The 45,706-nt window shown below is 65.9% G+C and carries 43 protein-coding genes (1 of these 43 only partly in view); 32 read left to right on the top strand and 11 right to left on the bottom strand.

Annotated features, from left to right (window positions below; all coding sequences use genetic code 11):
- The 3 genes from AC5Y39_RS17565 to AC5Y39_RS17555 all read left to right on the top strand — a co-directional run.
- The coding region (locus AC5Y39_RS17565) for a type I polyketide synthase (RefSeq protein WP_500019832.1) at positions 1 to 2,889 on the top strand (2,889 nt) is incomplete at its 5' end.
- Positions 2,886 to 7,295: a type I polyketide synthase gene (locus AC5Y39_RS17560; protein WP_500019834.1), complete on the top strand. Its 4,410-nt coding sequence runs from the start codon at positions 2,886 to 2,888 to the stop codon at positions 7,293 to 7,295. The genes AC5Y39_RS17565 and AC5Y39_RS17560, both read left to right, overlap by 4 nt.
- A 33-nt stretch (positions 7,296 to 7,328) precedes the next feature.
- Complete coding sequence (locus tag AC5Y39_RS17555; RefSeq protein ID WP_500019836.1) at positions 7,329 to 8,603, top strand: phthiocerol/phthiodiolone dimycocerosyl transferase family protein; 1,275 nt, start codon at positions 7,329 to 7,331, stop codon at positions 8,601 to 8,603.
- On the opposite strand, the gene AC5Y39_RS17550 is transcribed toward AC5Y39_RS17555, so the two are convergent.
- On the bottom strand, positions 8,579 to 9,409 hold the full coding sequence (locus tag AC5Y39_RS17550) for a class I SAM-dependent methyltransferase (protein WP_500019838.1): 831 nt from the start codon (positions 9,407 to 9,409) through the stop codon (positions 8,579 to 8,581). The two genes, AC5Y39_RS17555 and AC5Y39_RS17550, sit on opposite strands and share 25 nt — an antisense overlap.
- Before the next feature lie 77 nt (positions 9,410 to 9,486).
- Here AC5Y39_RS17550 and AC5Y39_RS17545 point away from each other — a divergent pair, with 77 nt between their 5' ends.
- Together AC5Y39_RS17545 and AC5Y39_RS17540 are read left to right on the top strand one after the other, a co-directional pair.
- Positions 9,487 to 10,170 carry a flavodoxin family protein gene (locus AC5Y39_RS17545; RefSeq protein WP_500020111.1) on the top strand — a complete coding sequence of 228 codons (684 nt, stop codon included), beginning with the start codon at positions 9,487 to 9,489 and terminating at the stop codon, positions 10,168 to 10,170.
- 30 nt (positions 10,171 to 10,200) lie between these two features.
- On the top strand, positions 10,201 to 10,965 hold the full coding sequence (locus tag AC5Y39_RS17540) for a nitroreductase family protein (protein ID WP_500019840.1): 765 nt from the start codon (positions 10,201 to 10,203) through the stop codon (positions 10,963 to 10,965).
- Positions 10,966 to 10,970: 5 nt separating this feature from the next.
- Here AC5Y39_RS17540 and AC5Y39_RS17535 read toward each other — a convergent pair whose 3' ends face one another.
- On the bottom strand, positions 10,971 to 11,855 hold the full coding sequence (locus AC5Y39_RS17535) for an SDR family NAD(P)-dependent oxidoreductase (protein ID WP_500019843.1): 885 nt from the start codon (positions 11,853 to 11,855) through the stop codon (positions 10,971 to 10,973).
- 150 nt (positions 11,856 to 12,005) lie between these two features.
- Between AC5Y39_RS17535 and AC5Y39_RS17530 the strand changes: the two genes are divergently transcribed.
- Positions 12,006 to 12,791, top strand: coding sequence for an alpha/beta hydrolase (locus AC5Y39_RS17530; RefSeq protein ID WP_500020113.1), 786 nt, complete (start codon positions 12,006 to 12,008; stop codon positions 12,789 to 12,791).
- Here AC5Y39_RS17530 and AC5Y39_RS17525 read toward each other — a convergent pair.
- A complete protein-coding gene (locus AC5Y39_RS17525; protein ID WP_500019845.1) occupies positions 12,786 to 14,135 on the bottom strand; it encodes a cytochrome P450 in 1,350 nt (449 codons plus the stop codon). The two genes, AC5Y39_RS17530 and AC5Y39_RS17525, sit on opposite strands and share 6 nt — an antisense overlap.
- Positions 14,136 to 14,409: 274 nt before the next feature.
- Between AC5Y39_RS17525 and AC5Y39_RS17520 the strand changes: the two genes are divergently transcribed.
- The 3 genes from AC5Y39_RS17520 (at position 14,410) to AC5Y39_RS17510 (ending at position 19,268) form a co-directional block, all read left to right on the top strand.
- The gene (locus AC5Y39_RS17520) at positions 14,410 to 17,262 is read left to right on the top strand and encodes an MMPL/RND family transporter (protein WP_500019847.1); all 2,853 of its coding nucleotides are present in this window, start codon (positions 14,410 to 14,412) and stop codon (positions 17,260 to 17,262) included.
- 272 nt (positions 17,263 to 17,534) lie between these two features.
- A complete protein-coding gene (gene cmrA / locus AC5Y39_RS17515; RefSeq protein WP_500019849.1) occupies positions 17,535 to 18,341 on the top strand; it encodes a mycolate reductase in 807 nt (268 codons plus the stop codon).
- Positions 18,342 to 18,437: 96 nt separating this feature from the next.
- Complete coding sequence (locus AC5Y39_RS17510) at positions 18,438 to 19,268, top strand: SDR family NAD(P)-dependent oxidoreductase (RefSeq protein WP_500019851.1); 831 nt, start codon at positions 18,438 to 18,440, stop codon at positions 19,266 to 19,268.
- A gap of 78 nt (positions 19,269 to 19,346) precedes the next feature.
- On the opposite strand, the gene AC5Y39_RS17505 is transcribed toward AC5Y39_RS17510, so the two are convergent.
- Positions 19,347 to 20,186 (bottom strand): phthiotriol/phenolphthiotriol dimycocerosates methyltransferase, encoded by an 840-nt coding sequence (locus tag AC5Y39_RS17505; protein WP_500019853.1) that lies wholly within the window; start codon positions 20,184 to 20,186, stop codon positions 19,347 to 19,349.
- A gap of 97 nt (positions 20,187 to 20,283) precedes the next feature.
- Here AC5Y39_RS17505 and AC5Y39_RS17500 point away from each other — a divergent pair, with 97 nt between their 5' ends.
- Positions 20,284 to 21,777, top strand: a complete 1,494-nt coding sequence (locus AC5Y39_RS17500; RefSeq protein WP_500019855.1) for a flavin-containing monooxygenase — start codon at positions 20,284 to 20,286, stop codon at positions 21,775 to 21,777.
- Positions 21,778 to 21,789: 12 nt separating this feature from the next.
- Here AC5Y39_RS17500 and AC5Y39_RS17495 read toward each other — a convergent pair whose 3' ends face one another.
- Together AC5Y39_RS17495 and AC5Y39_RS17490 are read right to left on the bottom strand one after the other, a co-directional pair.
- Positions 21,790 to 22,599: a phthiotriol/phenolphthiotriol dimycocerosates methyltransferase gene (locus tag AC5Y39_RS17495; protein ID WP_500019857.1), complete on the bottom strand. Its 810-nt coding sequence runs from the start codon at positions 22,597 to 22,599 to the stop codon at positions 21,790 to 21,792.
- Positions 22,600 to 22,610: 11 nt separating this feature from the next.
- The gene (locus tag AC5Y39_RS17490) at positions 22,611 to 23,972 is read right to left on the bottom strand and encodes a cytochrome P450 (RefSeq protein WP_500019859.1); all 1,362 of its coding nucleotides are present in this window, start codon (positions 23,970 to 23,972) and stop codon (positions 22,611 to 22,613) included.
- Between the two features lie 381 nt (positions 23,973 to 24,353).
- Between AC5Y39_RS17490 and AC5Y39_RS17485 the strand changes: the two genes are divergently transcribed.
- Positions 24,354 to 26,093 (top strand): hypothetical protein, encoded by a 1,740-nt coding sequence (locus AC5Y39_RS17485; protein WP_500019860.1) that lies wholly within the window; start codon positions 24,354 to 24,356, stop codon positions 26,091 to 26,093.
- Positions 26,094 to 26,135: 42 nt separating this feature from the next.
- A complete protein-coding gene (locus AC5Y39_RS17480; protein ID WP_500019862.1) occupies positions 26,136 to 26,957 on the top strand; it encodes a class I SAM-dependent methyltransferase in 822 nt (273 codons plus the stop codon).
- A gap of 13 nt (positions 26,958 to 26,970) precedes the next feature.
- Here the strand turns inward: AC5Y39_RS17480 and AC5Y39_RS17475 are convergent, their stop codons facing one another.
- Positions 26,971 to 27,270, bottom strand: coding sequence for a YciI family protein (locus AC5Y39_RS17475; protein WP_500019864.1), 300 nt, complete (start codon positions 27,268 to 27,270; stop codon positions 26,971 to 26,973).
- Entirely contained in the window at positions 27,267 to 28,073 is an 807-nt protein-coding gene (locus AC5Y39_RS17470) for a DUF3109 family protein (protein ID WP_500019866.1), read from the bottom strand. Before AC5Y39_RS17470 ends, AC5Y39_RS17475 begins: the two co-directional genes overlap by 4 nt.
- Before the next feature lie 12 nt (positions 28,074 to 28,085).
- Between AC5Y39_RS17470 and AC5Y39_RS17465 the strand changes: the two genes are divergently transcribed.
- The 9 genes from AC5Y39_RS17465 (at position 28,086) to AC5Y39_RS17425 (ending at position 35,504) form a co-directional block, all read left to right on the top strand.
- Positions 28,086 to 29,135, top strand: a complete 1,050-nt coding sequence (locus tag AC5Y39_RS17465) for a Ppx/GppA family phosphatase (RefSeq protein ID WP_500019868.1) — start codon at positions 28,086 to 28,088, stop codon at positions 29,133 to 29,135.
- Positions 29,136 to 29,138: 3 nt separating this feature from the next.
- The gene (locus AC5Y39_RS17460) at positions 29,139 to 30,077 is read left to right on the top strand and encodes an Rv0497 family membrane protein (RefSeq protein ID WP_500019870.1); all 939 of its coding nucleotides are present in this window, start codon (positions 29,139 to 29,141) and stop codon (positions 30,075 to 30,077) included.
- A 15-nt stretch (positions 30,078 to 30,092) separates the two neighbouring features.
- A complete protein-coding gene (locus AC5Y39_RS17455; RefSeq protein ID WP_500019872.1) occupies positions 30,093 to 30,938 on the top strand; it encodes a sugar phosphate isomerase/epimerase family protein in 846 nt (281 codons plus the stop codon).
- An 8-nt stretch (positions 30,939 to 30,946) separates the two neighbouring features.
- Positions 30,947 to 31,774: a thioesterase family protein gene (locus AC5Y39_RS17450; RefSeq protein ID WP_500019874.1), complete on the top strand. Its 828-nt coding sequence runs from the start codon at positions 30,947 to 30,949 to the stop codon at positions 31,772 to 31,774.
- Between the two features lie 21 nt (positions 31,775 to 31,795).
- On the top strand, positions 31,796 to 32,650 hold the full coding sequence (proC, locus tag AC5Y39_RS17445; RefSeq protein ID WP_500019876.1) for a pyrroline-5-carboxylate reductase: 855 nt from the start codon (positions 31,796 to 31,798) through the stop codon (positions 32,648 to 32,650).
- Between the two features lie 139 nt (positions 32,651 to 32,789).
- A complete protein-coding gene (locus tag AC5Y39_RS17440) occupies positions 32,790 to 33,050 on the top strand; it encodes a helix-turn-helix domain-containing protein (RefSeq protein ID WP_499905770.1) in 261 nt (86 codons plus the stop codon).
- Between the two features lie 117 nt (positions 33,051 to 33,167).
- Positions 33,168 to 33,269, top strand: a complete 102-nt coding sequence (locus AC5Y39_RS17435; protein ID WP_003402602.1) for a 30S ribosomal protein bS22 — start codon at positions 33,168 to 33,170, stop codon at positions 33,267 to 33,269.
- Positions 33,270 to 33,332: 63 nt separating this feature from the next.
- Positions 33,333 to 34,403, top strand: coding sequence for an SDR family oxidoreductase (locus AC5Y39_RS17430; RefSeq protein ID WP_500019878.1), 1,071 nt, complete (start codon positions 33,333 to 33,335; stop codon positions 34,401 to 34,403).
- A gap of 45 nt (positions 34,404 to 34,448) precedes the next feature.
- Positions 34,449 to 35,504 carry a lysophospholipid acyltransferase family protein gene (locus AC5Y39_RS17425; RefSeq protein WP_500019880.1) on the top strand — a complete coding sequence of 352 codons (1,056 nt, stop codon included), beginning with the start codon at positions 34,449 to 34,451 and terminating at the stop codon, positions 35,502 to 35,504.
- Here the strand turns inward: AC5Y39_RS17425 and AC5Y39_RS17420 are convergent.
- Both AC5Y39_RS17420 and AC5Y39_RS17415 read right to left on the bottom strand, forming a co-directional pair.
- Positions 35,501 to 36,049, bottom strand: coding sequence for an FAS1-like dehydratase domain-containing protein (locus AC5Y39_RS17420; protein ID WP_500019882.1), 549 nt, complete (start codon positions 36,047 to 36,049; stop codon positions 35,501 to 35,503). The two genes, AC5Y39_RS17425 and AC5Y39_RS17420, sit on opposite strands and share 4 nt — an antisense overlap.
- A 28-nt stretch (positions 36,050 to 36,077) precedes the next feature.
- On the bottom strand, positions 36,078 to 36,983 hold the full coding sequence (locus AC5Y39_RS17415) for an HAD family hydrolase (RefSeq protein WP_500019884.1): 906 nt from the start codon (positions 36,981 to 36,983) through the stop codon (positions 36,078 to 36,080).
- A gap of 38 nt (positions 36,984 to 37,021) precedes the next feature.
- Here AC5Y39_RS17415 and AC5Y39_RS17410 point away from each other — a divergent pair, with 38 nt between their 5' ends.
- The 11 genes from AC5Y39_RS17410 to AC5Y39_RS17360 all read left to right on the top strand — a co-directional run bounded on the left by AC5Y39_RS17410 (position 37,022) and on the right by AC5Y39_RS17360 (position 45,422).
- The gene (locus AC5Y39_RS17410; RefSeq protein ID WP_500019886.1) at positions 37,022 to 37,276 is read left to right on the top strand and encodes a glutaredoxin family protein; all 255 of its coding nucleotides are present in this window, start codon (positions 37,022 to 37,024) and stop codon (positions 37,274 to 37,276) included.
- Between the two features lie 133 nt (positions 37,277 to 37,409).
- A complete protein-coding gene (locus AC5Y39_RS17405; RefSeq protein ID WP_500019888.1) occupies positions 37,410 to 38,747 on the top strand; it encodes a glutamyl-tRNA reductase in 1,338 nt (445 codons plus the stop codon).
- Between the two features lie 9 nt (positions 38,748 to 38,756).
- Positions 38,757 to 39,686, top strand: coding sequence for a hydroxymethylbilane synthase (gene hemC / locus AC5Y39_RS17400; protein WP_500020115.1), 930 nt, complete (start codon positions 38,757 to 38,759; stop codon positions 39,684 to 39,686).
- Between the two features lie 19 nt (positions 39,687 to 39,705).
- A complete protein-coding gene (locus AC5Y39_RS17395) occupies positions 39,706 to 41,340 on the top strand; it encodes a bifunctional uroporphyrinogen-III C-methyltransferase/uroporphyrinogen-III synthase (RefSeq protein ID WP_500019890.1) in 1,635 nt (544 codons plus the stop codon).
- 3 nt (positions 41,341 to 41,343) lie between these two features.
- Positions 41,344 to 42,324 (top strand): porphobilinogen synthase, encoded by a 981-nt coding sequence (hemB, locus tag AC5Y39_RS17390; RefSeq protein ID WP_500019892.1) that lies wholly within the window; start codon positions 41,344 to 41,346, stop codon positions 42,322 to 42,324.
- Entirely contained in the window at positions 42,302 to 42,745 is a 444-nt protein-coding gene (locus tag AC5Y39_RS17385; RefSeq protein WP_500019894.1) for a hypothetical protein, read from the top strand. The genes hemB and AC5Y39_RS17385 overlap by 23 nt, the downstream gene beginning before the upstream one ends.
- 22 nt (positions 42,746 to 42,767) lie before the next feature.
- Positions 42,768 to 43,217, top strand: coding sequence for a hypothetical protein (locus AC5Y39_RS17380; protein WP_500019896.1), 450 nt, complete (start codon positions 42,768 to 42,770; stop codon positions 43,215 to 43,217).
- The gene (gene mce1N, locus AC5Y39_RS17375) at positions 43,210 to 43,713 is read left to right on the top strand and encodes a transport-regulating membrane protein Mce1N (RefSeq protein WP_500019898.1); all 504 of its coding nucleotides are present in this window, start codon (positions 43,210 to 43,212) and stop codon (positions 43,711 to 43,713) included. Before AC5Y39_RS17380 ends, mce1N begins: the two co-directional genes overlap by 8 nt.
- The gene (locus AC5Y39_RS17370; RefSeq protein ID WP_500019900.1) at positions 43,710 to 43,979 is read left to right on the top strand and encodes a hypothetical protein; all 270 of its coding nucleotides are present in this window, start codon (positions 43,710 to 43,712) and stop codon (positions 43,977 to 43,979) included. The genes mce1N and AC5Y39_RS17370 overlap by 4 nt, the downstream gene beginning before the upstream one ends.
- Positions 43,976 to 44,842 (top strand): oxygenase MpaB family protein, encoded by an 867-nt coding sequence (locus AC5Y39_RS17365; protein WP_500019902.1) that lies wholly within the window; start codon positions 43,976 to 43,978, stop codon positions 44,840 to 44,842. The genes AC5Y39_RS17370 and AC5Y39_RS17365 overlap by 4 nt, the downstream gene beginning before the upstream one ends.
- Positions 44,820 to 45,422 carry a TetR/AcrR family transcriptional regulator gene (locus AC5Y39_RS17360; protein ID WP_500019904.1) on the top strand — a complete coding sequence of 201 codons (603 nt, stop codon included), beginning with the start codon at positions 44,820 to 44,822 and terminating at the stop codon, positions 45,420 to 45,422. The genes AC5Y39_RS17365 and AC5Y39_RS17360 overlap by 23 nt, the downstream gene beginning before the upstream one ends.
- 70 nt (positions 45,423 to 45,492) lie before the next feature.
- On the opposite strand, the gene AC5Y39_RS17355 is transcribed toward AC5Y39_RS17360, so the two are convergent.
- Positions 45,493 to 45,706, bottom strand: partial view of a nitroreductase family deazaflavin-dependent oxidoreductase gene (locus tag AC5Y39_RS17355; protein ID WP_500019906.1) — the 3' portion only. It continues 170 nt past the right edge of the window; the window shows 214 of its 384 coding nt (coding positions 171–384); its start codon lies beyond the right edge, outside the window; its stop codon occupies positions 45,493 to 45,495.

Here is a 45,706-nt window from a genome sequence, read left to right as displayed (position 1 = left end):
TTGCAGTCGGCCAGGCCCCGCGGCGACGCCCACGTGGCGGCAACGCTCAACCGGGACCAGCCCGAAGCGCTGACCTTCCATACCTATCTGGCGGCCACAGCTTTGCCGACAACCACCGCGGATCAAAGTGCCGACGGCACAGCACGACTGGTCGATCTGCCGCCGACACCGTGGCTGCATTCCCGATATTGGGCCGCATCGTCGGCAAGCCGACAGTCAGCCACGACCCACCCACTGCTGGGCGTGCACGTCGAGATACCGTCCGGTCGGCAGCACGTGTGGCAGGCCGACGTCGGCACCGATTCCGTGCCCTGGCTCGCGGATCACAAGGTGCACGGCCAAGCGGTCATGCCCGCGACAGGGTTCGCCGAAATCGCGTTGGCCGCCGCGAGCGAAGCCTTGGGATTGCCTGCGACAGGTGTCGCGGTCCACCGCCTGGAAGTGGAACACATGCTTCCACTGGACGACCACACGCAGATAACGACGCATCTCACCCACGACGACACCATCCGCATCGAAATCCATTCCCGATCCGTGAACGGCAGCTGGCGCCGGCACGCCGTCGCCAAAGTCGAGCCGGTGCCATCTGCGTCGCCGATTCCGGCGGTGGTTTCAGACCACACCGGCAACGTCGTCTCGCCGGCAGACCTCTACACCGCGCTGCGCCGCACCGGATTACACCACGGCCCGGCATTCGCGGCGTTGACCCGCATCGTGCGCAAGCCCGGCGGCGTCGCGGAAACGGAGATCACCCTTCCCGAACAGGCCAGTGCACACCGCCACTACCGGCTCCACCCAGTGCTGCTCGATGCGGCGCTGCAGGGACTGGCGGCCGCAATGCCCGCCGAGTCGCTGACCGATTCCGCCGAGGCCACCTATCTGCCGGTGGCGATGGAATCGATCCGGGTGTTCGGCGACGTCGGCCGGCATGTTCGATGCCGCGCCGAACTGACCGGCCTCGACGACGGCGCCGGCAAGCTCGGCCGGGTCGTCTTGACCGACGATGCCGGCACGGTGATCGCCGAGATCGCCGGTATCTATCTGCAACGGGTGCAACGCCGCAGCGTGCCGTTGCCACTGACGCAGAAGATCTTCGGCACCAGCTGGATCCCCACTCCCGCACCGACGGGTGCGCCCGCCGACGGCAGCTGGTTGGTGCTGACCGAAGGCGTCGAAACCGGCGCTTTCGCAGAGGATTTCATCGCGCGGCTCAGTTCAGACACGCGGCGGGTGATCACCGCAGAGCTCCGACAGGAATCCGCGGTGCTGGAGGCCTTCGCGAACGCCGCCGCTGACCCTGACCGTCCTCCGGTCGGAGTGGTCGTGCTCGCCGAACGGCACCCGTTCGGCGGCGCCGACTCCGACGGCGCGCCGGCACGGTGCCGCGATCTGGTCTGGGCGCTGTCGACGACGGTGCGCGCCATAGTCGGCGGCTGGCACGGGAAAAGCCCACGGCTGTGGGTGGTCTCTCGCAACGGCCTCGCGGTGCACGGCGACGAAGGCGGCGACCCGTCGATCGCTGCGCTGACCGGGTTGATCCGGGTGCTGGCCTATGAACACCCTGACCTGCGTGCTCGCGTAGTCGATCTGGACGGCGGCGGCGATGCCGTTTCGGCGCTGATCACCGAGTTGGGATCGTCGGACACCGACGACATCGTCGGCTGGCGTGGCGAGCGCAGATACGCCCAGCGGCTCGCCCGTGCGAAACTTCCAGCGGCACAACAGAATCCGGTTGTCCGGCCCGATGGGGCATACGTCGTCACCGGAGGACTCGGCGGGATCGGGTTGGTGGTGGCGCGGTGGCTGATCGACAAGGGTGCCGGGCGCGTGGTGCTCAACAGCCGATCAGATGCTCGCGACGAGCAGCGGTCAGTGCTGGAAGAACTCAGCCGACGATCCCAAGTCGCCGTGGTCACCGGCGACATCTCCATGCCGGGCGTGGCGGAGCGGCTCGTCGCTGCCGCCGAAGAGACCGGCCTGACGTTGCGCGGCGTCGTGCACGGTGCTGCGGTGATCGACGATCAGATCGTCGCGGCACTCAGCAGCGAGAGCCTCGATCGGGTGTGGGCGCCCAAAGTCGCAGGCGCCCTGCGCCTTCACGCCGCCACGGTCGATCGGCAGCTGGACTGGTGGGTGGGGTTTTCGTCGACGTCGTCGTTGCTGGGTGCACCCGGACAAGGCGCGTACGCCGCGGCGAGTGCGTGGCTCGACGGCCTGGTCGCGTGGCGGCGTGCAGCGAATCTTGCTGGAATCACGATCAATTGGGGCCAATGGTCGGACATCGGTATTGCGCGCGCGCTGACTTTCTCCGCGCTCGACCCCATCGCTCCAGCCGAGGGTCTGGAGGCCCTGGAGGCGGCACTGGCCGGCAACGCCGGCCGGCTGGGCGTCGCACGACTGCGCCTGGACCGTGCCGCAGCGGCCTTCCCGGAGCTTCAACAGCTGGGATATTTCGCAGCGCTGGCGCAAGAGCTCGAGTGCGAAGGCGACGACGACTGGGTGGGTCTGGATGCGCTGCGCGAAATGGAGGCGGCTGAGGCCACCAAGGTCGTCACCGCGCGGGTAGGCGGTCGGATCCCCGCGATCATGGGCTACCCCAAGGACAGCCGGATCGACGCCGACCAGCCGTTGACCGAGTTGGGAATGGATTCCCTGATGGCCGTGCGGATTCGCAACACCGTGCGCGGCGACTTCGGCGTCGAGCCCGCCGTCGCGCTGCTACTGCAGGGCGCCTCGCTGGCCGACGTCACCGCCGACCTCATCGGCCAACTCGGCATCAACGGGCACCAGAAAACCGAGACCGCGGACTCAGTGCGCGATCGAGCCAAGCAGCGCGCCGCAGCACGGCAACGGGCCGCGGCGCGTCGGAAAGTAGGAGACCGAGTGTGACCGCCAACAGCGAACTACCGCCGAACGCGATCGCAGTCGTAGGCATGGCGGCGCGCTTCCCCGGCGCCGATTCTGTCTCGGAGTTCTGGGACAACCTGCGGCGCGGCACCGAATCGATAGTCACGCTCACCGAGGACGACCTGGTCGCCGCCGGGGTGAGCGAGAAGGCCCTGACCAACCACGCGTATGTGCGCCGCGCCGCGCTCTTGGACGGCATCGACGAGTTCGACGCAGACTTCTTCGGCTTCACTGCTCAAGCTGCCCGCACGATGGATCCGCAACACCGGCTGTTTCTGCAGTGCGCCTGGCATGCGTTCGAAGACGCCGGCTATGACCCCACGGACCTAGATGCATCCGTCGGCGTGTACGGCACCAGCACCACCAGTGGATACCTGCTGCACAACCTCATGTCACACCGGGATCCGAACGTGATCATCGGCCAGGGAGTCACCTTCGAGATGGTCAACCTGTCGTTGCAGAACGACAAGGACTATCTGGCGACGCGGGTAGCCCATCAGTTCAACCTGCGCGGGCCGGCCCTGTCCGTCCAGACGGCATGCTCGTCGTCTCTGGTAGCACTTCATCTCGCCTGTCAGAGCATCTTGAACGGCGAATGCGACATGGCGTTGGCCGGCGGTGCCTCCCTTCGCATTCCGCACCGCGTCGGCTACTGGTACGAACCAGGATCCATGGTGTCGCCGAGCGGCCACTGCCGGCCATTCGACGTGCGGTCGGACGGCACGATCTTCAGCAGCGGAGTCGCCGCTGTGGTGCTCAAACCGCTCGAGTCCGCGATCGACGACGGCGACCGAATCCACGCGGTCATTCGCGGATCAGCGGTGAACAACGACGGAGCGACGAAGATGACGTTCGCCGCGCCCAACGCCGCCGGGCAAGCCGACGTCATCGCAGAGGCGCACGCAGTCGCAGACATCGACGCTGCGACCGTGAGCTATGTCGAGACGCACGGAACCGGGACACCGCTGGGCGACCCCATCGAAATGGAAGGCCTGCGACAGGCTTTCGCGGTTTCGACCGCAAACAGGCAAGGCCCGTGCTTCGTCGGCTCCGTCAAGTCCAACATCGGTCACCTGGAGTCGGCGGCCGGTATGGCCGGGCTGATCAAGGCGATCCTGTGCCTGGAGCACCGAGCGATTCCCGCGACGTTGCACTTCACCAGCCCCAACCCGGAACTACACCTCGAGCAGGGCCCGTTCGTCGTGCGCGGCGAATACGGTCCGTGGGAATGGGACGGCATCCGGCGGGCCGGGGTCAGCTCGTTCGGGGTGGGCGGCACCAACGCGCACGTCGTTCTGGAGGAAGCCCCAGACGTCCCGGCCCGCACTGCGCACTCCGGTCCACAGGTGCTGCTGTTGTCGGCCCGGTCCACCGAGGCGCTGCAGCAGTCACGCAGCGCCCTGGCCGCGCAGTTGTCCGGCGCGGACCCGGTCGACCTGGCTGATGTGGCCCACACCCTCGCGGGTCGTCGCAGGGAGAACATCCGCCTGGCAGCGGTGGTCACCGACCAGCGCAACGCGGCCGCCGTCCTCGGCGAGCCCGAACACGACAACGTCTTCGTCGGCGAGACTCCCAGCGGCGCAACGGGATCGCCGCAAGCCGTCTTCCTGTTTCCCGGCCAGGGCGCCCAGCACATCGGCATGGCGCGGGGACTCTACGAGTCTGAACCGGCGTTCGCCGAGCATTTCGACGAATGCGCGGCGGGGTTCCGCGAAGAACTCGGTATCGACCTGCGCACTGAGATCTTCGAGGGTTCCGCACGCAATCTGGAACGAACTGACCGCACCCAGCCTGCGCTATTCGCGACGGAATACGCTCTGGCGAAACTGATCGAAACCTACGGTGTTCGCCCGGCAGCGCTCGCGGGACACAGCATCGGCGAGTATGCCGCGGCCGCTGTCGCCGGCGTTTTCGACCTTCCCACCGCCCTCAAGGTCGTCTCGATGCGTGCGCGGCTGATGCATGCCGCACCGCGCGGAGTCATGGTCGCGGTAGCGACAAGCCCCGATGCGATCGCCGAGCACCTGTCGGACGACGTCGACGTGGCCGCGATCAACGACCCCGGCAGTTGCGTTGTCGCCGGCACCGAAGAGAACATCCGCGCGTTCACCGAGCGCCTGGCCGCGGCCGGCATCGCGGCGCGGCGGGTTCGCACCTCGCACGCGTTCCACTCGCGGTTGATGGATTCGATGATCCCGGAATTCCAGGGCTTTCTGTCCCGACTGTCGCTGCACGAGCCACGAATTCCGTTGCTGTCCAACGTGACCGGCACCTGGCTGACTGCCAGCGAGGCGACCAATCCGGCGACGTGGGCGCGGCAGGTGCGTGCGACGGTCCGGTTCGCCGACGAGCTCGACGTGCTGCTGGCCGAGCCGCAGCGTGTGGTCGTGGAAGTCGGTCCGGGTGGGACCCTGACCGCGTCGGCGACGCGGCACCCGAGGTGGTCAAGCAGTCACCGCGCCGTTCGATTGATGCGCCATCACGCTCAGAACCGCGACGACCGCGACGCGTTCCTGCTGGCGCTGGGACAGCTGTGGTCGGCCGGTGTCGACGTGGACTGGACGCCTCTGCGCGGCCACCACAAACCTCGGCTCGTGTCGCTTCCCGGCTACCCGTTCGAACGTCAACGGCATTGGGTGGACCACAACGCGTCGGCGAGGTGGGCTGCGGGGGATGCGGCCGCGTCGACCGCACCGGCGACGGCCGGATCGAACGGCAGCGCCAATCAGCCGGCGGCAAACGGCAGTTCACCGGTGGAAGCGACCCTGCGGCGCATCTGGGCACAGTGCCTCGGCGTCGACTCGGTCGACCGCAACGCGAACTTCTTCGAATTGGGCGGCGACTCGCTGGTGGCGATCAGCGTCGCGATGGCCGCTGCCAACGAAGGCTTGGACATCACGCCTCAGGACCTGTACGACAACCCAACCGTGGTGGCGCTTTCCAGGGCGCTGGTCGCCCGACACGCAGCCGACGGTTTGGCACGCCAGGCGCCGGGCGACGTCGCGCACCCTCCCGTGCCGCCGAACATCGCGCACTTTCTCGAACATGGGATCCGCGAGGCCGGACAGTGGCGCTTCCCGCTCATTCTCGACATGCGGCAGGACGTGCAGACCGAAGACATCCGTTCGGTGCTCACCGCAGTGATCAACCACCACGATGCATTGCGCCTGCGCCTGGTCGAGCATGCGGGGACCTGGCAACAGGTGCTCGGCGAGCCGCAGGACGACGTTGAAGTCGATGTCCAGTCACTGCCCGAAAGTGTCGAGCCCGCGGCCGAGCAGGTGCGGGACGCGTTGCTGCACATGGCCAAAGAGCACATCCAAGAACAGGACTTGTCGAGCCCGCCGCTGACCGCCACCCACATCCGTGGTCGCCCGGGTGGCCCCAGCTACCTCATGCTCAGTGTGCACGGTGCCGTGGCCGACAACACGTCGCGCGACATCCTGCTGACCGATATCTTCACGGCCTTCGGGCAGCGCAAGGCCGGCGAAGACATTGTGCTGCAACCGGTTACCGCCTCCTGGCGGGAATGGTCGCAGCGCTGCGCCGCACTGTCCACCCATTCCGCCGTCGTCGAAAGCCGCGACTACTGGCTGCAAGCCACCGCGGCAGCGCAGCTGCGTGTCGGTGCCGAGATGGCCGAAGCGCCGAGCTCTCAGGACCTGGTGCGAATCTGCTCGTCGCTGACCGTCTCCGAGACCGCCGAGATCGACGACGCGCGGCGCCGGCTTCGGGTGTCGATCGACGACATCCTGCTCGGGGCACTGAGCCGAGCAGTGGCGAGCGCGCTCGGTGACGGCGTCATCGCCGTGAACCTTGCCGGAGACGGCCGGTCGGTACTCAAACCCGACGTCGACGTGCGCCGGACGGTCGGCTGGTTCGACACCCTTTATCCGGTCGCTCTTACGTGCGCAGAACAAGGTGCCAGCGCAAAGCAATTGTTCGACGATGTGCGGCAAGTGCTCAACGCCGTGCCGCACCGTGGAATCGGCTACGGATTGCTGCGCTACCTCTACGCGCCGACCGCGCGGGTACTCGGCGCCACCCGTCCCGCCGACATCTTCTACTCGTATCTAGGCGCGATTCCCGACTTGCAGTCCTTGGCGGCTGTCGATACGCCGGTCCGATTCAGTGGGGACGTGAACATCCCGATGCGCGAAACCATCCCGGGGCTTGGCCATGCGATCGAGCTGCGGGTGTATCGGTCGGGTGGCGTGCTGCACCTGGATTGGTGGCGCGATGCGCGCCGGGTGCCTTCGTCGCGGGCGGAAGCGATCGCCGGCAATTTCGCTACCGAGCTGATGGCATTGGTGCGCGCTGCGATCGCCGAGGACGAGGCGGACGCGGTCAGCGACGAGATGTCGCTCGTCGATCTGTCGTCGAGCTAGGCAAGGAAACTCGATGCCCAAGGGAGTCCGGACATGTTTCCGTCGTCGGTGATTCGCAAGCTGGCGAACAGCGAGGAGATGCTCGCCGAGACGCACAACTTCGTGGGTCTCGGTGCGCACATGAAGGGACCGGTCGACATCGACGCGATCTCGGCGGCCTACGATGCACTGCTCGAGGCACATCCCGTGCTCACCGCCCGGATCGAGCGAGCAGCCGACGGACGCCACCAGATCGTCGCAGACGACTTACTGCCCGCCGGCATCGAGGTCGTCGAACTCAACGACCCGACAGCCGAGCCACCCTCACCGCACTTCGACCAGAGTGAGTCGCTGGTGCACCTTCGAGTCACCATCCGCGACGGGCAAGCGCAGCCGACGCTCTACGTTCACCACAGCCTCGCCGACGGCCACCACATGTACGGTCTCATCGAGGAACTTCTGTCGTACTACACCGAAATGGTGAACACCGGCACCATTCGGCCAGTCACTCCGCAGCCGACACCGGCGTCGATCGAGACGGTGCTGGCCGAACGGGGCATTGCCAAGCAGAAGCGCTCGGGCGTGGAGCGGTTCATGCCGGCGATGTTCGCCTACGATCTTCCGCCGTCGCGGCGAGCCCCGACCGGCGCGGCGCCCGCTTCACCCGTGCGCGTTCCGATGGTGTCGTGTCAGCTGAGCGAACACCACACCGACAGCATCGTGGCGCTGTGCAAGACGAACGGGCTGGGCTTGACCGCGCTGCTCTCGGCGGTGGTTCTGATGGCCGAGTGGCAGCTGCGCGGCACACCCCACATCCCCGTTCCGCTGATCTACACAGTGGATTTGCGATATTTCCTTTCCCCGCCGGTGTCGGCCACCGGATGCACCAACCCCGTGGGATTGGCCACCTACCTCGCCGAGATCGACCGCGGCACAAGCATTCTGAGCTTGGCGCGCGACATCGCCGAAACGTTCCGGTCGGATCTCGCGGACGGTGTCATTCAGCAGTCCCGCCTTCATTTCAGTCCGCAATACGTCGGCAACGCCCCCGGCTTGCCCGATGTGGTCTTGCTCTCCGACAACGGTCTCGTTCCGCCGGTACCGACGCCTCCCGAGCTGGAAGTCGTCAGTACGCACGGCGAGTTGTTCTTCGCCGTCAGCGCCGGTATCGAGATCTACTTCACGCAGATTTTCGCGGGGCGCCTGACGGTCGAATACCACTCGCACGGCCCGGATCCGGACAGGTCGATCGAGGCGATCCGGGCGTTGCTGACCGCCATCGCCGACCAGCACGCGACCAGCGATCAGCTGACGGGCCCGAAGGCGTAGCGATGGTATTGAAACATTCGTCGCAGCGGCGGAACCGCACGAACCAGGCGCCGCGTCCGTCGGAAACCGGCCGGCGTGCGGTCGAAGGTGACGGCATCGAACAGCGTCGTCGCAGCCAGCAGGCGCAGTTGCGGCACCCTGGTCGATATGTCCGACGGCGCGTTGACGGCCCAGTGCAGGGTCGAACCGGATTGCCGCTGCAGTCTGTGTGTCCGCTGCGACCGGATGGCGAGCCAGTTGTAGAAGTCGATTTGCACTTCGCCGGACGTGAATCGGTCGACGACCTTCTGCAGCAGCATCAGTCCCTCGTCCTGCGTCAGGTACATGCTGATGCCCTCCGCCAACAGCAACACCGGGCGCTCGGCCGGGATTCGATCGAGCCAGGACAGATCCGTTGCCGACGTGGCCAGCAGGTGATAATGCGGCCGCTGTGCAAACAGCTTCTCGCGCAACGCAATTACCGCAGGGTAGTCGACGTCGTACCACTGGACCTGCGGGCCGGGGTCCAGACGAAACGCACGGCTGTCCAGACCGCAGCCCAGGTGAACCACGGTGGCGTTCGGTGTCACCGCCAGGAATTGCGACGCCCAGATGTCGAATTGGGCCGCGCGGACGGTCACCAGCGGCGTCCACCGGTCGGCGACGCCGAGTCGGTTCCAGTCGTAGTCGATCCGGCCGACCGTCTCCTTGGCGAATCGATCGCCCAGGACGGGTCTGTCGAAATCGGCGTCCAACGCCTTGCAATACAGGGTGGTCAGCATGGTCTGGGCGGGGCCGCTGAGGTCGACGGAGACTTTGCCGGTCACGGGCTGAGCCTAATGGGGAAGTCGGCGCGGGGGCCACGGTTGCACAACACATCTGACAGGGAGGCCTGATGAGCGAGATGACCAGTCATGGCGGCGAGAGGCGGCCTCGTGTCTTGCTGTTGTACTACACGTTCACCGGGCAGTCGCTGCGGGTGCTCGAGGCCGCGGCAGAAGTCTTCCGGGAGAGAGGCTGCGAGGTTCGGCACGCCAAGATCGAATTCACGGATCGTCGTTACGCCGAACGGTTTTCACGCTTCCCGATGCGCAAAGTGTGGCCGGATATGCTCAGCGTGTTACCGGCCCAACGACGGGGCGAGATCGGAGATATCCGGATCCCGGAGTCGGTCTGCGACGGCGGGTACGACTTGATCTGCATCGGATCGCCGACCTGGTGGCAGACCGTGAGCATGCCGATGCGATCCTTTTTGATCTCAGACGAGGCGGGGGACCTCCTCGCGGGCAAGCCGTTTGCCGTGTTCGTCGTCTGTCGCCGGTACTGGCAGAAAAATCTCGCCGCCGTGCGCGACCTCGCTGAGCAGCAGGGCGGTCGGTACGTCGACGAGATCCACTTCACGTATCCCGGAGACGATCTCCGGTCCATCCTCTCGCTGACAAGCTATCTCGGATCGGGTGAATACCGGGACCGTTACCTGGGTATGCGCATCCCGCCCACCAATGTCCAGCCGCAGCAGCTCGAGCAGACGCGACGCTTCACGGCCGCCCTCGCCGATCGCGTGTTCGGTGAGGTGCGGGCGCGATGATTCGTTGACCCGTAGGAAGTTTGGCTCACCATGTCCCGTTCGTTCGGCGCGCTCGGACCCGGATCGTCCGACGAATCGGCTGTGCCACCCACAGCGCAGGCGCTTGCCGGCCTGGACATGTCGTTGCTCGACGCGATGACGACGCAGCGGGCGGTTCGGCGGGTGTTGCCCGACCCGGTCGACGACAGTTTGGTGTTGAGGTGCATCGAGTTGGCGCTGCGTGCCCCGACCGGTGCCGACGGGCAGAACTGGGAGTTCGTCGTCGTCAAGGATCGACGAGTCAAAGACCGGCTTGCGAAACGCTACCGCCAAGGCTGGAAAGTCCAATGGCACGCGTTGATTCGCCCGATCGCGGCCCGCGACAAGTCGATGGCCAAGATCGCCCGGGCGGTGCAATGGCAAGTCGACCACTTTTCCGAGATCCCGGTTCTGGTGGTGGCCTGCCTGCGGCTCGGTGCCCGCCAAGGGCGGTTGCCGGTGCTGCGGATGCCCCATGCCGCCGAATCGGCGTACTGGGGGTCGATATATCCCAGCGTGCAGAACCTGCTGCTGGCGGCGCGGGCCATGGGCCTGGGGGCATCGCTGATCACGCTGCCACTGTGGAGCAGGACGTCGGCGCGCAGAATCCTCGACTTGCCGTCCGACGTCACACCGTGCTGCATCGTGCCGCTCGGTTGGCCACGCGGAAGGTACGGACCGACCACCCGCAAGCCGGTAGAGGAGGTGACGCATCTAGATTCGTACGGTAATCGCATCTGGCTGGAAGATGTTGGAAGACAGCCGTTTTCTGGCTGAGCGCGCTAGCCGCGCATTCCCATCATCACTACGCGCTCCCACATCCGGTCACTCAGCAATGATCGGGCCAGCACCGATCCCTTGCCGGACGCGCCGACGATGTAGCGCGGCTTGGGGTTCTTGGCCGCCACCACCCGCATCACTTCACGGGCCACGGTATCGGCGCTCACCATGACGCCCGGCATCTCGGTCAGCGCCCGGGTGGCCTTGTCGTAACGGCGCTTGAATTCGGCATACGGGTCGTCATCGGTATACGAGCGTGATTGTTCCAGCTGAGCTTCGACGAATCGGGTGCGAACCCCGGTCGGATCGATCAGCACGACGCGCACTCCGAACGGCGCCACCTCGGCGCGAAGAGCCAGCGAAAGAGCCTCGACGCCGTACTTACTGATGTGATAGGCGCCCGCGCCCGGCGTGGTGAACCGCCCGCCGGTACTGCCGATGTTGACGATCGTGCCCGAGCCCTTGGCGCGCATACCGGGCAACACAGCCTGTGAAAGGTGAAGAGGCGCAACGACATGTGTTTCGAACTGGCGCCGCACTTCGCTCAGGGGTACCTGTTCGAGCGGGCTCGGCAAGGGGTATCCGGCACTGTTGACGAGGACATCCACCGCCCGGTGATCGCTGTGGATTTCGTCGATCAGCCTGCCCACCGCGGCTTCGTCGGTCACGTCCACAGCACGTGCCTGCAGGCCGCGCGCGCGCAACGCATCGAGAGCAACCGGGTTGCGGCCGAGGGCGAAGACGGCGAAGCCTTTCGCTTGCAGCCGGTAGGCGGTGGCCTCTCCGATGCCGCTTGTTGCGCCGGTCACCAGAGCGATCGGTTGGGCTGTCATCGGATCGTGGTCCTCACGGCAGTCGTAATCCGGCAGGTCCGAATCAGCGTGCACGGCCAGCGTAACGGCTGCGACCCGATGGCCGCCGGCAAAACCGACTCTGCCGGTGTCCTTCCCGCGCATAATTGTTCGCGGATACCCGTGAGGGCGACCTATCACCGGGAGGCATGACACGTGCGCAGTTCGCGAAAAGCCGTGTGCCACATGCTCGAGGTGATCGACCGCGGCGGTGTCAGCCGATCTCATCCTGTCCCGCTGCTCTTCGTGCACGGCGCCTGGCATGCTGCGTGGTGCTGGGACGAGCACTTCCTCGGATTTTTCGCCGACAAGGGTTATCGGGCTCTGGCGCTCAGCTTCCGCGGTCACGGCAACAGTTCCACCGACAAACCGCTTCGCGCCTGTTCGGTTGCCGACTACGTCGAAGACGTCAGGTCGGTGGCCGAGACGCTGCCCACGGCGCCGGTGATGATCGGTCACTCCATGGGCGGGCTGATCGTGCAGAAGTACATGCAATCGCATGCTGCGCCGGCAGCTGTGCTGATGACGTCGATGCCTCCGCAGGGAAATCTCGGGTCGGCCCTTCGATGGATTCGTAAGCACCCCTTGCACTTCACCAAGATGGCGCTTACCGGTAAGGCATTGCCGTACATCAGCACCCCGCAGCTCGCGCGGGAGCGGTTCTTCTCGGTACACACCCCAGAGGCAGACGTACGGCGCTATGCCTCACGGCTGCAAGAGGACAGCTCGCGCATCGGGATCGACTGCCTGGTACTCAGCTTGCCGCGTCCGCAGCGTGTCACGACTCCGGTTCTGGTCCTCGGAGCCGACGACGACGGCGCACACACGAGGAAGGAAGTTCTTGCGACGGCGCGCGCATACGGCACACGCGCCGAGTTCTTTCCCGATATGGGGCACAACATGATGCTGGAGCCCGGCTGGGCTGCTGTCGCCGAACGCATCCACACCTGGCTCAGCGCGCGCGGGCTATGACGCCGGCTGCGCCGGCCCGTTCGTGGAGCGCACCCGTGCGCTGCGCACCAACTGCAGCGGCAGGGTGGCCAACCCGCGCATCGTCGGATTATCGAGGTAGCGGTAATCGCCGGCGATCCGGATGGCATCGACTCGTGGCAGCAGTTGCGTCAACACCCGGCTGACTTCCATGCGGGTCAGATGCGTGCCCAGGCAGTAATGAATGCCGCCCCCGAAGGCGAGGTGGTCGGTCGGATTGCGTTGCAGGTCAAAGGTATTGGGGCCCGCGAAGTGGCGCGGGTCGCGGTTCGCAGCGGCGAACAGCAGCAAGACGCGCCCGCCGGCCGGTATGGTGTTGGCGCCAATGGTGTAGTCGCGGGTAGCGGTTCGGTAGAACCCCTGAACGGGCGAGACGAATCGCAGTTGCTCCTCGATTGCGGCGGGGATGAGTTCGGGATGCGCGCGAAGCGCGGCGTACACGTCCGGCCGCTGCGCGAGGGTCAGGAACAGGCCCGACAGCAGGTTGGTCGTCGTCTCGCTTCCTGCGCCGATCAGCATCGAGGCGCTCCAGAACACCTCGTCGTCGGTCAACACATCGTCGCCTTCGGCGCCGGTCATCATCGAGATCAGGTCGTCACCGGGATGGCGGCGCCGCTGCTTGATCATGCGGTCGAGCTCCCGGCGCATCGCCGCCGTGGCACGGGCTGAGCGCGCGCTGAGGGCCAGCCCGTGCGCGGTGAGCGGCACGAACGAACCCTCGACGATCGCATCGGACCACGCGAGGAACCGGCTGTGATCTTGGCGCGGTATTCCCAGCATCATGGCGATCAGTCGGTTCGGCAGCGGTTTCGCCAGATCGGTTACCACGTCGGTCTTTTCGCGGGCGATCATGCCGTCGACGAGTTCGTCGGCGACCTCGTTGATGGCCGCCTGCCACGCCGTCATCGCCCGCGGGGTGAACGCCCGAGAGACGAACTTGCGAAGCCGGGTGTGATCCGGTGGATCCGTTGCGTTCATGGTCTGCAGGTGCACGCGATAGCGTGCTTGGCTCTCCGCGGAGGACAGTGCGTCGTGGTCGCGCAGTGCGGCTCGCACGTCGTCGTACCCGGCGACGATGTAGATTCCGCGCTTGCGGTTGTACCAGACGTTCGGCACGTCGGGCCCGCTCAGCAGTGCTTGGTATCCGGGGTACGGATCTCGCATCGTCTGCGTCGAAAGGGGGTCGAAGTCGGTGAGCGGAGCCGTTTTCCGGCCGGTCAACGCGGAGCCGTAAGCGGCGGCTTTGTCCCGCGCCACTCCGGTGAGACCGTCCACCCCGATCTTCATCAGGCTGGCCTGGAATCGGAGCGCCTGAGCAAATGCCATGGGGACGAACTCCTTCGTGACGATTCGCGGAACTTATCGCGCATTACGGCAGATGCCGTAACCCCGTTTCACCTAGAGTGGCAGAGATGTTCGCGATGCGGAACTGGTCTGAGCAAATGCAGGCCGCCGAGGTGCGGCGGCGCGCAAAGCGGCACTGCCACCGGGTGCTTGACGCCGGCGGCGCCGACCGTCTCGGGGCAGGCCGACGGCACTTTGCGGATTGAGACGCATTGATGAACTCAGGCGCGTTCGACCACGGCGTTGTCGGAAGCTGATGAGTAGCCGGCGGATAACCACCGAACGCAACGATCGGCCACTCGCAGCGGTTGCGATCCGCAAGCTCGCGCCGCTGATCATTCTCGGGTGGTTGGCCATCACCGCTGTCTTGAATGTCTTCGTGCCCTCGCTCGAACACGTCGCCAAGGAGCGGGCGGTGTCGCTGAGTGCCAAGGACGCGCCGTCGTTACAGGCGATGGAGCGCATAGGCGAGGTGTTCAAGGACTCCAATACCGACAGCGTGGCAATGGTGGTCTTGGAGGGACAGCAACCGCTCGGCGAGGATGCCCACAGGTACTACGACGAGCTGATTCGTCAGTTGCGTGCCGACACGACTCACGTGCAGCACATTCAGGACTTCTGGGGTGACCCGCTCACGGCGCCGGCAGCACAGAGTGACGACGGCAAGGCCGCCTACGTTCAACTGAATCTTGCTGGTAACCAAGGCGAGACGCTGGCGAACCAGTCCGTCCAGGCTGTCCGTGACATCGTGCAGAGAACACCCGCGCCACCCGGAGTGAAGGCGTACGTCACCGGGCCGACACCCCTTTCGGCGGATCTGATCGACGCCGGTGATCGCGCGGTCGTCAAGACCACGGTGGCCACCGTCGTCGTCATCTTCGTCATGCTGTTGCTCGTCTACCGGTCGGTCACGACAGTGGCGATCTTGTTGGCCACAGTGGGAGTCGGCCTAGCGGCAGTGCGCGGTTTCGTCGCTTTCCTGGCGAACGCCGGGCTCATCGGCATCTCGACTTTCGCGATCAGCATCCTCGTCGCGCTCGCGATCGCGGCCGGTACCGACTACGGGATATTCCTGCTCGGGCGCTATCGCGAGGCGCGCCAGGCCGGTGAGGACAGGGAGACGGCTTACTACACCGCCTATCGCGGGGTCGCTCACGTGATCCTGGCGTCGGGTGTGACGATCGCCGGCGCCACGTACTGTCTGAGCTTCACCAGATTGCCCATCTTCCAAACGATGGGTGCCGCCTGCGCGGTGTCCATGCTCGTCGCTGTTGCGGTAGCTCTGACCCTGATTCCCGCTGTCCTCAGTGTTGCCAGTTGTTTTCGACTACTCGACCCCAAACGCGCAACCTCCGTTCGAGGCTGGCGGAGGGTGGGCACAGCGGTCGTTCGCTGGCCGGGCCCCATCTTCGTCGCTTCGTTCGTGATAGCCGTGATCGGACTTCTGGCGCTGCCCGGCTACAAAGTCAGCTACAACGACCGTCCGTACATGCCCTCGAATACTCCTGCCAACATCGGGTGGTCGGCTGCCGAGCGCCATTTTTCGCAGGCCAGAATGCGGCCGGAAGTGTTGATGGTCGAATCCAACCAGGACATGCGCAATTCGGCTGACTTTCTGGTGCTCAACAAGGTGGCCAGAGCGATTCTCGGAGTCGAAGGCGTTGCGATGGTGCAGGGCGTGACCCGGCCCGAGGGAACGCCGATCACACATACGTCCATACCTTTTCTGCTGAGCCTGCAGAGCGCCGGTCAGCAGGAGAACATGCCCTTCATCAAAAACCGGCTGGCGGACATGCGCACCCAGGCCGATGACCTGACGGCAACCGTCGCGACGCTGGAGCGCACGTACGCATTGACGCAGCAGCTTGCCGACGCCACCCATCACTCAGTGGGCGTGACGAAACAAATGATCGACATCACCAAGGAAATGCGCGACCGGCTTGCCGACTTCGACGATTTCTTCAGGCCGATCCGTAACTATTTCTACTGGGAACCGCACTGTTTCGACATACCAATCTGCTGGGCGCTCAGGTCGGCGTACGACGCGTCGGACGGCCTGGACAGAATCAGCGACAAGCTCGACGCGCTCGCGCCGGATCTCGACACCATCGACGCGGTCATACCGCAATTGATGGCCCAGTTGCCCCCGCAGATCGAGACCGTCAAGAGCGTCCAGACGATGCTGCTCACCACCGTGAGCACCATGTCCGGCATCATCGACCAGATCGAGGAAGTCGGTACCGACACGATCGCCATGGGCCGAGATTTCGATGCCGCCCAAAATGACGACTCGTTCTACCTGCCCCGTTCTGCCTTCCAGAACCCGGACTTTCAGCGTGTCATGAAGCTGTTCATGTCGCCGGACGGCAAGGCGGCGCGGTTCATCATCACTCATGACGGCGATCCGGCGACGCCTGAGGGAATCGCGCGCGTCGACGCAATCAAGAAAGCCGCCCGGGAAGCACTCAAGGGCACGCCGTTGGCGAACTCCAAGATCTATCTCTCCGGGAACGCGGCCGTTCTCAAAGACTTGCAAGAAGGATCGAAGTACGATCTGCTGATCGCCGGCGTGGCCTCGCTCTGCATCATCTTCGTCATCATGCTGATCATCACGCGAAGTCTTGTCGCCGCGATCGTGATTGTGGGCACGGTGGTGTTGTCGTTGGGTGCTTCCTTCGGCTTATCCGTCTTGGTATGGCAGTACATCCTGGGCGTCGAATTGCACTGGATGGTGCTGCTGATGTCGGTGATAATCCTGTTGGCCGTGGGTTCTGACTACAACTTGCTCGTCGTCGCTCGCTTCAAGGCCGAAATAGGCGCCGGGCTCAAGACCGGCATCATTCGGGCGATGGGCGGCACCGGCAAAGTGGTGACGGCCGCGGGTCTGGTATTCGCCTTCACCATGGCGGCCCTGGTGGTCAGCGACATGCGGGCCGTCGGACAGGTCGGTACCACCATCGGCTTGGGTCTTCTGTTCGACACCCTCGTCGTGCGCTCGTTTCTGATGCCCTCTACCGCAGCCCTGCTCGGCCGCTGGTTCTGGTGGCCGATGAATGTCAGCTCGCTTCTACCGTCCCGCGTGCGGGCGAGGTCGGCCCGGGTTCCTTGACCTGTCATGGCGCGATCGGTCGCCTGCAAGTTCGACGCTGGTTCGACGGCTCTGAAAAACCCTGTGCGGCAACGTCAACCGAGATTGGCGCACACCGGCCGGACGACTGGCGAGGCGCTGTTGGGCAGAGGATCCATGCACTCCGTCGCCGTGGAAAGGGTTGCGGCGCCGGGTCGTTCAAGCGCTACGACGGTCGCCCCCATGCATTCTCGCGCTGAGGGCGTCTTTGCCGAACAGCCGACGAGCCCACGGAAGGGCGGTACGATTCACTCGTGCCGCTACCTGCCCCTGGTCCCGATGCGCGCGCGGTAATTACCGGGGCCTCGCAAGGCATCGGTGAAGCGCTAGCCGTGGAATTGGCGGCCCGAGGCCACAATCTGATCATCACTGCGCGTCGCGAAAGTTTGCTCAATGCCCTTGCTGCGCGGCTAGCCGACCAATATGGGGTAACCGTCGAGGTGCGCGCAGGAGATCTCACCGACCCTACTCAACGGGCCGACTTGTGCACTGAACTAGCGGCGCGGAACATTTCGGTGCTGTGTGCCAACGCCGGCATCGCAACGGTCGGTGCCGTCGCCACGCTTGATCCAGCCGTCGAGCGGGCTCAGGTCCAACTGAATGTCGTTGCCGTGCATGACCTCACACTGGCCGTTCTGCCCGGGATGCTCGAGCGGAAAGCCGGCGGCATCCTGATCGTCGGGTCGACTGCCGGCAATGCCCCGATACCCCACAACGCGACCTACGCCTCCACCAAGGCGTTCCTCAACACCTTTAGTGAGTCGCTGCGCGGAGAACTGCTCGGCTCAGGCGTGCACGTGACGCTGTCGGCTCCAGGTGCAGTGCGGACGGGACTGTCAGAGTATGTCGAGCCGTCACTGGTCGAGAAGTTGGTGCCCAACCTGCTGTGGACCTCGGCCGAGTACACCGCCAAGGCGTCGCTGGATGGATTGGAGCGCAACAAGATGCGCGTCGTTCCCGGTTTCCCCTCCAAGGTGATCTCGACAGTCAACCTGTACGCACCACGGGCTGTCGTCGCGCCGGTGGCCGGCAGGATCTACCGGAAACTCGGCGGCGGCTAGATAACACCGGACTGCTGCCCGACGTCTCCTCGTCTCGGACCGCCTCAGCCCGTGAGCCGACTACGCTCGGCACAGCTAGCTGACGGGAGTGCACGCATGCAGGGGTTCGCCGGGAAAGTCGCCGCGATCACGGGCGCCGGATCAGGTATCGGTCAGGCGCTCGCGCTGGAATTGGCACGGTCGGGGGCCAAGCTGGCCATCAGCGACATCGACAGAGAAGGGTTGTCGCGCACTGAAGAACAGCTGCTGGGCATCGGTGCCGACGTCAAGGCTGACCAGCTCGACGTCTCCGACAGGGCGGCGTTCATTGCGTATGCCGAGGAAGTCAACGAGCACTTCGGCAGAGTCAACCAGATCTACAACAACGCCGGCATCTCGTTCTACGGAGACATCGAGATCAGCCAGTTCGAGGAGATCGAGCGCGTGATGAACATCAACTTCTGGGGGGTGGTGAACGGCACCAAGGCCTTTCTGCCGTATCTCATCGCTTCCGGTGACGGTCACGTGGTCAACGTCTCGAGTGCGTTCGGGTTGTTCGCGGTGCCGGGCACCGCCGCCTACGACTCCGCGAAGTTTGCCGTTCGTGGTTTCACCGAGGCTTTGGCACAGGAGATGGCGCTGGCCGGACACCCGGTGCACGTGACGACGGTCTTTCCCGGCGGCGTGAATACCGCGTTCGTGCGCAATATGACTGTGGCGAAGGAATTGGGCGACGTGGACTTGACAGACGCGTTCAACAAGCGCATGTGGTCCACGTCCCCGAACAGGGCCGCCAGAGTCATTCTCAATGGCGTCCGCAAGAACCGTCTCCGAGTCTTGATCGGGCCGGACATGAAAGTCATCGATCTGTTGCTGCGGCTGACCGGGCCGGCCTATCAGCGGGTAGTTCCGGCGGTCATGGGAAGGTTCATGCCGGCGATTCGCTGAATCGCCACTCGCAGCAGGTCGCACGTTAACGCGACATCGCCAGAATGTGCGATTCAGTCGACCGAGATTTGTGTTTGCTCAGTCCTTCGCGAAACAATACGTGCGATACGTGATTTCGCCGCGGGCGAGGTCCCGATGAAACAGAGAACCGTCGACAACGGCGAATTCGCGCCCGAAGCGGCGCGCAAAGGCGGGCAAATGGCGGTTGATCACTTCCATCGAACGCTGGGAATTCTTGTTCAGCCCGCGCAGCACTTCTTCGTTGATGATCCTCATGGAGACCAGCCGCATCGGTGATGCGGCGAGTGCGGCCTCCCATTCCGGAATTCCGTCACGGTTGCGGAAGTCGGCATAAAGGAAATGGCCGCCGGGCCGCAGTGCGCGTGCGACTTCGCTGAGAAAACGCTCGAAGTCGGGGTAGATGTGTGAGGCCTCGACATTGAGCACCGCGTCGAAGGACTGGTCCGGGAAGGGCAGATCCTGGGCGTCGCCCTGCACGAACTCCAACCCCGGCAGCTTGTGCCTCTCTCGGCAGAACGCGATGCCGGCCGAGTTGAAATCGAGTCCGGTGTAGCTGGCCGGATGCAGCGTCCGGACCAGATATGAGGCCCCGCCACCATGGCCGCAACTGACTTCCAACACGTCCTTGCCACTGATGTCGACCTGCGTGGCGGTCTGGTGATACAGCTGGATGCTGCACCGATTCGGCTCGTCAGACTCGTCGAGGGGCAGACCCATCGGCGGGTCTTCCTCGTAGCCCCAATTGAGAAATACGACGTCCTCGTCTTGGCTGAGCCGCCGGGTCATCAGGGGGTACCAGTATTTGAAAATTCTCTTGTACAGGCGAGTGGACCCGATGCGGTAAATCAGCTTCACGCTGATGTTGTCCAAGGTTTCCGATGAGGCTGTGCGAGTCATGCGGGCAAGTATGGCAGGCCGGGCGCCCGGCGTCCTCGGCAACGAGAAATACTTTGCTGTTGGTCCGCTCGAGCTTGATGTCCACTATTGTCTCGATATGGGCGTGCAGCACTTCGACGCAATCATCGTGGGCGCCGGATTCGGTGGTATCGGCGCTGCGATTCAACTCAATCGGCTGGGTTATTACGACATCATGATCGTCGACCGCGAGGATGATCTAGGTGGAACATGGCACGTCAACCACTATCCAGGACTTGCCGTCGACCAGCCGTCTCCGACATTTTCGTACTGGTTCGAACCGAACCCGTTCTGGTCACGGCTTTACGCGCCCGGTGCGGAACTCAAACGCTACGCCGAGCATGTTGCTGACAAGTACAACGTGCGCCGCTTCATGCGTTTCAATACCACCGTCGAGGGCGCACGGTGGGACGAGGACGCTCACGTCTGGCGGGTGGCGATCGCCGGCGGCGAGACGCTGACCGCCCAGTTCCTCATTGCCGCTACCGGCTTTCTCTGTCAGCCGCGAATACCCGATATCGCCGGCATCGACAGTTTCGCCGGGCGCATCATTCACACCGCCGCCTGGGATGACAGCTACCCCCTGGCCGGGCGTCGTGCAGCCGTGATCGGCACGGGTTCCACTGGCGTGCAGGTGATTCCAGAGCTGGCCAAGAAGGTGTCGGAGCTCACCGTGTACCAGCGGACGCCGATCTGGGTGTTGCCGAAGATCGACATTCCGTTTCCGCCTGCGGTGCAACGACTTTTCGCCCGAGCGCCGCTCACCCAGCGCGTGGTTCGATGGTTCACCGATACCACCCTCGAGTTCTCGATGGTGGTCACGATGTGGAAGTACCGCTACTTCAAGGCCTTCAACAAGGCGATCGCCGCACTTTCGGCGGCCTACCGACTGATGTGGGTGCGCAACCGCGAACTGTCCCGCAAGCTGAACCCTGATTTCGACTTCGGCTGCAAACGGCCGACGATCTCCAACTCCTTTTATCGTGCGTTCACCAAGCCGAACGTGTCGCTTCAGACCAGCGGGATCGCTCGCATCGAACCCGACGGCATCGTCGCGTGCGATGGGACCAAACGGTACATCGACACGTTGGTGCTTGCCACCGGATTCGACGTCTGGGAAGCGAATCTGCCGGCGATCGAGGTAATCGGCCGGGAGGGCAGAAACCTCGGAAAGTGGTGGCGGGAAACGAAATTCCAAGCCTACCAGGGCATATCGATTCCGTACTTCCCGAACTTCTTGACCATGGCGAGCCCGTACTCGTGGGTCGGGTTGTCGTGGTTCAACACCGTCGAGTACCAGATGCGCCACATGGCAAGGCTTTTTGGTGAGGTCCAGCGGCGTGGCGCCCGCACGTTCGAGGTCACCGAGCAGGCCAACGCCCAGTTCCTCGACCGGATGACAGAGTTGCTGCAAGACTCGGCTTTTGCCCTGGGCAACTGCGCGACGTCTCGGTCGTACTGGTTCAGAAACCACACGGGCACAGGGGAAGCACCACTGTTCCGGCCCACATCGGTGCGCAGCGCAGTCAAGGAACAGGACCGGTTCCCGTTGTCGGACTACGTGATCACGTGACGACGGCCGGGTTCAGTCTTTGGTGAAGCAGTACATCCGGTACTCGATCTTGCCGGTTTCGATGTCGCGGTAGAGTCCGGTGCCCGGCACGCCGGCGAATCGGCGCCCGAAGGGCCTCAGCGGAGCAGGCAGCAGCCGGCCCACCAAGTCGATGGATCGCGCAGAGTTCTGCTCCAGTCCGCGTAGCACTTCCCGATTGATGACCCGCTTGTCGAGTTGGCGCATCGCCGTGTCGGCCAGTGCTGCGTCCCAGCCGGGGAACTCGCCGCTGCCCCGGAAATCGGCGTAGAGGAAGTGTCCTTTCGGCCGGAGCGCTCTCACCACTTCAGCGAGGAACCGGGAAAGGTTGGGATAGGCGTGCGAGGCTTCGATGTTGATCACCGCGTCGAAGGATTCGTCGTCGAAGGGCAGCTTCTCTGCGTCACCGTGCACGAAATTCAGTTGGGGCACATGGTGTCGCCTGCGACAGAACGCGATGCCATCCGGGTTGAAGTCGAGTCCCGTGTATGCGGCCGGATGCAACGTTCGCGCCAGGTACGAAGCCCCACCGCCGTGGCCGCAACTGACTTCCAGCACCTCTTTGCCGCCCAAGTCCACCTGCGTCGCGACTCGATGATAGAGCTGGATGCCGAACCGGTTGCGCTCATCGGATTCGTCGAGCGGTAGCCGCATCGGCGGATCCTCTTCGTACCCATAATTCAGGCAGGTGAGATCTTCCGTGTCGAGTCGGCGGGTCAACGAGGGATACCAGTAGTTGTTCATGAACGCCTTGAACAACTTGACTCCGGCGTCGGAGATCTTCTCGGTGGGAGCGATTGCCATGCCAGGACCCCTCAGCCGACCTTGTCGGACAACGACACATTTTCTTGTTGACGAGACGTGGCGCTCGTTCGTCGATGAACCACCGCCCGTGCACCGCGCGCCGGCACGATCGCCACCCCGCGGTAGCGCCGCCGTTCTCCCGGCGCGTCGGTTGGGGTGAACCGGAATTCGCGCAACAAGGTGCGCAACGCAACATCCATCTCCATGTGAGCGAAACCTGCACCGAGACAGCGGTTTACACCGCCGCCATACGGTATCCACCTGAACGCTTTCGGGTTGGCGCCCACGAACCTATCCGGATCGAAGATGTCGGGAGCGGGGAAGTTCTCCTCGGATTCGTGCGCGAGTTGGAAGTTCACCATGACATTCGCGCCTTCTGGAAGAACCCACTCGCCCAGGCGGATTCGCGTCTTGGCTCGGCGTAGCGCAGCTTCGATCGTGCCGCGTGTGCGCTGCACTTCGTAGATTGTCGCCTGCCGCAGTTCGGATCCACCGGCGCCGACTTCGTCGACCAGCCGGGCCAATACGCCCGGATGCCGGCGCAACCGTTCGATGGCCCAGGCCAATTGCGACGCTGTTGTTTCGTGTCCGGCCGCGACCAAGGTGAGAAGCTCGTCGGCGATGTGGCGATCCGGGATCGCTTTACCGTTTTCGTAGCGGGCCTGCAGCAGCAGTGCGAGCACGTCGGTGCGCGAGTCCAGTGCCGGGTCGGCGCGGGCTCTGGCGATGAGTGAATCGATGACGGCGTCCATCCGGCGCCTATACCGTGCCAACCACCCGCCAGGGCTCCACCGGCCGAGGTCACGACCGACGACAGAGGGCAGGAGGTGAAGCAGCGAGCCCACTGTGATCATCGCCGGGATCACGTCGCGGAGTTCGTCGAGCGCCTGTTTCTCGTCGCCGAAAACCGCGCGCAGGATGGCGTTGAGGGTGAACCGGCTCGTCGACGGCAGTGTTTCGAACTCGCGGCCCTCCGGCCAGGTCGCCGTCTCGCGCAGCACCTCGTCCTCGACGATGCGCTCGTAGCTTCTTACCCGCTTCCCGTGGAACGCCGGGAGGATCAGCTTGCGCCGCTCGGCATGTTCGGCACCGTTGAGGCTGAACGTCGATCCGGGACCGAATACGTGGCCGAGATTCGTCGGGCGTTCGATCAGATCGCTGCTGGTGCTGAAGATGTCTTTGACGAGCACCGGGTCGCTGATCACCACGGTCTTGCCGAACACTGGCAAATTGATCATGAATGTGCTGCCGTAGCGGCGGCGCAGGACGGGAACCGCCTCGCACAGTGCGGTCAGCAGCACGATGCCCTGCACGGTCTTCGGGATACGCGGCTGCGGGGGGAGCCGCACCGGCTCACTGGTCGCGGTGGCCATGTCGTCCCCTCTCGGTGCCGGTATGTCAGAGTAGTCGATCCCGACGTTTGATCGAACCGGAGATGAATTTTGATTTCGGCGCCATAGCGCCGAAAAACTCGATAGCTAAGTAGGATTCGCTCGCGCCTGTGGATCGGAGACCAGTCGCCGACCAAGCAGTGTGCTGGTCAATGGCCTGAAGGAAGACCGCAGCGAATGCTCCTTGCGGCAGTTGGCCGAAAAGTAGTGAATTCGATCGACTGAGCAAGCGTCATGATCGGTCGTTCGCTGGGGCCGGATTTGCGCTTCTTCGGCGAGCGAATATCTCCGAACGGCTGTCATGAGGGCGTTTGCCGGGGTAGGTTCAGGCCTACCGCAGCAAACATCGAGTTGGAGATTTTCATGCCCGCTGCCGTTCGTTCGCATTTGATGTCCGGGGTTGCAGTGATCGGGGCCAGCGTCATCGCGCTCGCACCCGTTGCGCCGACACCCGAATTGCACGCCGCCAGCGTGCCCGAGCGGCGCGTCGCCAGCATGGAGGTGCGGCTGGCAGCCGCGTCGATCTTCAACGTGCCGGTGAACCTGCTGACCGACCTGGTGAACGTGCCGTACAACGAGACCCAGGCTTTGAACAACATGGGCGCGGCATTGCTGTTCAGTGGGCCCTGGTTCGTCGTGCACGCGAACAACATCTGGGGAGTGGATCCCGGAGACCCCCCGAAGTACGAGGCGTTGATCAACTCTCTGGTGCCGTTCCCGGCGCTGTCCGGGATGGGAAGCCCGACCTACCAGTGGGATGCGGGGCTGGGTCAGCAAATCACCGGATACCTGGCCGCAGAGCTTCCGGTGAGCAAGTATTGCGCCGCCAACACCTGCCCGCCCAATGTGCCCATCAGCCCCATTACCGGCATCAGCGGTATCGACCAGAATATTTGGAATGTGCTGTTGTTGACCGGGCTCGTGAAATTCCCGCTCGTCGACAACTGGTTCAAGGTTCCGACGTCAGAGCTGGTGTCCGGGTACACCTTTGGGCCGAACTACACCGGCTATGCCGATCCCAGTGGCGTGGTTTATCCCTTGCTCGGGTTCGAAGGAACCCATGTCGATCCGGTCACCGGTGAAAATGTGATGCCGTGGGCCGATTCGACGTACAAGCTCGATCTGTCGAAGCCCTTCCAGAATTACTTCGACCATTTGATGGCCGACCCGTCGACCAACCCGATTCAGTTCCCCGACTTGGTGCAAGTGGGCCGAGCTTTCCAATCGCTCCTCGCAGGTATGGTGGTCGCCTTCGATCCGTTCACCCCGGGAAGTGCCCTATGCCCGGGCGACTGCGGATTCGTCAAAGCTGCCGGCCTGGATTATCCGGACATCGTGAAGGCCATCGGTCAGCTGTGGCCGGGTAACCCGGTCATCGACGAGTGGGTGAAGGCCTACGACATCACCCACGAGGCCAACGTGCCTACGCAGGAGCAAATCGACCGTGCTGTCGAGCTGAACCAATGGAGTTTCTGGTCATTCGGCAATCCCAGCTTGCCGCCGGAGTTGAGCACCGGCTACAACCCCAGCGACCTAGCACCGTTCTTCCACAAGTTGTGGACGGATCTCGGGTTCAATCCGCCTCCGCTGAACACCGACACCGCGCCGAACCAGCAATCGACTCCGAACACGAATCAGCTTCGTACACTGCAGGTTTCGAATGCGACGCCACAGCAGCAACAGGAAGCGGCTTCGCCGGGCAACGACGAGAACGCGAAATCCCCACAGCTGCAAGGCAATGACGAGAAGACGCCGCAAACCGGCACGGGCGACAAGACTACTACCGGTGGCGATCCCAGCCCGGGGCTGAACCTGAACCGCATTCTGCCGCAGTGGAGGAAGCCCGCTACCACCGGAACGGATCCTAAGGGCTCGACGCCGGATACAGCGGTCAGGACGAACACCGGTTCGAGCGGCACCAGCCCGAGCGGTTCAGATCCCACCGGCAGTCCCAAACCGAGCGGGCCGCCGAAAACCCGTAACCTGCCCTCGCTGAACGACGTCGTGAGGAAAGTGCTTCCGCACAAACCCGACAAGACGAGCAACTCCCGGAAGGATGCCCCGACCGGTGCGTCGCGCAACAGTGGCGCCGGCGACAACTAGTTGTTCGACGTCGGCCCGGAGGGCCCCGGACTGAGCACGGGTGTGAAGGTCCCCGTCGACGACCTGGCCCCTGTCGAGAAGACCGCGCTGCTCACGCTGTATGCGCGAGCGCTCGACAGTCGTTGCAGCCGACCGATTTTGGCTGACCCGACCGCCGAGGCAGTGGTCCGCACGCTCGATCACGACTTCGACGGGTTGAAGGTAGGCGCGGCTGTCCGATGCCCGGTGGCATTGCGCGCGAAGCTACTCGACGAACGGGTGCGGTACTTCACGACCGAGCACCCCGACGCCGTCGTCGTCGACCTCGGTGCCGGGCTGAGCGACAGCATCGTGCGCAACCGCCCTCCCGCGACGGTCGATTGGTACAGCGTCGATCTGCCTGCCGTCATCGCGCTGCGTGACGCGGTGTTGCCTGCGCATCCCCAGGAACGCCGCGTGGCGGCGCGCATCGGTGATCCCGGATGGGCCAGGGCAATTCCGGCCGACCGGCCCGCCATGCTCGTCGCCGATGGCCTGACGGGTTTCTTGAGTGAGCCGGTCCTCGTCGACTTCTTCCGCTCGATAACCGACCACTTCCGCACCGGTGAGCTCGCCTTCAACGACTACGGCCACATCGGCAGAGTCAGCCGGACAGCGTTGAAGCTGGTGCCGCAGAACACCGGCAAAGCATTCTCCAACGCGGGGTTCGCTGACGCGGGATGGCCGCAGCGGTGCAATCCCCGGCTGAGATTGGTGGAAGAAATCATCCTGATGAAAAGGCCTGAGGTTCAACTATTTCCGCAACTTCTACGGCTCGGCGTCAGGTTGTCGAGCCATGTCCCGGTGCTGGCGCGCAAGTGGCGGATTCTCTGCTACCGGTTTTGAGTCGCATGGGCTCTCAACCCGTGATGCCGCCCAGGATCTCGGCGACGTCGAACGTCGCGATCCCGGCCGCGATCACCGGATCGTTCTCGCCCAGCTCCACGACCTCGGCCTGGCTGCCCGCGCGCACCACACCGAGCCCCCACACCCCTTCCGGGTCGGCGACGGGACCGTAGACCACCACACGCCCGGCGTCGAGCAACTCGTGCCAGTACGCGGCATGCCGGGCCATGGCGTCCTGCTCCTGGTTGGTCATGGTCTGAGCGAAGTCGGCGCGGGGCGGCAACAGCCGGAACAGAAAGAGCTTGTCGCTCATCGGTCGGTGCCGGCCGCGCGGGTGGCCGGGTGAACCACCATCAGCCCTAACTTCCTGCGCCGCTTGCACATTGCGGCCAGCTCCGCGTAGGCCTTCTCGCCCAGAAGCTCGGTCAGCTCCGCGGCCATCGACTCCCACACCTGTTTGCGTCCCACGTGCACGGCGGGATCGCCGGTGCAGTACCAGTGCAAGTCGTGACCGCCCTCGCCCCAGCCGCGGCGGTCGAACTCGGTGATCGTGGTCTTCAGAATCTCGGTGCCGTCCGGTCGCGTCACCCATTCCTGGCTGCGGCGGATCGGCAGCTGCCAGCACACCTCCGGCTTCATCGTCAGCGGCTCCACGCCCAGCCGCATCGCCTTGATGTGCAATGCGCATCCGATCCCCGCGGGAAAACCCGGGCGGTTCAGGAAGATGCAGGCGCCCTTGTATTTGCGGGTGCGCCACTGCGGTTCGCCGTCGTATTCGTCGAGCTCCAGATAGCCCTTGCGGCCCAGCCCCTTGTCGCGGAACTGCCAGTCGGCGTCGGTCAGCTGCGTGACGGCGTCGTCGAGCTGTGCGCGGTCGTCGTCGTCGGTCAGAAACGCTCCGTGCGAGCAGCATCCGTCGTCGGGACGTCCCTCGACCGTGCCTCGGCAGGCAGGTGTGCCGAACACGCACGTCCAATGCGACAGCAGCCACGTCATGTCCGCGGCGATCAGGTGTTCGGGATTGTCGGGGTCGTAGAACTCCACCCATTCGCGGGCGAAGTCCAACTCGACTTCCCCAGGGTGTGTGCCAGTCACAGAAGTCCAAGGTAGACGCATTAGGTTGGAAACGTGCGATTGGGCGTGCTCGACGTCGGAAGCAACACGGTTCACCTGCTCGTGGTGGACGCGCGGCGCGGCGGGCACCCCACTCCGATGAGTTCGACGAAGGCGTCGCTGCGGCTGGCCGAGGCCATCGACAGCTCCGGGAAACTCACGCGCAAGGGCGCGGACAAGCTGATCTCCACTGTCGACGAGTTCGCGAAGATCGCCGCCAGTTCCGGCTGTACCGAGCTGATGGCGTTCGCCACGTCGGCGGTGCGTGACGCGAAGAACTCCGAGGACGTGCTGGCGCGTGTGCTGGCCGAGACCGGCGTGGAGCTTCAGGTGCTCAGCGGCGTCGACGAGGCGCGGCTGACGTTCCTGGCTGTGCGCCGCTGGTACGGCTGGAGCGCTGGGCGGATCATCAACATCGACATCGGTGGCGGTTCGCTGGAACTGTCCAGCGGTGTCGACGAGGAGCCCGACGTCGCGATGTCGCTGCCGCTGGGGGCGGGCCGGCTCACGCGCGAATGGCTGCCCGACGATCCGCCCGGCCGCCGGCGGGTCGCTATGCTGCGCGACTGGCTGGATAACGAGCTGGCCGAGCCAAGCCGTACCCTGCTCAAAGCGGGTCCGCCGGACCTGGCCGTGGCGTCGTCCAAGACTGTGCGGTCGCTGGCCCGGCTGACTGGCGCGGCGCCCTCGGGAGCGGGGCCGCGCGTAAAAAGAACATTGACGGCGACCGGGCTGCGGCAATTGATCGCATTCATCTCGCGGATGACCACGGCCGACCGCGCCGAACTGGAAGGAGTGAGCGCCGAGCGAGCGCCACAGATCGTGGCTGGAGCGTTGGTAGCCGAGGCAAGCATGAAAGCCCTGTCGATAGAAACCCTGGACATCTGCCCTTGGGCGTTGCGGGAGGGCCTTATTCTGCGGAAACTCGACAGCGAAGCTGATGGAACGGCTTTCGTCAGCGGAGCTGACAAAAAGGCCACTGTCAGCGGAGCTGACAAGCGGGCGGTGGAGACTTCGGTGGCAGATGCTTCTCACGTGGACCTGAAACGACGGGCGGGCGACTGAGCCATGACCGGACCCCACGACAGCTCCGATACCCGGCCTATTTCGGTCGCGGAGTTGCTGGCGCGGAATGGGACCATCGGCGCCCCGCCGGTCGGTGGGCGTCGACGTCGCCGCCGGGGCAATTCGGACGCGGTCACCGTGGCCGAATTGACTGGTGAGATCCCGATCGTCCGCGACGAGGCACCACCCGACGAGGCACCACCCGCCGAAGCGCCCGCCGATACGAACGGCGCCACCGAACCCGTCGCCGAGACCGCCGAGGCGGAGCCCGAGGCTACTGAGGACGCGGCCGACGAACTGGTCGCCGCCGACGTGCCCGCCGAAGAGATGGTTCCCGACCCCATCGACGTGGAGGACGTGGAGCACTTCGAAGACGCGCAAGGCGTAGCGGACGCGCGCGACAACCTCGACATCGAGGTGGAGGAGGACGCGGAGGGCCGCGACGCCGCGGTGGCGGTCGAGGAGGATCGCGCCGATCTCGCCGAGCCGCCGACGTACCTGCACGCCGTGCGTGAGCCGCTGTTCGGCGGCCGCTCGGACGACGAGCTGCTGCGCCGCGGCGAGGAGCCCGGCGTGGACTCCGACGACGCGGTCGCCGACTCGGTGACCGAGCTGCCCGACGTGCCCGGGGAGACCACCACCGCCGAGGATTACGACGAAGAGGCGCCGCCGTCGAGGCTGCAGCAGATCGGCCACAGCGCGCTGATCGTGCTGCAGTCGATCCTGGCGGTCGCCTTCGGCGCCGGGCTGTTCATCGGCTTCGACGAACTGTGGAAGTGGAACAACATCGTCGCGCTGGTGCTGTCGGTGCTGGTGATCTTGGGCTTGGTGGTCGCGGTCCGCATCGTTCGCAAGACCGAGGACATCACCAGCACGCTGATCGCGGTGGCGGTCGGCGCGCTGGTCACCCTCGGCCCGCTGGCGCTGTTGCAGTCGGGCTAGCGCGCCGGGAACCCTGTGCGCCCAGCGATCAAGGTTGGTCTGTCGACCGCCTCTGTCTATCCGCTGAGGACCGAGGCGGCTTTCGAGTACGCGGCGCGGCTCGGCTACGACGGCGTCGAGCTGATGGTGTGGGCCGAGTCGGTGAGCCAGGACGTCGACGCCATCGCCAAACTGTCGCAGCGGTACGGGGTGCCGGTGCTGGCCGTGCACGCGCCGTGCCTGCTGATTTCGCAGCGGGTTTGGGGCGCCAACCCGATTCCGAAGCTGGACCGCAGCGTGGCCGCCGCCGAGAAGCTGGGCGCCCAGACCGTCGTCGTCCACCCCCCGTTTCGCTGGCAGCGCCGCTACGCGGAGGGCTTCGCCGAACAGGTCGCGCGGCTCGAGGAGTCCAGCGACGTCGTCGTCGCGGTGGAGAACATGTTTCCGTTCCGCGCCGACCGGTTCTTCGGCGGCACCCAGGCGTCGATCGAGCGGATGCGCAAGCGTGGCGGCCGGCCCGGCCCGGCGATCTCGGCGTTCTCGCCGTCATATGACCCGCTCGAGGGCAACCACGCGCATTACACGCTCGATCTGTCCCACACCGCGACCGCCGGCACCGACGCGCTGGAGATGGCCGGCCGGATGGGGTCGGGGCTGGCACACCTGCACCTGACCGACGGGTCCGGCGCCTACATCGACGAGCACCTGGTGCCCGGGCGCGGCACGCAGCCGGCCGCGGAGGTGTGCCAGATGCTGGCCGCCAGCGACTTCGCCGGCCATGTGATCCTTGAGGTCACCACGTCCGGGGTCCGCACTGAGGCCGAGCGCGAAGCCTTGCTGACCGAGTCGCTGGAGTTCGCCCGCACCCACCTGCTGCGCTGAAGGAAACCATGACCGAATCCAGCCTGTTCTCCGACGCGATGGCCCTGCGGCCGCTGGGCGACGGCGCGTACGCGGGCGAGTTGAACAAGACTTGGACCATCGGGCCGAAGCTGCACGGCGGCGCGATGTTGTCGCTGTGCGCTGCGGCCGCCCGGGAAGCGCTCGGCGGTGAAATCCAGCCGATCTCGGTGTCGGCGAACTTCCTGTCCGCGCCGAGTCCCGGCGAGATGCGGCTGGAGACGTTCGTGCGCAAGCGGGGCCGCCGCATCAGCGTCGTCGACGTCGAGCTGATCGGCGGCGACAGCGCCGGTGAGCGCGTCGCGGTGCACGCCGTGGTGACGCTGGGCGAGCCGGAGCACCTGGCGCCGCCGCTACTGTCCGCCAACCCCGTGCTGGCGCTGATGGCTCCCGAGCCGCCGCCCCACGTCGAGCCGATCGGCCCGGGCCATCCGATGTTCGGGACCGTCAACTACTGGGAGGGCATCGACGTGCGGCCGCTGATGTCAAGCGTGCCCGACGGGCGCTCGGCGACCCGGGAGGCGCCAGTGATCCAGATCTGGGCGCGTCCCCGGGGCATGGCCCCCGACATCCTGTTCGCGCTGATGTGCGGTGACGTCTCGATGCCGGTCGCGTTCGCGGTGGGCCGGCGTGGCTGGGCGCCGACGGTGCAGCTCACCGCATACCTGCGTGGGCTGCCTGCCGACGGCTGGCTGCGGATCATGGCAACCACCACACAGATCGGCCAAGACTGGTTCGACGAGGACCACACCGTCGTCGACAGCCAGGGGCGCATCATTGTGCAGACCCGCCAGCTGGCATTGGTGCCGGACCACTAAAGCGTCTGGCATGCTGCTGCGGTGTCCAGAATCGCGATCATCGGTGGCGGCAATATCGGCGAGGCCCTGCTGGCCGGCTTGCTGCGATCAGGGCGGCAGGTCAAGGACATTGTGGTGGCCGAACGGCTTCCGGCGCGCGTCCGCCACCTGTCTGAGACCTACTCCGTCCTGGTGACCGGTGTGGCCGAGGCGGTGGAGAACGCGAACTTCGTCGTGGTCGCGGTCAAGCCCTCCGACGTCGAGGCGGTGGTCGACGAGATCGCCGACGCGGTCGGGCGCGACGAGGCCGGCAGCGTCGAGCACGTGTTCGTCACCGTCGTCGCGGGTGTCAGCACCGCATTCTTCGAGGGCAAGCTGCCCGCCGGCGCGGCCGTCATCCGGGTGATGCCCAACGCGCCGATGGTGGTCGGCGCGGGCGTCAGCGCAATTGCCAAAGGCCGCTTCGCCTCACAGGAGCAGCTCAAGGAGGTCTCCGCGCTGTTCGACTCGGTCGGCGGGGTGCTGACGGTGCCTGAATCGCAGCTCGACGCCGTCACCGCCGTCTCGGGCTCGGGGCCGGCGTACTTTTTCCTGATGGTCGAGGCGCTCGTCGACGCCGGTGTGGCGGTGGGGCTGAGCCGGGCAGTGGCCACTGACCTCGTCGTGCAAACGTTGGCGGGGTCGGCAGCGATGTTGCTGGAGCGGCTCGACGACGACGGCCGGCCGGGCGAACTCGACACCACGCCGGCGCGGCTGCGGGCCACGGTCACCTCACCGGCCGGCACCACCGCGGCCGGATTGGCCGAGCTCGAGCGGTGTGGCATGAGGGCCGCGGTCGCCGCGGCGGTGGCGGCGGCGAAAAACCGCGCTGGCCAGCTCGGAATTACATCAGAGTAGTTCGCCTAATTTTCAACGGATTAGCCCACACCCGTCGCAGTAATCCCACCTGTACCGCTATTCTCCTCGATGTATGCACGCGTCCGTGCCAGCGGAGGGGAAGCCGCTGGCGCCCGCGCGCCTGAAGGATTGGGTTGCGATGACGTCAACGAACGGGCCGTCGGGGCGCGATTCTGCGAGTAGTAAGCGGGATTCTGCCGCCGCCGACGTTCAGCCGGCCGCTAGAGCTCAATTTCTCACTGTCGCCGAGGTGGCCAGCTTGATGCGGGTCAGCAAGATGACGGTCTACCGATTGGTGCACAACGGCGAACTGCCCGCCGTCCGAGTGGGGCGCTCGTTTCGCGTGCATGCCAAAGCCGTGCACGACATGCTGGAGAAGTCGTACTTCGACGTCAGCTGACCGCACAGCTTTTTTCGATCTCGCTCGTCGGCGGGTAAAGTGTCCGGGTCCCTGGGTAAACGGGACGCAGACGTAGCACTGGCAGCCCCGACGGGCACATAGTAGGTAGCGGAGTTCATGGGTTCAGTCATCAAGAAACGGCGCAAGCGCATGTCGAAGAAGAAGCACCGCAAGCTGCTTCGCCGGACCCGGGTTCAGCGCAGAAAACTCGGCAAGTAATCGGCCCGCTGCGGCTCGGTTTTCGACCATGCCGGGCCCGGCGCAGATCGCTAGGCTGTCATGATGGCTTCCGCGGGGGAAAACACGTCCGAAACCGCGTACCCCAACGTGGTTCTGGTCACCGGCGCATGCCGCTTCCTCGGCGGCTATCTCGCGGCCCGGCTAGCGCAGAACCCTCGCATCAGCCGGATCATCGCGGTCGACGCGATCGCGCCGAGCAAGGATCTGCTACGCCGGATGGGGCGTGCGGAGTTCGTCCGCGCCGACATCCGAAACCCCTTCATTGCCAAGGTAATTCGCAACAACGACGTGGACACGGTGGTGCACGCCGCCGCCGCGTCGTACGCGCCCAGAGCCGGTGGGCGGGCCGCGCTCAAGGAACTCAACGTGATGGGTGCGATGCAGCTGTTCGCCGCCTGCCAGAAGGCGCCCTCGGTTCGACGGGTGGTGCTGAAGTCAACTTCGGAGGTGTATGGCTCCAGCGCCCGCGACCCGGTGATGTTCACCGAGGACTGCACCAGCCGCCGGCCGCTGGGCAGCGGGTTCGCCCAAGACAGTCTCGACATCGAGGGTTATGCGCGCGGACTGGGCAGGCGCCGACCGGACATCGCGGTGACGATTCTGCGGCTCGCCAATCTGATCGGCCCGGCGATGGATACGGCGCTGTCGCGCTACCTGGCCGGCCCGATCGTGCCGACCGTGCTCGGACGCGACGCCCGGCTGCAGCTGCTGCACGAGCAGGACGCGCTCGGCGCGCTGGAGCGCGGCACGGTCGCCGGCAAGGCCGGCACGTTCAACGTCGGCGCCGACGGGATCATCATGATGTCCCAAGCAATCCGCCGGGCGGGCCGCATTCCGTTACCGGTGCCCGGGTTCGGGTTGTGGGCGGTCGATTCGCTTAGGCGGCTGAACCATTACACGGAGATCAACCGCGAGCAGTTGAACTACCTGAGCTTCGGCAGAGTCATGGATACCACGCGGATGAAGACGGAACTGGACTACCATCCCAAGTGGTCTACGGCCGAGGCGTTCGACGATTACGTTCGCGGTCGCGGACTCACACCAATCATCGACCCTCGGTGGGTACGCTCGCTGGAGAGCCGCGCGGTGGCGACTGCGCAGCGATGGGGGTAGACGCAACCAGACACTCGAGCAGACGGGTGGGAAGAGGTATCGATCGTGTCGGGTGAGCCGAAGGCGAAAGTGATTCCGCTGCATGGGAATCCAGGGGCGGCGCAGCGGGTCGCCCAGCGCGCCGAGGCCTCGCGCCGACATCCGTCGGTGCTGTCCGACCCGCAGCACCAAGCCGCCGCTGAAGATCTCGCCGCCGTCGTGCGGGAAATCGACGCGCACCGAGGCGCCGCCGGCACGGCCGAGAAGCCGGAGGAGCCCAACGAGCTGGCCCGGCGGATCGGTGCGGTCGCGGACTTCGTCCGTCGCCGGCTCACCGGCGACTACAGCGTCGACGAATTCGGGTTCGACCCGCATTTCAACGACGCAGTCGTGTTGCCTTTGCTGCGAACGTTCTTCACGTCGTGGTTCCGCGTTGAGGTGAGCGGTGTCGAGAACCTCCCGGACACCGGAGCCGCACTGGTCGTGGCCAATCATGCCGGGGTGTTGCCGTTCGACGGGCTGATGGCGTCGGTGGCTGTGCACGACAAGCATCCGTCGCACCGGTCTTTGCGGTTGTTGGCAGCCGACATGGTGTTCGACAGCCCGCTGCTGGGCCAGGCCGCGCGCAAAGCCGGGCACACGATGGCGTGCACCGCCGACGCGCACCGGCTGTTGGCCAAAGGGGAGCTGACGGCGGTCTTCCCCGAGGGCTACAAGGGTCTGGGCAAGCGGTTCAAGGACCGCTACAAGCTGCAGCGGTTCGGCCGCGGCGGGTTCGTGTCGGCGGCGCTGCGCACCAAGGCGCCGATCATCCCGTGCTCGATCGTCGGCTCCGAGGAGATCTACCCGATGATCGGCGACCTGAAGCTGCTGGCCAGGCTGTTCGGACTGCCGTACTTTCCGATCACCCCACTGTTCCCGCTGGCGGGGCCGGTCGGCATGATCCCGCTGCCGTCCAAGTGGTACATCGAATTCGGCGAGCCGATCATCACCGCCGATTACGACGACTCCGCGCCGGAAGATCCCATGGTCACGTTCGAGCTCACCGACCAGGTGCGCGAAACCATCCAGCAGACGCTGTACCGGCTGCTGGCCAACCGGCGCAACACGTTCTTCGGTTAACCCTGCGGCTCAGCCGACTCCGGCGTCTTCCCTAGCGCTTTGGCGATCATCGCGTCACGGCGCGCGGCGATCGCGGCGACCACCTCGTCCGGCTCGCCCTCGTGCAGCGCCTCGCCGATCACGGTGACCACGCTGGTGATCACGGGCTTGCCGTCGGCGTCGGTGACCTCGCCGCGAATCTCGGTGACGACGGTGCCGTGCGACTCGATCACGTTGTCGAGATAGGAGTCGAAGAACAGCTTGTCGCCGGCCAGGATCGGCCGATGGAACTTGATCTTCTGGTCGCGGTGCAGCACCCGCTCCATGTTGATCGGCACGTCGAAGTTCTTGAAGATCTCCAGCTGAACCTTGCGACCCGCCACAGTCAGAAATGTCAACGGCGCCACCAAGGCCGGGTAGCCAAGCTCAGCGGCGGCCTCTTCGTAGTAGTGCGCCGGGTGCTCGTTCTGCACGGCGCTCGCGAACTCGCGGATCTTCTCGCGGTCCACCGAGAAATAGTCGGGATAGCGGTAGTGCGTACCGATGATCTCTTCAGCTATGGCCATAACGCCGCGAGCCTATCTAATGCCGGTTTCACTGCTCGCCGTGGCGGCGCGACGCGATCGCGGCCAGCGCGCCGCCCGCCGCGCCCAGCGCCAACGCAGACGGCACCCCGATGCGGGCGGCCTTACGTGCAGTGCGGAAGTCACGGATCTCCCAGCCGCGTTTCCGGGCCAGTTCGCGCAGCGCATGGTCCGGGTTGATGGCGACGGCGGTGCCGACCAGCGACAGCATCGGCACGTCGTTGTAGCTGTCCGAGTAGGCCGTGCAGCGCTTGAGGTTCAGACCTTCCCGGATCGCCAGCGAGCGCACCGCGTGTGCCTTGCCGCTGCCGTGCAGGATGTCGCCGACCAGCCGGCCGGTGAACACGCCGTCGACGGATTCTGCGACGGTGCCCAGGGCGCCGGTCAGACCCAGCCGCTTGGCGATGATGTTCGCCAGCTCGTACGGCGTGGCGGTGACCAGCCACACCTGCTGGCCGGCGTCGAGGTGCATCTGAGCCAGCGCTCGCGTGCCCGGCCAGATCTTGTCGGCGATGATCTCGTCGTAGATCTCTTCGCCGAGCGCCACCAATTCGGCCGTCGAGCGGCCTTCGATGAACGCCAGCGCCTTTCGCCTGCCCTCGGCCACGTCGTCGCTGTTCTCGCGGCCGGTGAACTGAAACTTGGCCTGCGCGTAGAAGAATCGAAGGAGGTCGCTGTATTTGAAGTACTTGCGGGCGGCCAGTCCCCGCGCGAACAGCACCATGGACGAGCCCTGCACCAACGTGTTGTCAACGTCGAAAAACGCTGCGGCCGTGAGGTCGACGGGTGGCGGCGGGGGACCAGGCTGCGCCTGTTCGGGCAGTTCGGCGTGGCGGGCGACATCGGCCGCGAGATCGGCGACGGCGGCTTCTGCGCTGGCGTCACCGGCGACATCCTGAGAGGCGGATTCCGTCACCGTTCAACAGTAGGACACCGACCGCGGATACTTGCGGCGTGAACCGACAGGTGACGTTGCTGACACGGGACGGGTGCGTGATGTGCGAGCAGGCCCGGCGGCGGCTTCGCGAGCTTGCCGACGAGCTGGGCTTCGAGTTGTCGGTCACCGACGTCGACGCCGAGGCGGCCGACGGCCGAGGTGGCCTGCGTGCGGAGTTCGGTGACCGGCTGCCGGTAGTGCTGCTCGACGGGCGCGAGCACAGCTACTGGGAGGTCGACGAGCCCCGGCTGCGCGCGGACTTGGCGCGTTGACCTTCACCCGGACTGACGCCACCGCGGGAAAGTGCGAGAGCGGGCCGCGCGGAATACCGTTTCGGCGAAAAAGCGGAGGAATTTGGTCGGCTAACCATCAAACGATTACCGTGGATAGCGTGGTGATTCGGCCGTGAGCGTGCTGCTTTTCGGGGTGTCGCACCGCAGCGCGCCAGTAGCGGTGCTCGAGCAACTGAGCACCGACGAAGCAGATCAGGTGAAGATCGCCGACCGGCTGCTGCAGTCGTCGTTGATCACCGAGGCCCTGGTGCTGTCAACGTGCAACCGCGTCGAGGTGTACGCGGTCGTCGACGCATTCCACGGCGGCCTGTCCGCGATCGGCCAAGTGCTTTCCGAGCATTCGGGCATGTCGCTGCAGGATCTGACCAAATACGCCTACGTGCGCTACGCGGAAGCGGCCGTCGAGCACCTGTTCGCGGTCGCCAGCGGGCTGGATTCCGCAGTGGTCGGCGAACAGCAGGTGCTCGGCCAGGTCCGGCGGGCCTATGCGGCCGCGGAGGCCAACCGCACCGTCGGGCGGGTGCTGCACGAACTGGCCCAGCGCGCGCTGTCGGTGGGCAAGCGCGTGCACAGCGAAACCAGCATCGACGCCGCCGGCGCCTCGGTGGTGTCGGTGGCGCTGGGCATGGCGCAGACGCGGCTGGACGGGCTGGCCGGCCGCACCGCGGTGGTCGTCGGCGCCGGCGCGATGGGAGCGCTGTCCGCCAAGCAACTGGCCCGCGCCGGGGTGGCCCGCGTCCGCGTCGTCAACAGGTCGCTGCCCCGGGCTCGCAGGCTGGCCCACAACCTCCGCGATATCGGTGTCGAGGCCGACGCGTGGACGCTCGATCAGCTTTCCGACGTGCTCGCCGAAGCCGATCTCGTCGTCTGCTGTACCGGCGCAGTCCGTCCGGTGGTCTCGCTCGCCGACGTGCACCGCGGACTGGCGCACGGCAGTGAGCGGCAGCTGGTGATCTGCGATCTCGGCATGCCCCGCGACGTCGACCCGGCGGTCGCCGGGCTGCCCGGCGTGCACGTCGTCGACATGGACCGCATCCAGCGCGAGCCGTCGGCGCGCGCCGCCGCAGCCGACGCCGAAGCAGCCCGCCTGATCGTGGCTTCCGAAGTGGCGCAATACCTTTCGGCTCAGCGGATGGCGGAGGTCACCCCGACCGTCACCGCTCTGCGTCAGCGTGCCGCCGAGGTGGTCGAGGCTGAGCTGCTGCGACTGGACAACCGCCTGCCCGGTCTGGACGGCGCCCACCGCGAGGAGGTCGCGCGCACCGTGCGCCGGGTCGTCGACAAGCTTCTGCACGCCCCGACCGTGCGGGTCAAGCAGCTCGCCAGCGCGCCGGGCGGCGACACCTACGCCGAGGCGCTGCGTGAGCTCTTCGAACTCGACCCGCAGGCCGTCGACGCCGTCGCGGCCGGAGAACTGCCGCTGACGATCGAACCGGAAGCTCCCAGGTAGCGCTTGACCATACGGATCGGCACCCGGGGCAGTTTGTTGGCCACCACCCAGGCCGGTGCCATCAGAGACGCGCTCATCGCGCGGGGCCACGCGGCGGAACTGGTCACGATCAGCACCGAGGGCGACCGGTCGGCTGAGCCGATTGCGATGATCGGTGTCGGCGTGTTCACCGCAGCGCTGCGCGAGGCGATTCACGACGGCCGCGTGGACATGGCCGTGCACTCCTACAAGGACTTGCCGACCGCCCCCGACCCGCGGTTCACGATCGCCGCAGTTCCCAGGCGCGAAGACCCGCGCGACGCGCTGGTGGCCCGGGACGGTTTGGTGCTCGGCGAGTTGCCTGCCGGCTCGGTGATCGGCACATCGAGCCCGCGACGGGCCGCACAGCTTAGAGCATTGGGTCTCGGTTTGGAAATCCGCCCCCTAAGAGGCAACCTTGATACCAGGTTGAACAGGGTGGAAAACGGTGATCTCGACGGCGTCGTGGTGGCCCGGGCGGGCTTGGCCCGCATCGGACGACTCGCGGATGTCACCGAGACGCTCGAGCCGGTGCAGATGTTGCCCGCGCCGGCTCAGGGTGCGCTCGCGGTCGAGTGCCGCAGCGGCGACACCGAGCTCGCGGCGCTGTTGGCGGAACTCGACGACGCCGACACGCGCGCAGCGGTCACCGCGGAACGAGTCCTGCTCGCCGAACTGGAGGCGGGTTGCTCCGCGCCGGTCGGCGCGATCGCGGAGGTGGTCGAGTCGATCGACGAGGACGGCCGCGTCTTCGACGAGCTGTCGCTGCGCGGCTGCGTGGCGACGCTGGACGGATCCGACGTGATCCGTGCGTCCGGGATCGGAACGCCCGGGCAGGCTGCGGAGCTTGGCCGCTCTGTTGCCGCCGAGCTGTTCGAACTGGGCGCCCGGGAGTTGATGTCCGCGCGTGAGCGCGAGTAATGGGTAAAGCGAGGTAAGGATGACGCGAGGGCGGAAGGCCAAGCCGGGACGCGTCGTGTTCGTGGGTTCGGGGCCCGGCGACCCGGGCCTTCTGACGGGGCGGGCACGCCAGGTACTTGCGTGTGCGGAGCTGGTGTTCACCGATCCCGACGTGCCGGCCGAGGTGCTGGCGTTGGTGGGGACGAGTCTGCCTGAGCCGCCGAAGCTGTCGTCGCCGGATCCGGGTATCACCGACGACACGGTGGACCCCGACCTGCCGTCTGTCCCCGAGGTGCGCCCCGCGCTCGGCGACCCGGCCGAGGTGGCCAAGACCCTGACCGCCGAGGCGCGCGGCGGCATCGACGTGGTCCGGCTGGTCTCGGGCGACCCGCTTTCGGTCGACTCGGTGATCACCGAGGTGCAGGCCGTGGCCAAGACACATCTGCATTTCGAAATCGTTCCCGGTCTGCCGGCCAGCACCGCGGTGCCGACGTACGCCGGGCTGCCGCTGGGTTCGTCGCACACCGTCGCCGACGTGCGCGACCCCAATGTCGACTGGGCGGCGTTGGCGGCAGCACCTGGCCCGCTGATCCTGCAGGCCACCGCCGAACACCTGGCGGAGGCCGCGCGCACGCTGATCGACTACGGGCTCGACGAGACCACGCAGTGCGTGGTCACCGCCCACGGCACCACCACCCAGCAGCGGTCGGTGGAGAGCACACTGCAGACGCTGACCGACACGGCGGCGCTGGGCGCGTCGGACCCCGCCGGACCGTTGACGGGCCCGCTGATCGTCACGATCGGCCGCACCGTCGCCCACCGCGCGAAGCTGAACTGGTGGGAGAGCCGGGCGTTGTACGGCTGGACGGTCCTGGTGCCGCGCACCAAGGACCAGGCCGGCGACATGAGTGAGCGGCTGATCGGGCATGGCGCGGTGCCCATCGAGGTGCCGACGATCGCGGTCGAACCGCCGCGAAGTCCCGCGCAGATGGAGCGGGCCGTCAAGGGCCTGGTCGACGGGCGCTACCAGTGGGTGGTGTTCACGTCCACCAACGCGGTGCGCGCGGTGTGGGAGAAGTTCGGCGAATTCGGCCTCGATGCCCGCGCGTTCTCCGGTGTGAAGATCGCCTGCGTGGGACAGGCCACCGCCGACCGGGTGCGGGCATTCGGGATCACCCCCGAACTGGTGCCGTCCGGCGAGCAGAGCTCGCTGGGCCTGCTCGACGAATTCCCGCCCTACGACGACGTTTTCGACCCGGTCAACCGTGTGCTGCTGCCGCGCGCCGACATCGCCACCGAGACGTTGGCCGAAGGCTTGCGCGAACGCGGTTGGGAGATCGAGGACGTCACGGCGTACCGCACGGTCCGCGCGGCGCCGCCGCCGGCCGAGACCCGGGAGATGATCAAGTCCGGCGGTTTCGACGCGGTCTGTTTCACGTCGAGTTCGACGGTGCGCAACCTGGTCGGGATCGCCGGCAAGCCGCACGCCCGCACCATCGTGGCGTGCATCGGGCCGAAGACGGCCGAGACCGCGGCCGAATTCGGATTGCGGGTGGACGTGCAGCCGGAGGTGGCGCAGATCGGGCCGCTGGTCGACGCGCTGGCCGAGCACGCTGCGCGGCTGCGGGCCGAGGGCGCGCTGCCGCCGCCGCGTAAGAAGAGCCGCAGGCGGTAGGGGGTGGGGTTCCCCCGCCAGCGTCCGCGCCGCCTGCGCTCGACCCCGGCGCTGCGGCGGCTCGTCGCGGAAACGTCCTTGGAGCCAAGGCATCTGGTGTTGCCGATGTTCGTCGCCGACGGGATAGACCAACCTCGTCCGATCGCGTCGATGCCCGGCGTGGTGCAACACACCTACGACAGCCTGCGCCAGGCGGCTGCCGACGCGGTCGCTGCCGGCGTGGGCGGCATCATGCTGTTCGGTGTTCCCCGCGAGCAGGACAAGGATCCCACCGGAGAGGCTGCCGTCGCTGCCGACGGGGTGTTGAACAGGGCTCTGCGCGAGCTGAACAAGGAGCTGGGCTCGGCCACCGTGCTGATGGCCGACACCTGCCTCGATGAGTTCACCGACCACGGGCACTGCGGGGTGGTGGACTTCTCCGGTCGGGTCGACAACGACCAGACGCTGTCGCGGTACGTGGAAATGGCTGTGGCACAAGCTGATTCGGGTGCACACGTGGTGTCGCCCAGCGGCATGATGGACGGCCAGGTCGCCGCGATCCGTGACGGGTTGGACGCAGCAGGCCACACCGACGTCGCCATCCTCGCGTACGCGGCGAAGTTCGCGTCGTCGTTCTACGGCCCGTTCCGGGAAGCGGTGGCCTCGAGTCTGTCCGGCGACCGGCGCACCTATCAGCAGGACGCCGGCAACGCGCGGGAAGCCGCCCGGGAAATCGCGCTGGACATCGACGAAGGCGCCGACATCATCATGGTCAAACCCGCGATGGCGTACCTCGACGTGGTGCGCGCCGCCGCCGAGGTCTCACCGGTGCCGGTCGCCGCATACCAGGTCTCGGGTGAGTACGCGATGATCAGCGCCGCCGCCGCCAACGGCTGGATCGACGGGCGGGCGGCTGCGCTGGAAACACTCACCAGCATCCGGCGCGCGGGCGCCGACATCGTGCTGACGTACTGGGCCGCGGATGTCGCCAACTGGCTCGGCTGAATCCCCCAAGCAGCAGCAGGAGCCGCCCACCCGGCCGGTGGACGTCGGCACCGGGTTCGGGCTGTGGCTGTCGGCGCTGCCGCTGCTGCTGATCGGAGAGGCCGTGGACACCGCGACGTCGCCGGAGGTGCCGCACAATGTCGTCGTCTACTCGATCACCGGCTTGGCCATGTTCGTCGTGACTGCGCTGGTGGTCACCTTCCTTTTTCTGATGCGGCAGGGCTACCGGTGGGCGCGCACGCTGCTGACCGGCGGCGGCGTCGCGTCGGTGATCTACGTCGTCACCAGCCTGTTCACGGTGCAGCGCCCCACGCTGGGCGCGGTGGTCTATGCGATCACGGGCATCGTCGGGTCGGTGCTGATTCTCGGCGGTGTGTTCCTGCTGCACCGCAAAGACGCACACGCCTATTTCACGCGCTGAAAGTCGATAAAGTGGTTCGATCATGACCTCAGCCAACTCGCGCCCCGTGTCGGTCCAGATCGCGTTCTGGGCGTGGGTGGTTGCGGCGATTTGGCTCGTGCTCAGCGGACTGCTGGCCGTGACTGCCGACTACGGCCGGCTCGTCGGGAGCTTTCCCACTGCCAGCCTGTCGGAGGATCAGGTCCGCTCGATGGCGTTCGTCTTCCGTGGATTCGGTGTGCTGTTCATCCTCGCCGGAGCGTTACTCGCTTTCCTGGTCGGTCGAACGCGGAAGGGCGACAAGCGATTTCGAAGGGCGTGCGTCGCGCTGTCGTACGGAATCGTGCTGCTGCTGGTGTTGTGTGCGCTGCTGCTCGGCATCGTGATGCCGCTGCCGGCGGCAATCGCGTTGCTCGTCGCGGCGGTGGCGGCCAGCCGCGACTCCGCGACCGCGTGGTTCGACGCCGTGGATGCAGGGGCACAGGGTGACTGACGGCCCGCCGTCGGCGCCGCTGTTCCGCGAGGCGGGTGCCAGTTGGTGGTGGTTGCTGGCCGGGCCGCTGGCGGCGGCGATCATGCTGGGCATCGAGGTCAACGCGGGGGTCGGCCCGCAGCTGATCATCCCGGCGTTCTTCCTCGTGATGGTGTCGGGGTTCCTCGCCATCCAGATCAAGGCCGCACGAACCCACACGTCGGTCGAGCTGACCCGCGAGACGCTGCGCCAGGGCACCGAGACCATCGACGTCAGCGCGATCGTGCGGGTTTTTCCTGAGGCCGACAAAGATGCGGATCCGCCCAAATGGCAGTCGGCCCGCGCGCTGGGCGAACTGACGGGCGTACCTCGGGGCCGCTTCGGGATCGGGCTCAAACTCACCGAGGACCGTACGGTGCAGGCGTGGGCGCGCCGGCATCGCGAACTGCGAGCTGCGCTCACCGAACTCGTGCAGCAGCGCAGCGCCGAGAACCGTCCACCCGGCGCCGCCACGTGAAGCGCGCCATCGTCGAGCTCGTGCTGGCCGTCGCCTTGGCGGCCGGCTGTGTGTTCAGCTGGCTCGGGGCTCAATCGACCGTCGTGGTTTCGCCGGTTGCCGATGGCGAGCCTGTCACCAGTTCGGTCGCGTACTACCCGCCGCTGCTGGTTCTGGCATTCATGCTGGGCACCGCCGCCGGTGTGCTCGCGGTCGTCGGCATCGCACGGCTCCGGCGCCACCGCGAGCTGTTACAGAGTGCAGTGTCTGTAACATCGTCTCCATGACTGAGCTCGCGCAGACCACGCCCGCGACCGACGACGCGTTGCCGCTGGGTCCGCAGTCGCTGGTGTGGCGGTATTTCGGCGACAACCGGATGTTTCTGATCGGCCCACGCCCGGCCGTGCTGCAGAACATGCTCGCCGAACTCGGCCAGGGCGTCCTCGACCACTCGGTGTTCTTCTCCGACACCGCCGCCCGCGTCAAGCGCTCGCTGCCGCCGATCTTCAACACCGTTTACGGCTCGGACGCAGACAACCCCGGCCACCAGGTCCGCGACTTCCACCACCAGATCAAGGGCGATATGCCCGACGGCGGGCGCTATCACGCGCTCGACCCGGAAACCTATTTCTGGGCGCACGCCACCTTCGTCGAGCAGGTGCTCTACTTCGCCGACACTTTCGTCAAGCGGCTCAGCCGCGCCGAGAAGGAACAGATCTATCTGGAGTCGAAGACCTGGTACCGCCGCTACGGCGTCAGCGACCGGGTGATGCCCGCGGATTACGCTGCATTCGAACAGTATTGGGACACGATGCTCGACGAGATCGTGGTCGCCCATCCCACCGCGAAGTACGGCGTCGGCTACGTCACCAAGGGTTTTCCGTGCCCGAAAGGTGTTTCGCCGCTGGTGTGGCGGATGGTGGCGCCGCTGTTCAATCCGGTGGCGGCGTTCTTGACGACGGGCGGTCTGCCGCCGCGGGCACGGGTTCTGCTGGGTCTGTCGTGGAGTGACCGTCAAGAACGGCGCTACCAGCGGTTCGCCGCGCTGTGCCGATCACGGCCGGTCAACTGGCTGTGGGACCGTCTGCCAATGCGCTTGCGGTACAACAAGTTTGCCCGGTCCGGATATGCCAGAGCAGCAGCTGGCTGACCCCGTCACGACCGCGATCTTGGACGCGGCGATGGTGGAATTCGAGCGCCACGGGTTTCGCCGGGTGGCGCTCGACGACGTCGCCCGGCGCGCCGGCGTGAGCCGCATGACGATCTACCGGCGCTTCAGCAACCGTGACCAGCTCGTCACCGCGGTCATCGACCGGGAGAACGCCGCGCTGTTCGCCGACATCGCTCAGCAGCTGAAAAGCCGTGGGCCGCAGAGCAACTACTATGTGGAGGCGTTCACCTCGGCGATCCTGCAGCTGCGCCGGCATCGGGTGCTCAATCGGATGATCACCGACGAGCCGGCGCTCACGCTGGCGCTGGCCCACCAGCACTGGCCTGCGGCGGTCGAGCGGATGGCCGGGGCGCTGCGAGTCATCTTCCCGGCCGGGTTCGCCGAGCGGATCGGCGATCAGGCCGTCGACGAGCTCGCGGACATCATCCTGCGCTACGCCCTGATGGCGCTGCTGCTGCCGTCGTCGACACCGCTGGAGACGGCCGACGACATCAGGACATTCGCCGCCGCCCATTTCCTGCCGAGTCTGCCCGCGGCGCTGCGCGCCGTTCCGGCGTAGTGGCCGGCGCTGGGCCGGACCACCAACGTGCGTCCACGGCGACGACACGCCGAGGCGCCTCGCCAGGAGTTCACGCTCGGGTCAGCAGCAGCGTCGACTTGATGCCCGTCGCCTTCATGATCTGCCGCCAGGGCGGCTTCACCGACTCCACCGCTTCGGCGGTCGGCAGAATTCGGGGATTCGTCACACGAAACGTCTTGCCGTTCAGCATCACTCGAGCACCATTGGCCGCCTGCACGTTGCGCACCCAGTCGCTGTCGGTTCCGTACGGCAACAGCACCGCG

The organism is Mycobacterium sp. NGS39, assembly GCF_059812765.1.
The sequence above is the reverse complement of the archived record's forward strand: the minus strand, read 5'-3'. Positions and strand labels throughout refer to the sequence as shown.

What these genes read in the sequence shown, in the direction of transcription:
- AC5Y39_RS17555 (WP_500019836.1), top strand. Translation starts at nt 7,329, where the DNA reads ATGTTTCCGTCGTCGGTGATTCGCAAGCTGGCGAACAGCGAGGAGATG.
- AC5Y39_RS17545 (WP_500020111.1), top strand. Translation starts at nt 9,487, where the DNA reads ATGACCAGTCATGGCGGCGAGAGGCGGCCTCGTGTCTTGCTGTTGTAC.
- AC5Y39_RS17540 (WP_500019840.1), top strand. Translation starts at nt 10,201, where the DNA reads ATGTCCCGTTCGTTCGGCGCGCTCGGACCCGGATCGTCCGACGAATCG.
- AC5Y39_RS17530 (WP_500020113.1), top strand. Translation starts at nt 12,006, where the DNA reads ATGCTCGAGGTGATCGACCGCGGCGGTGTCAGCCGATCTCATCCTGTC.
- AC5Y39_RS17525 (WP_500019845.1), bottom strand. Translation starts at nt 14,135, where the DNA reads ATGGCATTTGCTCAGGCGCTCCGATTCCAGGCCAGCCTGATGAAGATC.
- AC5Y39_RS17520 (WP_500019847.1), top strand. Translation starts at nt 14,410, where the DNA reads ATGAGTAGCCGGCGGATAACCACCGAACGCAACGATCGGCCACTCGCA.
- AC5Y39_RS17510 (WP_500019851.1), top strand. Translation starts at nt 18,438, where the DNA reads ATGCAGGGGTTCGCCGGGAAAGTCGCCGCGATCACGGGCGCCGGATCA.
- AC5Y39_RS17505 (WP_500019853.1), bottom strand. Translation starts at nt 20,186, where the DNA reads ATGACTCGCACAGCCTCATCGGAAACCTTGGACAACATCAGCGTGAAG.
- AC5Y39_RS17500 (WP_500019855.1), top strand. Translation starts at nt 20,284, where the DNA reads ATGGGCGTGCAGCACTTCGACGCAATCATCGTGGGCGCCGGATTCGGT.
- AC5Y39_RS17495 (WP_500019857.1), bottom strand. Translation starts at nt 22,599, where the DNA reads ATGGCAATCGCTCCCACCGAGAAGATCTCCGACGCCGGAGTCAAGTTG.
- AC5Y39_RS17490 (WP_500019859.1), bottom strand. Translation starts at nt 23,972, where the DNA reads ATGGCCACCGCGACCAGTGAGCCGGTGCGGCTCCCCCCGCAGCCGCGT.
- AC5Y39_RS17485 (WP_500019860.1), top strand. Translation starts at nt 24,354, where the DNA reads ATGCCCGCTGCCGTTCGTTCGCATTTGATGTCCGGGGTTGCAGTGATC.
- AC5Y39_RS17475 (WP_500019864.1), bottom strand. Translation starts at nt 27,270, where the DNA reads ATGAGCGACAAGCTCTTTCTGTTCCGGCTGTTGCCGCCCCGCGCCGAC.
- AC5Y39_RS17470 (WP_500019866.1), bottom strand. Translation starts at nt 28,073, where the DNA reads ATGCGTCTACCTTGGACTTCTGTGACTGGCACACACCCTGGGGAAGTC.
- AC5Y39_RS17460 (WP_500019870.1), top strand. Translation starts at nt 29,139, where the DNA reads ATGACCGGACCCCACGACAGCTCCGATACCCGGCCTATTTCGGTCGCG.
- AC5Y39_RS17450 (WP_500019874.1), top strand. Translation starts at nt 30,947, where the DNA reads ATGACCGAATCCAGCCTGTTCTCCGACGCGATGGCCCTGCGGCCGCTG.
- AC5Y39_RS17440 (WP_499905770.1), top strand. Translation starts at nt 32,790, where the DNA reads ATGACGTCAACGAACGGGCCGTCGGGGCGCGATTCTGCGAGTAGTAAG.
- AC5Y39_RS17435 (WP_003402602.1), top strand. Translation starts at nt 33,168, where the DNA reads ATGGGTTCAGTCATCAAGAAACGGCGCAAGCGCATGTCGAAGAAGAAG.
- AC5Y39_RS17430 (WP_500019878.1), top strand. Translation starts at nt 33,333, where the DNA reads ATGGCTTCCGCGGGGGAAAACACGTCCGAAACCGCGTACCCCAACGTG.
- AC5Y39_RS17420 (WP_500019882.1), bottom strand. Translation starts at nt 36,049, where the DNA reads ATGGCCATAGCTGAAGAGATCATCGGTACGCACTACCGCTATCCCGAC.
- AC5Y39_RS17395 (WP_500019890.1), top strand. Translation starts at nt 39,706, where the DNA reads ATGACGCGAGGGCGGAAGGCCAAGCCGGGACGCGTCGTGTTCGTGGGT.
- AC5Y39_RS17385 (WP_500019894.1), top strand. Translation starts at nt 42,302, where the DNA reads ATGTCGCCAACTGGCTCGGCTGAATCCCCCAAGCAGCAGCAGGAGCCG.
- AC5Y39_RS17380 (WP_500019896.1), top strand. Translation starts at nt 42,768, where the DNA reads ATGACCTCAGCCAACTCGCGCCCCGTGTCGGTCCAGATCGCGTTCTGG.
- AC5Y39_RS17365 (WP_500019902.1), top strand. Translation starts at nt 43,976, where the DNA reads ATGACTGAGCTCGCGCAGACCACGCCCGCGACCGACGACGCGTTGCCG.
- AC5Y39_RS17360 (WP_500019904.1), top strand. Translation starts at nt 44,820, where the DNA reads ATGCCAGAGCAGCAGCTGGCTGACCCCGTCACGACCGCGATCTTGGAC.